The 54,440-nt window shown below is 71.8% G+C and carries 51 protein-coding genes (1 of these 51 running past the window's edge); 26 read left to right on the forward strand and 25 right to left on the reverse strand.

Features of this window, described 5'->3' with window-relative positions; all coding sequences use genetic code 11:
* Positions 1-406: 406 nt before the first annotated feature.
* Entirely contained in the window at positions 407-1,183 is a 777-nt protein-coding gene (locus E5N76_RS13940; protein WP_149537921.1) for an enoyl-CoA hydratase, read from the reverse strand.
* Between the two features lie 60 nt (positions 1,184-1,243).
* On the opposite strand from E5N76_RS13940, the gene E5N76_RS13945 reads away from it, so the two are divergent.
* The 4 genes from E5N76_RS13945 (at position 1,244) to E5N76_RS13960 (ending at position 5,148) form a co-directional block, all read left to right on the forward strand.
* On the forward strand, positions 1,244-2,416 hold the full coding sequence (locus tag E5N76_RS13945; protein ID WP_149537922.1) for a CaiB/BaiF CoA transferase family protein: 1,173 nt from the start codon (positions 1,244-1,246) through the stop codon (positions 2,414-2,416).
* A gap of 253 nt (positions 2,417-2,669) precedes the next feature.
* A complete protein-coding gene (locus E5N76_RS13950; protein ID WP_149537923.1) occupies positions 2,670-3,248 on the forward strand; it encodes a Uma2 family endonuclease in 579 nt (192 codons plus the stop codon).
* Entirely contained in the window at positions 3,248-4,426 is a 1,179-nt protein-coding gene (locus tag E5N76_RS13955) for a mandelate racemase/muconate lactonizing enzyme family protein (RefSeq protein WP_149537924.1), read from the forward strand. Before E5N76_RS13950 ends, E5N76_RS13955 begins: the two co-directional genes overlap by 1 nt.
* Positions 4,423-5,148 carry an aspartate/glutamate racemase family protein gene (locus E5N76_RS13960; RefSeq protein WP_149537925.1) on the forward strand — a complete coding sequence of 242 codons (726 nt, stop codon included), beginning with the start codon at positions 4,423-4,425 and terminating at the stop codon, positions 5,146-5,148. The genes E5N76_RS13955 and E5N76_RS13960 overlap by 4 nt, the downstream gene beginning before the upstream one ends.
* A gap of 467 nt (positions 5,149-5,615) precedes the next feature.
* Here E5N76_RS13960 and E5N76_RS13965 read toward each other — a convergent pair whose 3' ends face one another.
* Genes E5N76_RS13965 through E5N76_RS13975 form a run of 3 tightly spaced genes read right to left on the reverse strand, consistent with a single transcriptional unit; the run spans position 5,616 to position 7,926 of the window.
* Positions 5,616-6,365, reverse strand: a complete 750-nt coding sequence (locus E5N76_RS13965; protein ID WP_149537926.1) for an FkbM family methyltransferase — start codon at positions 6,363-6,365, stop codon at positions 5,616-5,618.
* The gene (locus tag E5N76_RS13970) at positions 6,362-7,267 is read right to left on the reverse strand and encodes a VOC family protein (protein ID WP_149537927.1); all 906 of its coding nucleotides are present in this window, start codon (positions 7,265-7,267) and stop codon (positions 6,362-6,364) included. The genes E5N76_RS13965 and E5N76_RS13970 overlap by 4 nt, the downstream gene beginning before the upstream one ends.
* Positions 7,264-7,926: a glutathione S-transferase family protein gene (locus E5N76_RS13975; RefSeq protein WP_149537928.1), complete on the reverse strand. Its 663-nt coding sequence runs from the start codon at positions 7,924-7,926 to the stop codon at positions 7,264-7,266. Before E5N76_RS13975 ends, E5N76_RS13970 begins: the two co-directional genes overlap by 4 nt.
* A 250-nt stretch (positions 7,927-8,176) precedes the next feature.
* Between E5N76_RS13975 and E5N76_RS13980 the strand changes: the two genes are divergently transcribed.
* The 3 genes from E5N76_RS13980 to E5N76_RS13990 are packed head-to-tail and all read left to right on the forward strand — an operon-like array spanning position 8,177 to position 10,158.
* Positions 8,177-9,505, forward strand: a complete 1,329-nt coding sequence (locus E5N76_RS13980; protein WP_149537929.1) for an omega-aminotransferase AptA — start codon at positions 8,177-8,179, stop codon at positions 9,503-9,505.
* Between the two features lie 45 nt (positions 9,506-9,550).
* Positions 9,551-9,817 (forward strand): type II toxin-antitoxin system ParD family antitoxin, encoded by a 267-nt coding sequence (locus E5N76_RS13985; protein WP_149537930.1) that lies wholly within the window; start codon positions 9,551-9,553, stop codon positions 9,815-9,817.
* A gap of 5 nt (positions 9,818-9,822) precedes the next feature.
* Positions 9,823-10,158 carry a type II toxin-antitoxin system RelE/ParE family toxin gene (locus E5N76_RS13990; protein ID WP_149537931.1) on the forward strand — a complete coding sequence of 112 codons (336 nt, stop codon included), beginning with the start codon at positions 9,823-9,825 and terminating at the stop codon, positions 10,156-10,158.
* Positions 10,159-10,436: 278 nt separating this feature from the next.
* Here the strand turns inward: E5N76_RS13990 and E5N76_RS13995 are convergent, their stop codons facing one another.
* Positions 10,437-10,811, reverse strand: a complete 375-nt coding sequence (locus E5N76_RS13995) for a hypothetical protein (RefSeq protein WP_149537932.1) — start codon at positions 10,809-10,811, stop codon at positions 10,437-10,439.
* 202 nt (positions 10,812-11,013) lie between these two features.
* Between E5N76_RS13995 and E5N76_RS14000 the strand changes: the two genes are divergently transcribed.
* From E5N76_RS14000 to E5N76_RS14015, 4 genes are all read left to right on the forward strand, one after another.
* The gene (locus E5N76_RS14000; RefSeq protein WP_149537933.1) at positions 11,014-12,030 is read left to right on the forward strand and encodes a CobW family GTP-binding protein; all 1,017 of its coding nucleotides are present in this window, start codon (positions 11,014-11,016) and stop codon (positions 12,028-12,030) included.
* The gene (locus E5N76_RS14005) at positions 12,027-13,055 is read left to right on the forward strand and encodes a WD40 repeat domain-containing protein (RefSeq protein WP_149537934.1); all 1,029 of its coding nucleotides are present in this window, start codon (positions 12,027-12,029) and stop codon (positions 13,053-13,055) included. The genes E5N76_RS14000 and E5N76_RS14005 overlap by 4 nt, the downstream gene beginning before the upstream one ends.
* 91 nt (positions 13,056-13,146) lie before the next feature.
* Positions 13,147-14,544 (forward strand): aminotransferase, encoded by a 1,398-nt coding sequence (locus tag E5N76_RS14010; RefSeq protein WP_149537935.1) that lies wholly within the window; start codon positions 13,147-13,149, stop codon positions 14,542-14,544.
* Between the two features lie 5 nt (positions 14,545-14,549).
* Positions 14,550-15,377 carry an aldo/keto reductase gene (locus E5N76_RS14015; RefSeq protein WP_149537936.1) on the forward strand — a complete coding sequence of 276 codons (828 nt, stop codon included), beginning with the start codon at positions 14,550-14,552 and terminating at the stop codon, positions 15,375-15,377.
* 171 nt (positions 15,378-15,548) lie between these two features.
* Here the strand turns inward: E5N76_RS14015 and E5N76_RS14020 are convergent, their stop codons facing one another.
* Positions 15,549-16,532 (reverse strand): Bug family tripartite tricarboxylate transporter substrate binding protein, encoded by a 984-nt coding sequence (locus tag E5N76_RS14020; protein ID WP_149537937.1) that lies wholly within the window; start codon positions 16,530-16,532, stop codon positions 15,549-15,551.
* 179 nt (positions 16,533-16,711) lie between these two features.
* Here E5N76_RS14020 and E5N76_RS14025 point away from each other — a divergent pair, with 179 nt between their 5' ends.
* Positions 16,712-17,104: a VOC family protein gene (locus E5N76_RS14025; protein WP_149537938.1), complete on the forward strand. Its 393-nt coding sequence runs from the start codon at positions 16,712-16,714 to the stop codon at positions 17,102-17,104.
* Positions 17,105-17,110: 6 nt separating this feature from the next.
* Here E5N76_RS14025 and E5N76_RS14030 read toward each other — a convergent pair whose 3' ends face one another.
* Both E5N76_RS14030 and E5N76_RS14035 read right to left on the reverse strand, forming a co-directional pair.
* Positions 17,111-18,502, reverse strand: coding sequence for a hypothetical protein (locus E5N76_RS14030; RefSeq protein ID WP_149537939.1), 1,392 nt, complete (start codon positions 18,500-18,502; stop codon positions 17,111-17,113).
* 13 nt (positions 18,503-18,515) lie between these two features.
* Positions 18,516-20,180, reverse strand: coding sequence for an NAD(P)/FAD-dependent oxidoreductase (locus E5N76_RS14035; protein WP_149537940.1), 1,665 nt, complete (start codon positions 20,178-20,180; stop codon positions 18,516-18,518).
* A gap of 180 nt (positions 20,181-20,360) precedes the next feature.
* Between E5N76_RS14035 and E5N76_RS14040 the strand changes: the two genes are divergently transcribed.
* On the forward strand, positions 20,361-21,338 hold the full coding sequence (locus E5N76_RS14040) for an aldo/keto reductase (protein ID WP_149537941.1): 978 nt from the start codon (positions 20,361-20,363) through the stop codon (positions 21,336-21,338).
* 11 nt (positions 21,339-21,349) lie between these two features.
* A complete protein-coding gene (locus tag E5N76_RS14045; RefSeq protein ID WP_207791978.1) occupies positions 21,350-22,219 on the forward strand; it encodes a DMT family transporter in 870 nt (289 codons plus the stop codon).
* Between the two features lie 449 nt (positions 22,220-22,668).
* Here the strand turns inward: E5N76_RS14045 and E5N76_RS14050 are convergent, their stop codons facing one another.
* Positions 22,669-23,640: a Bug family tripartite tricarboxylate transporter substrate binding protein gene (locus E5N76_RS14050; protein ID WP_235907707.1), complete on the reverse strand. Its 972-nt coding sequence runs from the start codon at positions 23,638-23,640 to the stop codon at positions 22,669-22,671.
* Between the two features lie 331 nt (positions 23,641-23,971).
* Here E5N76_RS14050 and E5N76_RS14055 point away from each other — a divergent pair, with 331 nt between their 5' ends.
* Positions 23,972-24,592 (forward strand): glutathione S-transferase family protein, encoded by a 621-nt coding sequence (locus tag E5N76_RS14055; protein ID WP_149537944.1) that lies wholly within the window; start codon positions 23,972-23,974, stop codon positions 24,590-24,592.
* Between the two features lies 1 nt (position 24,593).
* Here E5N76_RS14055 and E5N76_RS14060 read toward each other — a convergent pair whose 3' ends face one another.
* The 7 genes from E5N76_RS14060 to E5N76_RS14090 form a co-directional block, all read right to left on the reverse strand.
* Positions 24,594-24,959, reverse strand: coding sequence for a nuclear transport factor 2 family protein (locus E5N76_RS14060; RefSeq protein ID WP_149537945.1), 366 nt, complete (start codon positions 24,957-24,959; stop codon positions 24,594-24,596).
* Between the two features lie 90 nt (positions 24,960-25,049).
* The gene (locus E5N76_RS14065) at positions 25,050-26,558 is read right to left on the reverse strand and encodes an amidohydrolase family protein (protein ID WP_149537946.1); all 1,509 of its coding nucleotides are present in this window, start codon (positions 26,556-26,558) and stop codon (positions 25,050-25,052) included.
* A gap of 115 nt (positions 26,559-26,673) precedes the next feature.
* Positions 26,674-27,339: an ABC transporter permease gene (locus tag E5N76_RS14070; RefSeq protein WP_235907708.1), complete on the reverse strand. Its 666-nt coding sequence runs from the start codon at positions 27,337-27,339 to the stop codon at positions 26,674-26,676.
* A 255-nt stretch (positions 27,340-27,594) separates the two neighbouring features.
* Positions 27,595-28,347, reverse strand: a complete 753-nt coding sequence (locus tag E5N76_RS14075) for an ABC transporter ATP-binding protein (protein ID WP_149537948.1) — start codon at positions 28,345-28,347, stop codon at positions 27,595-27,597.
* Positions 28,344-29,339 (reverse strand): ABC transporter substrate-binding protein, encoded by a 996-nt coding sequence (locus tag E5N76_RS14080; protein WP_149537949.1) that lies wholly within the window; start codon positions 29,337-29,339, stop codon positions 28,344-28,346. Before E5N76_RS14080 ends, E5N76_RS14075 begins: the two co-directional genes overlap by 4 nt.
* 408 nt (positions 29,340-29,747) lie before the next feature.
* Positions 29,748-32,330, reverse strand: coding sequence for a protein translocase subunit SecD (gene secD, locus E5N76_RS14085; RefSeq protein WP_149537950.1), 2,583 nt, complete (start codon positions 32,328-32,330; stop codon positions 29,748-29,750).
* 101 nt (positions 32,331-32,431) lie between these two features.
* Complete coding sequence (locus E5N76_RS14090) at positions 32,432-32,623, reverse strand: hypothetical protein (RefSeq protein ID WP_149537951.1); 192 nt, start codon at positions 32,621-32,623, stop codon at positions 32,432-32,434.
* Between the two features lie 242 nt (positions 32,624-32,865).
* Here E5N76_RS14090 and E5N76_RS14095 point away from each other — a divergent pair, with 242 nt between their 5' ends.
* The 3 genes from E5N76_RS14095 (at position 32,866) to E5N76_RS14105 (ending at position 35,361) form a co-directional block, all read left to right on the forward strand.
* Positions 32,866-33,804 carry a Gfo/Idh/MocA family protein gene (locus E5N76_RS14095; RefSeq protein WP_149537952.1) on the forward strand — a complete coding sequence of 313 codons (939 nt, stop codon included), beginning with the start codon at positions 32,866-32,868 and terminating at the stop codon, positions 33,802-33,804.
* Positions 33,805-34,091: 287 nt separating this feature from the next.
* On the forward strand, positions 34,092-34,565 hold the full coding sequence (locus tag E5N76_RS14100; protein ID WP_149537953.1) for a MarR family winged helix-turn-helix transcriptional regulator: 474 nt from the start codon (positions 34,092-34,094) through the stop codon (positions 34,563-34,565).
* A complete protein-coding gene (locus tag E5N76_RS14105) occupies positions 34,552-35,361 on the forward strand; it encodes an SDR family NAD(P)-dependent oxidoreductase (protein WP_149537954.1) in 810 nt (269 codons plus the stop codon). Before E5N76_RS14100 ends, E5N76_RS14105 begins: the two co-directional genes overlap by 14 nt.
* Positions 35,362-35,425: 64 nt before the next feature.
* Here E5N76_RS14105 and lpxB read toward each other — a convergent pair whose 3' ends face one another.
* The 6 genes from lpxB to E5N76_RS14135 all read right to left on the reverse strand — a co-directional run bounded on the left by lpxB (position 35,426) and on the right by E5N76_RS14135 (position 41,568).
* Complete coding sequence (gene lpxB / locus E5N76_RS14110) at positions 35,426-36,559, reverse strand: lipid-A-disaccharide synthase (RefSeq protein WP_235907715.1); 1,134 nt, start codon at positions 36,557-36,559, stop codon at positions 35,426-35,428.
* 232 nt (positions 36,560-36,791) lie between these two features.
* The gene (locus tag E5N76_RS14115; protein WP_149537956.1) at positions 36,792-37,670 is read right to left on the reverse strand and encodes a carbon-nitrogen hydrolase family protein; all 879 of its coding nucleotides are present in this window, start codon (positions 37,668-37,670) and stop codon (positions 36,792-36,794) included.
* A complete protein-coding gene (locus E5N76_RS14120) occupies positions 37,667-38,266 on the reverse strand; it encodes a GNAT family N-acetyltransferase (protein ID WP_149537957.1) in 600 nt (199 codons plus the stop codon). The genes E5N76_RS14115 and E5N76_RS14120 overlap by 4 nt, the downstream gene beginning before the upstream one ends.
* 313 nt (positions 38,267-38,579) lie before the next feature.
* Positions 38,580-39,398, reverse strand: a complete 819-nt coding sequence (locus E5N76_RS14125; protein ID WP_149537958.1) for an MBL fold metallo-hydrolase — start codon at positions 39,396-39,398, stop codon at positions 38,580-38,582.
* A complete protein-coding gene (locus tag E5N76_RS14130) occupies positions 39,398-40,138 on the reverse strand; it encodes a DsbA family protein (protein WP_149537959.1) in 741 nt (246 codons plus the stop codon). The genes E5N76_RS14125 and E5N76_RS14130 overlap by 1 nt, the downstream gene beginning before the upstream one ends.
* A complete protein-coding gene (locus E5N76_RS14135) occupies positions 40,135-41,568 on the reverse strand; it encodes a M48 family metalloprotease (RefSeq protein WP_187830164.1) in 1,434 nt (477 codons plus the stop codon). The genes E5N76_RS14130 and E5N76_RS14135 overlap by 4 nt, the downstream gene beginning before the upstream one ends.
* On the opposite strand from E5N76_RS14135, the gene E5N76_RS14140 reads away from it, so the two are divergent.
* Both E5N76_RS14140 and E5N76_RS14145 read left to right on the forward strand, forming a co-directional pair.
* Positions 41,567-43,024: a gamma-glutamyltransferase gene (locus tag E5N76_RS14140; RefSeq protein ID WP_187830165.1), complete on the forward strand. Its 1,458-nt coding sequence runs from the start codon at positions 41,567-41,569 to the stop codon at positions 43,022-43,024. The genes E5N76_RS14135 and E5N76_RS14140 overlap by 2 nt on opposite strands.
* A 200-nt stretch (positions 43,025-43,224) precedes the next feature.
* The gene (locus tag E5N76_RS14145; protein WP_149537962.1) at positions 43,225-44,391 is read left to right on the forward strand and encodes a pyridoxal phosphate-dependent aminotransferase; all 1,167 of its coding nucleotides are present in this window, start codon (positions 43,225-43,227) and stop codon (positions 44,389-44,391) included.
* Between the two features lie 166 nt (positions 44,392-44,557).
* Here E5N76_RS14145 and E5N76_RS14150 read toward each other — a convergent pair whose 3' ends face one another.
* A complete protein-coding gene (locus E5N76_RS14150; protein WP_149537963.1) occupies positions 44,558-44,914 on the reverse strand; it encodes an antibiotic biosynthesis monooxygenase family protein in 357 nt (118 codons plus the stop codon).
* Positions 44,915-45,063: 149 nt separating this feature from the next.
* On the opposite strand from E5N76_RS14150, the gene E5N76_RS14155 reads away from it, so the two are divergent.
* The 6 genes from E5N76_RS14155 to bfr all read left to right on the forward strand — a co-directional run bounded on the left by E5N76_RS14155 (position 45,064) and on the right by bfr (position 50,552).
* A complete protein-coding gene (locus E5N76_RS14155) occupies positions 45,064-45,771 on the forward strand; it encodes an ArsR/SmtB family transcription factor (RefSeq protein WP_149537964.1) in 708 nt (235 codons plus the stop codon).
* Positions 45,768-47,015: an MFS transporter gene (locus tag E5N76_RS14160; protein WP_149537965.1), complete on the forward strand. Its 1,248-nt coding sequence runs from the start codon at positions 45,768-45,770 to the stop codon at positions 47,013-47,015. The genes E5N76_RS14155 and E5N76_RS14160 overlap by 4 nt, the downstream gene beginning before the upstream one ends.
* Before the next feature lie 605 nt (positions 47,016-47,620).
* Positions 47,621-48,406, forward strand: a complete 786-nt coding sequence (locus tag E5N76_RS14165; RefSeq protein ID WP_187830166.1) for an HpcH/HpaI aldolase family protein — start codon at positions 47,621-47,623, stop codon at positions 48,404-48,406.
* Positions 48,407-48,728: 322 nt separating this feature from the next.
* Positions 48,729-49,784, forward strand: a complete 1,056-nt coding sequence (locus E5N76_RS14170; RefSeq protein WP_187830167.1) for an extracellular solute-binding protein — start codon at positions 48,729-48,731, stop codon at positions 49,782-49,784.
* A 17-nt stretch (positions 49,785-49,801) separates the two neighbouring features.
* Entirely contained in the window at positions 49,802-50,002 is a 201-nt protein-coding gene (locus E5N76_RS14175) for a (2Fe-2S)-binding protein (protein WP_149537966.1), read from the forward strand.
* 52 nt (positions 50,003-50,054) lie between these two features.
* Complete coding sequence (gene bfr, locus E5N76_RS14180; RefSeq protein WP_149537967.1) at positions 50,055-50,552, forward strand: bacterioferritin; 498 nt, start codon at positions 50,055-50,057, stop codon at positions 50,550-50,552.
* 182 nt (positions 50,553-50,734) lie between these two features.
* Here the strand turns inward: bfr and E5N76_RS14185 are convergent, their stop codons facing one another.
* Entirely contained in the window at positions 50,735-52,252 is a 1,518-nt protein-coding gene (locus E5N76_RS14185) for a GH3 family domain-containing protein (protein ID WP_149537968.1), read from the reverse strand.
* On the reverse strand, positions 52,249-54,440 hold the 3' portion of the coding sequence (locus E5N76_RS14190) for a penicillin acylase family protein (RefSeq protein WP_149537969.1). 55 nt of this gene lie beyond the right edge of the window; only the last 2,192 of its 2,247 coding nucleotides appear in the window; the start codon falls outside the window, past its right edge; it ends in the stop codon at positions 52,249-52,251. The genes E5N76_RS14185 and E5N76_RS14190 overlap by 4 nt, the downstream gene beginning before the upstream one ends.

Here is a 54,440-nt window from a genome sequence, read left to right on the forward strand (position 1 = left end):
CGACGCTTGGAGCTCGGCTCGAACACGCGGCGTCGTTCGGGCTGAACCGTGAAGACCGCCTGCCACAGGGCATCCTCCCCCTCGCGGGTCAAAGATGCACCACTACTCCCCGGGACTGCACACCTAGAGCAGATCGCCGGGGGGCGGCATCGCCCGGAGGCGTGAATCTGCTCTACAATCCATGAGCTAGAGCGGCTTCGCGCTGCACAGTCAGCGTGAAACCGCTCTAGCCTTGGTTTTCAGTGGCCTGCTTGTCCGCTGGCGGGCGGGCGCCCCCAGGAAGGCGGTGCGGCTGCTTCCGCGGCATCGCCCACGGAAGGCTGCACGCGCCACGGCCCTGGGCGGCCACCGGGCCCCATGACGGCGCGCGGCGGCATCATGGGGATAGGCGTCATGGGGATAAGTGTCAGGTCCCCGTCCACTCCGTGGGCTGCTTCGCCAGGAAGCGCTCCACCGCCACGCGGAAATCATTGCTGGTGAAGCACATGGTCACCAGATCGTCGCCCTCCACCTGGCGGGCGGCGAGGCGCAGGCGGCGCATCGCCTCCTTGGTCGCGCGCATGGTGAGGGGCGCATGGCCGGCAATGGTCGTCGCCAGCGCCGCCGCCCGGGCCTGCAGCGCCGCGTGGTCCGGCAGGATCTCGGAGACCAGGCCCATCGCCTTCGCCTCCTCCGCCTCCACCAGCCGCGCGGTATAGACCAGGTCCAGCACCCGCGCCGGGCCGATCAGCGCCGCCAGCCGCCCGTAATTTGCCATGGAAAGGCAGTTGCCCAGCGTCTTGGCGATCGGGAAGCCGAAGCGGGCATTGGCGGCGCAGATGCGGAGGTCGCACACCGCGGCGATCGCCGCGCCACCGCCGGTCGCGGCGCCGGCGATGGCGGCAATGGTCGGCTTCGGGCATTGCTCCAGCGCGACCAGGACGCGGTCGATCCGCTCCTCATAGGCCAGCGCATCTTCCGGCGTGCGGAATTCCCGGAACTGGGAGATGTCGGTGCCGGCGGCGAAGGCCTTCTCCCCGGCGCCGGTGATGACGAGGACCTTCAGCGCCTTGTCCTCCCCGGCGCCGAGGGCGATCTCCCGCAGCCTTTCATACATGGGAAAGGTCATGGCGTTGCGCGCCTGCGGGCGGTTCAGGGTGATGGTCCCGATCCCGTCCCGGATCTCGTACAGCAATTCATCCATGGCCTTGCCCTTCCGGCGGTTCGCGGGGAATCTAGCCCGCGAAGAACAGGGGTTCCAACCATGCTGCCGCTCTCGCGCTTCACCGTCCTCGATCTCACCCGGGTCCGGTCCGGCCCCACCTGCGTGCGCCAGCTCGCCGATTGGGGCGCCAATGTCATCAAGATCGAGGCGCCGGCGGAGGTCGAGGTCGGCAGCGGCATGGGCGGGGACCGGCACGGGCCGGATTTCCAGCACGTGCATCGCAACAAGCGCGGCATCACGCTGAACCTGAAGAACCCGGACGGCCTCGCCCTGTTCAGGCGTATGGTCGCCAAGGCGGATGTGGTGGTGGAGAATTACCGCCCGGACGTGAAGGACCGGCTGGGGATCAATTTCGAGGCGCTCTCGGCCATCAATCCCCGCATCATCCTCGGCTCCATCAGCGGCTTCGGCCAGACCGGCCCCTACGCCCGCCGCCCGGGCTTCGACCAGATCGCCCAGGGCATGGGCGGGTTGATGAGCGTGACCGGCCTGCCCGGCCAGGGCCCGGTGCGGGTCGGCATCCCGGTGGCGGATCTCACGGCGGGCCTTTACACCGCGCTCGGCATCATGGTGGCGCTGCTGGAGCGGGAGCAGACCGGCAAGGGCCGCTGGGTGCATACCAGCCTGCTGGAAGCCATGGTGGCGATGATGGATTTCCAGGCCACCCGCTGGACCATGAAGCATGAGGTGCCGAAGCAGGTGGGCAACGACCACCCGACCACGGTGCCGACCGGGCTGTTCCGCACCAAGGACGGCATCATGAACCTGGCCGGCGGCGGGCAGGACATGTGGACCCGCATCGTCGCGACGCTGGGCATCGAGGAGGCCGCCAAGGCGCCGGAATTCGCCACGGACAAGACCCGGGCGCAGAACCGGGCCAAGACCAACGCCCTGCTGCAAGCCGTGCTGGAGACCGACACCACGGCCAATTGGATCGAGAAGCTGAACAAGGCCGGCGTGCCAAGCGGCCCGGTCTATGCCATGGACGAGGTCTTCGCCGACCCGCAGGTGCAGCATCTCGGCCTGGAATGGGCGGTGCCGCATCCGCAGTTCGGCGAGGTGAAGCTGGTGCGGGCGCCGATGAACATCGAGGGCGTCGCCTCCCCCCGCCGCCCGACGCCGGAGCGCGGCGAGCACACCGCCGAGGTGCTGGGGGAATTCGGCGTCTCGGCCGAGGAGCTGGCAGCGCTGAAGGCGAAGGGGGCGATTTAGCTCCCCACGACGTCGCTGCGCAACGCCGCGGGGACGCCTTATTCCCCATGACGTTCCTGCGCAACGCCACGGGGGCCCCGGAGTCCGTCCCGATCGGCGCCTCGCACAGCCTGCCGCGGCAAAGCCGCGGCAGGGCAACGGGCGGCGCGGTTCGGGGCGGGGCGCTCGCGGCCCGGCGCGGGGCTGGCCGGCCTGGGGGCGGCGACAGGCGGGGTGGCAAGCTGCTAGCATGGCGTCCGCGACGGAGGCGGCGATGGACGGTCTCTTGGAACGGGCGCCCTGGGTGAAGCGGCACAAGCTGGACGTGCGGGACTACTACCGCATGGGCGAGGCCGGCATCTTCGAGCCGGGCATGCGGGTGGAGCTGATCGAGGGGGAAATCATCGACATGGCCCCCATCGGCAGCGAGCATGGCGGCATCGTGAACCGACTCAACCGGTTCTCGGTGCGCGGCGTCGGAGATCGTGCCGTGGTCTCCGTGCAGGGTCCGCTTCGCCTTTCGGAATTCAGTGAACCGGAACCCGACCTTCTGCTGCTGAAGCCGCGGGCCGATGACTACACCGGCCAGCATCCCACCGCCGCCGACGTCCTCCTTCTGATCGAAGTCGCCAATACCAGCCTGCGCTATGACCGCGACGTGAAGCTGCCGCTCTATGCCAGGCACGGCGTGCCGGAAGTCTGGATCGTCAATCTCACCGAGGGCCTGATCGAAGTGTATCGCGACCCCAAGGGCGAAGCCTACCTCACCACCCGTCGCGCCGCGCGGGGCGAAACCCTGGAGCCCGCCGCCCTGCCGGGCCTCCGCCTCGCCGTCGCCGAGGTGCTGGGCTGATGCGCATCGTCTCGGTCCGCGACGGCGTGGTGCCGATCGCCTCCGCCATCGCCAACGCCTATATCGACTTCTCCAAGATGACCGCCTCGGTCGTCGCGGTGACGGTGGCGGATGGCGGCGGCCGCCAGGCCACCGGCTATGGCTTCAACTCCAATGGCCGCTACGCCCAGCCGGGCCTGCTGAAGGAACGCTTCATCCCCCGCCTGCTGGAGACCTCGCCTGCCACGCTGGAACATGCGGATGGCGGGCTGGAACCCGCCGGCGCCTGGGCGGCGATGATGAAGAACGAGAAGCCCGGCGGCCATGGCGAGCGCAGCGTCGCCGTCGGCGTGCTGGACATGGCGCTGTGGGACGCCGCGGCGAAGCTGGCGCGGAAGCCGCTCTGGAAGCTGCTGGCGGACCGCTACCGCGGCGGCGCCGCCGACGAGACCGCCTGGATCTACGCCGCCGGCGGCTACTACTACCCCGGCAAGGACAATGCCGCGCTGGTCGAGGAAATGCAGCGCTATCTCGACCTCGGCTACAGCGTGGTGAAGATGAAGATCGGCGGCGCCCCCGGCACGCCGCTGCGCGAGGCGCTGAAGGAGGACGTCTCGCGCATCGAGGCCGTGCTGAAGCTGCTCGGCGGCGATGGCTCCCGCCTCTGCGTGGACGTCAACGGCCGCTTCGGCCTGCATGCCGCGCTGGCCTATGGCGCGGCGCTCGAGCCCTACCGGCTGCGCTGGTACGAGGAGCCGCTGGACCCGCTGGACTACGCCACGCACGCGGCACTGGCCGAGCACTACCCTGGCCCGCTGGCGACGGGCGAGAACCTCTTCTCCATGCAGGATGCGCGCAACCTCATCCGCCATGGCGGGTTGCGGCCGGACCGCGACATCCTGCAATTCGACCCCGCCCTCTCCTATGGCCTGGTCGAATACCTGCGCACCCTCTCGATGCTGGAGCAGCATGGCTGGCCGGCCCGCCGCTGCGTCCCGCATGGCGGGCACCAATTCGCGCTCAACATCGCGGTCGGCCTCGGCCTCGGCGGCAATGAGAGCTATCCGGAAGTCTTCGCCCCCTTCGGCGGCTTCGCGGATGCCACGCCGGTGCAGGACAGCCGGATCCGCCTGCCGGATGCCCCGGGCATCGGCTTCGAGGCAAAGGCCAGTCTCTGGGCGGTGCTGAAGGACCTGTGACCCGCCTCCTCATCCTCAACGGCAACACCACGGAGGCGGTGACCGAGCGCATCGCCGCCGCCGCCCGCGCCGCGGCGCCGCCGGGGGTGGAGATCATCCCAGCCACCGCGCCCTACGGCCTGCCATTGATCGTGACGCGGGCCGATTGGCTGCTTTCCGGCCCGCCCATCCTGGAAGCGCTGGCCGCCCGCCGCGGCGAGTACGACGCGGCGGTGATCGCCGTCTTCGGCGACCCGGCGCTGAAGGCGGCGAAGGAGCTGCTGGACGTGCCGGTGCTCGGGATTTCGGAGGCCGCCTTCCACGCCGCCTGCATGCTCGGCACGCGCTTCGGCATCGTCAGCTTCACCACGGCGCTGCAGCCGATGTTCGAGGATTGCCTGGACCAGCACGGCTTGCGCGCCCGCTGCGCCGGCTTCCGCATGGGCCCGCCCGAAGCCGGCTACCCGGCCGGTTTCGGGGTGGCGGAGCGCGCCACCCTGCTGGCGCTCATTCGCGCCAGCGTCGAGCAGGATGGGGCGGAGGCGGTGATCCTCGCCGGCGGCCCGCTGGCCGGCCTGGCCGCCGTGCTGCAGCCGGAGGTGAAGGTGCCGCTGGTGGATGGCACGGTGGCGGCGGTGCGCCTCGCCGCCGCGCTCGCCGGCATGGCGCCTGCCGCGAAGTCGCGGCGGGCGCGGCCGATCAGCGGCTTCGGCCCGGGGATCGCGGCGCTCTACGCCGGCTGAGGATCGGGACCGGCCGAGGATCGGGTGGCCCGCACCATAATCGGCCCCACGGCTCAGCCGAGCCGGGACGCCGCATGGCGGCGCTCCGCCTCTGCCGCGCCGCCATGCGTCCGGCGGGCCGTCGCTCTTCAGCCCCTTACCGCCTCGCCAGGGACGCCGTTGTGTCCGGGCGCCCTCCAAGCTCCGGCCATGGTGCCGATTTCGAGTCAAGGACGAAGCCGCGCGTCGTGCGAACAGCACGCCTCGGGCGCGACGCGCGGTGCCGCTGGGCGGCATCCTTGCCGCGAAACCGGCACCATGGCTCTCGCGATTGGCCGCCTTCGGCCAGCGAGGGGCGGCGGCAGCCTCATCGCCTGGGTGGAGCCCTGCGACGTGCCGGGCGCATGTCACATCGGATAGCCGTGCTGATCGGCGCAACGCAGGCAGTACGACGCAGGCGGCGCATGGCGCGGCTGCGCGAAGGCCGGTCACGCCCGCAGCCGCGCCGGCTCCAGACTCGCATAGAGGTCGCCGCTATTGGCCACCGCCGGCAGGGCGGCAAGCCAGGCGGCCATCGCCTCGGCGCCGATCGGCATGGGATGGGCGAAGGCCATGCTCTCGCCCAGGCAGGCATTGAAGGCGCGGTAGCCCAGGGCGTCCAGCCGCGCCAGGCACTCCCGCGCCACGCCGCGCTGGATGGTGGTGAACTCGGCCGAAAGCGTGCGCGGCGGGTGGCTGAGCCCGGCGAGCGCCACCGCCTCATACCCCTCCACATCCAGCTTGATGAAATCCGGGGCCCCATGCGTGGCGGCCAGCGCGTCCAGCGTCGTCACCTTCAGGCGCAGCTCGGCATCCCAGCTCTGCCCCTCCCAGCCCGGGGCGCCCTCGGCCGCGGCGATGAAGGCCTGGCTCGCCGTCGCCAGGGTGGGGTTGGCGGCGTTCAGGTGCAGCGCGGCCTCCCCGGGCGCGGCGCCGACCAGCGCCGGCACCAGCGCCACCCCGGCATCCCGGTGGAACAGCAGCCGCAGCAGCCGGGCCAGGCGCGGCTGCGGTTCCACCGCCACCGCCCTTGCGCCGAGGCGGCGGAAACTCGCCGTCCGGTCGCCGACATGGGCGCCGATATCGAAGCCCAGCTCCCCGGGCCCCAGGAAACGCGCCTGGAAGGCATCCAGCGCCGCCGCCCGGCCCGGCGCGTAATAGGTGCGAAGGCTTTTCCCGATCCCCGCCGCCGCGGTCACGCGGCGAAGACCAGCGCCGCCCCGCCGGCATGTTCGGGCGGCACCATCAGCCCCTCGCCCCACAGCCCGGGCGCCGGCACGGCCGGGATGCCCTCCGCCGCCAGCAGGGCCCGCGCCGCCGCATTGCCATCCCCGGTCCGCACCACGAAGCCGGCGATGCAGGGCAGGGCAGGGGGGACGACGCCCGGCAGCACCAGTGGCAGCGCCGCCGGTTCCAGCACCCGCAGAGTGGTCTCCAGCACCGGCGCCTGCGGCCCTGCCGCCCCGGCGGCGCCGGGCAGGCGCAGCAGGAAGCCGCCGGCCGGGTCCGGCGCCAGCGGCAACCCGGCCAGGCGGGAGAGCCGCGCCGCCGTCTCCGCCGCAGGGTCATGCGCCAGGATGATGCTCTCCAGCGCCACCGCCCCGTTGCGATGGCCCATCCAGCGCGCATCCCAGACCAGCTCCGCCGTCAGGTGGCGGATGAGCTGCAGCCGCCCCTCCGGCGCATCCGGCAGAGGCAGCCGGGCGAAGCGGGCGGTCGGCCCGCCCGCCTCCACCGGCCGTTCCAGCCAGGCCACCCCCGGGATCGCCACGCCACCCCGCCGCAGCCTTGCCAGATTGCCGGCCTCATCCTGCATGGCGAGGGCGATGATATGCGCCCCGGCATAGCGGGCGACGAAGCCATCCACCCCATTGGCGAAGCGCGCGGGGTCCAGGATGGCGATCAGCTCGATATAGCCATGCCGCAGGAAGGCGCAGCGATTGCCGCTGCCGAACAGCTCCACCTCGCCGTCCGGGTGCTGCCTGCCGCTCTGCTGCGCCACCGGGGAGAGGGCGAAGCCGAGCCGCTCATAGGCCGCGGTCAGCGGCCCCAGCTCCCGCGCTGCGACGCCCACATGGTCCAGCGCGACGGCACGGCTCATGCCGGGTTCTCGTAATGCGGGATCAGCCAGGCATCGGGCTCGTTCAACGCCGCCTCATACCACGCCGCCATCAGGGGGTGTGCCCGCAGCGTGGCGACGTAGTCCAGGCTATCGGCCGCCAGTTCCGGCTGCCAGGTGAGGAAGCGGGTCGCGACCGGGGCGAACATGGCATCCACCAGGCCGAATGCGGCGCCGCCCAGGAAGGGGCCACCGGACAGGGCCCGGGCTTCCTGCCAGATCGCCTCGATCCGGGCGATATCGGCCAGCGCCTCCGGCGTGCGGCCCTGGCCGGGGAAGCGCTTGCCGAGATTCATCGGCATGGCCTGGCGCAGCCCGCGGAAGCCCGAATGCATCTCGGCCGAGATGGCGCGGCAATGGGCGCGCAGCACCCGGTCCGCCGGCCAGAGGCCCGGCGCCAGCTCGGCGCAGTATTCGCCGATGGCGAGGCTGTCCCAGATCCTCGCCCCGCGATGCTCCAGGCAGGGGACCAGGCCGGAGGGGCTGGCGGCGGCGACCGCGGGGGTGGAGCCGGGGCCGTGCCCGGCGATCGGGATCACCACCTCCGCCACATCCAGCCCGGCGAGCTGCACCGCCAGCCAGCCGCGCAGGCTCCAGGAGGAATAGCGCTTGTTGCCGATATAGAGGGTGCCCTCGGCCATGGTCCCATCCCCGTATCCCCGTCTGCTATGTGCCATGCCCTGGCCGCCCGAGGAACCGCGGAGGCTTGCGGGAGGCCCGCCCTTGGGCTTGTGTGCCCGGGAGCCTGCCTCGAAAGGGTCTGCGGCACGTCCTGGCGGGTCTTCGCGCCTGGGCGGCGTCGGCGGCGCCCACCCTCGGCCGGGACGCAACCCCCTCGCCAACCGTGGGGGACCTTTTCGAGACAGGCTCTGAGCCCTGGAGACCGCCCGGATGAACGAAAGCAGCCTGCCCCGCCCGAACAACCTCGACGCCTATTGGATGCCCTTCTCGGACAACCGGTACTTCAAGGCCAACCCCCGCATGGTCGGCCGGGCGGAGGGCATGTCCTACTTCACCCCGGAGGGGCGGGAGATCCTGGACGGCACGGCGGGCCTTTGGTGCTGCAATGCCGGCCATGGGCGGCGGGAGATCAAGGAGGCGATCCAGAAGCAGGCCGCCATCCTGGACTACGCCCCCACCTTCCAGCTCGGCCATCCCATCGCCTTCGAGGCCGCCGCGCGCATCGCCGAGATGACGCCGGAGGGGATGGACAAGGTCTTCTTCACCAATAGCGGCTCCGAAAGCGCCGACACCGCGCTGAAGATCGCCCTCGCCTACCACAAGGCCCGGGGCGAGAGCAGCCGGGTGCGGCTGATCGGGCGGGAGCGGGGCTATCACGGCGTCGGCTTCGGCGGCATGTCGGTGGGCGGCATCGGCGGCAACCGCAAGCAGTTCGGCGCCCTGCTGCCCTATGTGGACCATCTGCCGCACACCCATGGGCTGGCGGCCAACCTCTTCGCCAAGGGCCAGCCGGAGCAGGGCGCCCACCTGGCCGACGCGCTGGAGAATATGGTGGCGCTGCATGGCGCCGAGACCATCGCGGCGGTGATGGTGGAGCCGGTGGCGGGCTCCACCGGCGTGCTGGTGCCGCCGAAGGGCTATCTGGAGCGGCTGCGGGCGATCTGCGACAAATACGGCATCCTGCTGATCTTCGACGAGGTCATCACCGGCTTCGGCCGCCTCGGCACCAATTTCGGCGCCGAGCGGCTGGGCGTGACGCCGGACATCATGACCATGGCGAAGGGCCTGACCAACGCCGCGGTGCCGATGGGCGCCGTCGCGGTGAAGAACGGTGTGTTCGATGCCGTCGTGGAGGGCGCGCCGGCGGGGATCGAGCTGTTCCACGGCTACACCTATTCCGGCCACCCCCTGGCCGCGGCGGCGGCCATCGCCACGCTGGAGCTGCACCGGGCGGAGGACCTGCCCGGCCGGGCCCTGGCGCTGGAGCCCTATTGGCAGGAGGCGGCACACAGCCTGAAGGCCGCGCCGAACGTGGTGGATATCCGCGATTTCGGCCTGATCGCCGGCATCGAGCTGGCCCCCCGCCCCGGCGCCGCGGGCGCGCGGGCAACGGAGGTGTTCCGCCGCTGCTTCGACGAGGGCGTGCTGATCCGGGTGACGGGCGACATCATCGCCCTCTCCCCGCCGCTGATCTGCGAAAAGCCGCATGTGGACCGGATCATGGGGACGATCGACCAGGCGATCCGGGCGGCGGCTTGAGGGAATTGGCATAATCTGCCAATTGGGGTGGCGAGGAGGTCTGCCATGCCGACCCGGAACGTGGTGATCACCGACCACCAGGCGGCCCTGCTGGACCGGCTGGTGGCCGAAGGCCGCTACCAGAACGCCAGCGAGGTGCTGCGCGAGGGGCTGCGGCTGGTGGAGGAGCGGGAGGAGCGCTTCCGCGCGAAGCTGGAGGCCTTCAAGGCGGCGATTGCCGAGGGGGAGCGGGCCATCGCCGAAGGTCGGTATGTCGACCTCGAGACCGATGAGGATGTCCAGCGCTTCTTCGAGGGCCTCGGCAAGGCCTGACCGGCATGCCCTGGCGGTTGCGCCTCGCCGAACCGGCGGAGGCCGATCTGCGGGAGGCCGTAGCCTGGTCCCGCCAGGTCTTCGGCGAGGCCCAGGCGGCCCGGTATCGCCTGGCCCTGCGCGCCACGGCAATGGCGGTCCGGCAGGACCCCTTCGGGCCGCTCACCCGGGGGCAAGAGGCGCTGCTGCCTGGCCTTCGCTCCCTGCATATGCGGGAGGCCGGGCAGCGCGGCCGACATGTCCTCTACTACCGGGCCGAGGATGCGGGGCGCATCCTTGTCCTGCGGGTGCTCCACGACGCCATGGACCCCACCCGCCACTTGCCGCCCGGCCCGAGATGAAGCGGCCCGGCCCCGCGCGGCCCATCGAGCACCGCGCAGGGCCGGCCAAGGCCGGACGCCGTCATTCAGGGGCAGCCCAGAGACAGGGGCAGCCCAGAGACAGGGGCAGCCCAGAGACAGGGGCAGCCCAGAGACAGGGGCAGCCCAGAGACAGGGGCAGCCCAGGGAAAAGGCGCTGCCCGTCGCCCGGGGTGGCCTCGCTGCGGCAGGCCGGTGAAGCCCCAGGGGCGGCTCACCTCAGGCCCCAGCCGAGCCGCCGCCGGCTCCGGTGGAAGGCCTCAGGCTCCGCGCAGCGCCTGCCGCGCCTCCGCCGCCTTCTCGCCGGCCTGCGGCAGGTGGCCCTGGCGGGCATCCATCCGGGCTTCCCCGATGGTCGCCACCACATGGTCCAGCGCCGCCACGCGCGGCCCGCTCTCCGACTGGCCCTGGAGTTCGGAGCGACGGTTCAGCACCGCGGTCTCCGCCCGTTCCAGCCAGCTTTCCGCCGCGATCCGGCGGCCATGCGCCAGGTCCCGCTCAGCCACATGCAGTTCGCGGAGCGCGGCGACCGGCGAGGCGGCGGCGGTCTGGGCCCGTGCCAGCCCGGTCATGGCCGGGATGCCGGCAGTGAGGATGAGGGCCAGGACGGCCCCGCTGCGACGAAGCATGCTCATGCTCTGTCTCCTGTTCCCGCGAGGCGCCGGGGGGCGTCCCTTGCGGTAAGGGGAAGCTTCTGCCCGCCCCGCTGCCCCGGCCCCAGGCTTACCGTTCCGTATGCCGCCGCCGCCCCCTTTCCCGGCGCCCCTTTGCCCCCGGCGCCCGGCCGCCCCATATTCCAGCCCAACCGAATCCCGCCTTTCCGCGGAGCCAGTCCTGATGAGCGAAACCGCCCAGATCCCCGTCACCGTCCTCACCGGCTATCTCGGGGCCGGCAAGACCACCCTGCTGAACCGCATCCTCAGCGAGAACCACGGCAAGAAATTCGCCGTGGTGATCAACGAGTTCGGCGAGCTCGGCGTGGACAACGACCTCGTCGTCGATGCTGACGAGGAAGTCTTCGAAATGAACAACGGCTGTATTTGTTGCACCGTGCGTGGCGATCTCATCCGCATCATCGGCGGCTTGATGAAGCGCCGCGGCAAATTCGACGGCATCATCGTCGAGACGACGGGTCTGGCGGATCCTGCCCCGGTCGCCCAGACCTTCTTCGCCGATGAGGATGTGAAGCGCGCCACCCGCCTCGACGCCATCGTCACCGTGGTGGACGCCAAGAACCTCCCCGCCCGGCTGGATGACAGCAAGGAGGCCGCCGAGCAGATCGCCTTCGCCGACATCATCCTGCTGAACAAGATGGACCTGGTGACGGAGGCGGAAGCCGCCGAGGTCGAGCGCCGCATCCGCGCCATCAACCCCTATGCGGAGATCCGCCGCAGCACCAAGTCCGAGGTGCCGATCGACGCGGTGATCGGCCGCGAGGCCTTCGACCTGAAGCGCATCCTGGAGCGGGAGCCGGAATTCCTCTCCGGCGAGGACGACCACGAGCACGACAGCGACGTGAACAGCGTCTCCTTCGAGGTCTCCCGCCCGATCGACCCGGAGCGCTTCAATGCCTGGATCAGCCAGCTCCTCGCCCAGAAGGGGCAGGACCTGCTGCGCACCAAGGGCATCCTCTACTACGCCAATGACGACCGCCGCTTCGCCTTCCAGGCGGTGCACATGATCGCCGATGGCGATTTCATCGGCCCGGTGAAGGCGGGCGATCCGCGCCGCTCCAAGCTCGTCTTCATCGGCCGCGATCTGAGCCGCCCGGTGCTGCGCCGCGGCTTCGAAGCCTGCCAGGTGGACGGGACCCCGTCGACGGCGCAGGGCGCCGCCGATGGGCACCAGGCATGAGCGAGGCTGAGGGCGCCGATTTCCTCTTCGACACCCGCGGCACCGGGCGTGAGCTCGGTGCCTGGGTGGTGAGCCTGGCCTGCGGCGGGGACGGCACCTTCGGTTTCGCCCTGGGCGACGGCACGGTGCATCTGGCGAAGCCGGGTGCCACGGAGTGGCAGGCGGTGGCGGCGCATGACGGCGCCGTCCTCGCCCTCTGCCCGGATGTGAAGACCGGCTTCCTGACGGGCGGCGATGATGGCCGCTTCCTGCGCATCGCCCCCGACGGCGCGGTCACGGACATCGCCCGGCTCGGCGCCATGAAATGGGTGGAGCATGTGGCGGCGCATGAGAGCGGCGTGCGCGCCGCCGCCGTCGGCAAGCAGCTCCATCTCTTCGACGCCAAGGGGGAGAAGCTGAAGACACTGACGACGCCTTCCGCCGTCGCCGGCATCGCCTTCGATGGCAAGGGCAAGCGCGTGGCGGCCAGCCACTACAACGGCGCCTCCCTCTGGTTCGTCGCGGCGAAGGAGGACAAGGCGCGGCTGCTGGAATGGAAGGGCAGCCATACCACCATCGTCATCAGCCCGGATGGCACCCATGTGGTGACGGCGATGCAGGAGAACGCCCTGCATGGCTGGCGGCTTTCGGACAGCCAGCACATGCGCATGTCCGGCTACCCCTCGAAGACCAAATTCCTCTCCTTCACCGCCCGCGGCAAATGGCTGGCGACCAGCGGCGCCGACAGCATCGTCATCTGGCCCTTCTTCGGCGGCGGCCCGATGGGCAAGGCGCCGACCGAGCTGGCCGGCGGGGATGGCGTGCTGTGCAGCGCCGTCGCCTGCCACCCGCAGCATGAGATCGTGGCGGCCGGCTTCGCCGACGGGCTGGTGCTGCTGGCCGAGATTGCCTCCGGCCGCGTGGTGCCGGTGGCGGCGCCGGGGCATGGGCCGGTCTCGGCGCTCGGCTGGAACGCCTCGGGCAGCCATCTCGCCTTCGGCACGGAAACCGGCTTCGCCGGAATTGTGGACCTGTCGAAGCGATAATCGCCGCCAGGGGGGTGCCAGGGCCGTGACAGCCCTGGCCATTCCGGCCTAGCCTCTGCCTCGGTTCATCCCTGCCAGCCGAGGCGCCCGCATGTCCCTGACCAACCAGCCCGATCCCGAAGCCCGCGCGCGTGTGGTGGCGCAGGACCTGCAGAACGTGATGCACCCCATCGTGCAGCACAAGGCGCTGGAAAAGTCCCAGATGGTGGTGACCGGGGCCCAGGGCTCCACCATCTACGACGCCGACGGCACCGCCTTCCTGGACGCCATGGCGGGCCTCTGGTGCGTGAACATCGGCTATGGCCGCACCGAGCTGGCGCAGATCGCCGCCGAGCAGATGCAGGCGATGGCCTATTACCCGCACACCGCCATGAACCTGCCCGCCGCCCAGCTCGGCGAGCAGATCAACGGGCTGATGGGCGGCGACTACCACACCTATTTCGTCAACTCGGGCTCCGAGGCGAACGAGGCCGGCTTCAAGATCGCCCGGCAATACGCCAAGCACGAATTCCCCGGCGAATTCCGCTTCAAGACCATCAGCCGCTACTACGCCTATCACGGCACCACGCTGGGGACGCTGGCTGCCGGCGGCATGGGCGACCGCAAGACGAAATTCGAACCCTTCGCGGGCGAGTTCGTCCATGTCCCGGCGCCGACCTGCTACCGCTGCCCGCTTGGCCTGGAAGCTGGCAAATGCGGCATGGCCTGCGCCAAGCTGATCGAGACCACCATCCAGGGCGAGGGGCCGCAGACCGTTGCCGAGGTGATCGTGGAGCCGATCATGTCCGGCGTCGGCGTCGCCGTGCCGCCCGATGGCTATCTGGAGACGGTGGAGGAGATCTGCCGGAAATACGACGTGCTGCTGCATGTCGATGAGGTGATCAACGGCTTCGGCCGCACCGGCAAGATGTTCGGCCACCAGCATTGGGGCATCAGCCCGGACATCATGGCAGTCGCCAAGGGCATCGTCTCCGCCTACCTGCCCATCGCGGCGACGGTGGTGAAGAACAAGGTGTTCGAGAGCTTTCTCGGCGAGGTCGCCGATGCCCGCCAGGTGATGCAGGTGAACACCTATGGCGGCCATCCGGCGGCCGCCGCCGTCGCGGTGCGCAACATCGAGATCATGCTGGAGGAGAAGCTACCGGAGCGAGCCGCCTCCATGGGCGCCTACCTCATGGACGGGCTGAAGGACCGGCTGTTCCGCCACGGCATCACCGGCGACATCCGCGGCAAGGGCCTGCTCATCGGCATCGAGCTGGTGAAGGACCGCGAGAGCAAGGTGCAGCTCGAAGGCCCGCTGATGCAGGGCGTGGTGGATTTCTGCAAGGCGAACAACGTCGTCGTCGGCCGCTCCGGCGGCGGCGCGCGGCATTCCAACACCATCGTCCTCTCCCCGCCGCTGGTCATCACCCGTAGCGAGTGCGACACGCTGATCGAGGTGCTGGACAAGGCGCTGGCGGAGGCGGCGACCAAGGTGAAGCCGGTCTGACCGCCATGCCCGTCCCGGTCTTCCGCAGCGCGCGGACGGCGATGCCGCGCCTTGGCTTCGGCACCTGGCCGATGAAGGGGGCGGAGTGCCAGGCGGCGGTCGAGAGCGCCATCGGCCTCGGCTACCGCCATATCGACACGGCCGAGATGTACGGCAACGAAGCCGCGGTGGGCGCCGGCCTCAAGGGCAGCGGCGTGACGCGGGAGGCGCTCTACCTGACCACCAAGGTGTGGTGGGACAAGCCCGACGGCCCCAGCTTCCGCGCCGCCTTCGAGGCCTGCCTGGCGCGGCTGGCGACGCCCTATGTCGATCTGCTGCTGGTCCACTGGCCGAGCCCGCAGCTTCAGCTCGACTCCGTGCTGGAGGCGCAGGCGAGGATTGTGGAGGAAGGGCTGGCCAAGGCGGTGGGGGTGGCGAATTTCCCGCTGGCCCTGCTCAAGCGGGCGGTGGAGGCGAAGATCGCCCCCATCGCCTGCCTGCAGGTGGAGCATCACGTCTTCCTCGGCCAGCAGAAGCTGCTCGCCTACTGCCAGGCGCAGGATCTGGTGCTGACCAGCTACACCCCGGTCGCCAAGGGCGCGGTGCTGGAGGATGCGACCGTCACCCGCATCGCGGCGAAGCATGGCGCGACGCCGGGGCAGGTGGCGCTGGCTTGGCTGCTGGGGATGGAGAATGTCGCCGCCATCCCGAAAGCCGCGTCGCCGGCGCGGCAGGCGGAGAATCTGAAATCCGTCGAGCTGGTGCTGGATGCGGAGGACAGGGCGGCGCTGGCGGCGTTGCCGAAGAATCGGCGGATGGTGAATCCGGGATTTGCGCCCCACTGGGATAGTTGAGGGAGGGCTCTGCCCTCCTCGTCGGACGCAGTGCGTCCAACCCCACCTGCAAAGGGCCGAAAGGCCCTTTGAACCCTGGAATTTGGACCCGTCGGTCGAGGCGCCAAACTCAAGGTTTCCAAAGGCCCTTCGGCCTTTGGCAGGGGGAGTTTGAGGGGGACAGCGTCCCCCTCAATCCGCCCGCACCCCCGCCGCCTTGGCGATATCCCGCCAGACGATACTTTCCTCCTGCACCTGCGCCGCGAATTGCTGCCGGCTGGTCCACACCGCCTCGGCGCCCTGCACCGCCAGCGCCTCCCGCAACTGCGCGTTCTCGCTTGCCCGGCGCATGGCGGCGGAGAGCTTTTCCAGGATCGCCGCCGGCAGCGCAGGCGGCGCGACCATGCAATACCAATTCTCCGCCAGCAGCTTCGGGTAGCCATATTCCCCCGTGGTCGCCAGGTCGGGGAGCGACGGGCTGCGCTCCCGCGCCGCCAGCGCCAGCGGGACGATCGCCTTGGCCTGGAGATGCGGCAGCAGCGGCGGCAGATCCGCGAACAGCAGCTGCACCTGGCCGGCGACGAGATCCGTGATGGCCGGCGCCGCCCCGCGGTAGGGCACCACCTCCACCTCCGCCCCCGTCAGCGCCTTGAACAGCACGGCGGCGAGGTGGGAGATGCCGGCCGCCCCCGCCGTGCCGATGTTCAGCTTGCCCGGCTGGCGCTTCGCCAGCTCCAGCAGCTCCGGCAGCGTCTTCACCCGGAGGCTCGGATGCGCCACCAGCGCTTCCGGCACCTTGGCCACCACCGTGACCAGCCCCACCTCCTCCGGCACCTTGTAGGGCATGGTGGATTGGGTGTGCGGCACGATGACCAGCGAGCCGCCATCGCAGATCGCCACCGTGTAGCCATCCGGCGCGGATTTCAGCGCCGAATCCGTGCCGACCACCCCGGAGCCGCCGGCCCGGTTCTCCACCACCACCTGCTGGCTGAGGATGGGCGTCAGCGCCTGGGCGTAGAGCCGGGCGATGATGTCGTTCGGCCCGCCCGGCGGGAAGGGGACGACGATGCGGACCGGGCGGTTGGGCCATTCCCCGGCCTGGGCCTGGGCCTGAGTCTGGGTTTGTGCGAGGCTGGGCAGCAGGCCGGCAGCCGCCAGCAGGGCACGACGTTGCATATTGTGCTTCCTCCGTTTCGGCGGAAGCTAGACCATGATCTGCACAGACAGAAGTGCGGATCATGGTCCAGCTTGTTGTCCGGGCGCGCGATTCACGCCGCCGGGCGGTCCGCCCTCCGGCGATCACGCGCTGGCCTTCACCCGGCCTCGCGCCGGAGCCTCACCCCTGGAGACACCGCATGCAGCTCAACCATTGCGCCAACCGCCTGGCGCCGGCGCATTTCGAGACGGTGGTGGAGCTGCTGCGCAGCCAGCTCGGCTTCGTGCTGCTGCGGCGGACGGAGCGCGCGGTGTGGCTGCGCCAGCCCGGCGCCAATGTGGACCTGCAATTCAGCCGCAGCCCCACCGCGAATCGGGATGCGGACAAGCTCCGCTCCCAGGTCGCCTTCCTCAGCGAGACGCCGAAGGAAGCGCTGGAGGCGCTGGCCGCCTGGTGCAAGGCGCATGGGCTGGAAGCCGAGGTCGGCGCCTATTCCGACCGGGAATTCTACCTCGACGCGCCCGCCGCCTTCGTCGATTTCGTCATCGAGGCGATGCGGCCGGAACTCGCCGATTACGGGGTGGAGATGTAGCGCCCCTCACCGCCCCGGCGGCGTCTCCACCAGCTCGACCAGCTCGCCGAGCTGGTCGAGCGCCTCCGGCGGCAGCGCCGCCAGGTCGAAGTCGCGGCTGTCCAGGAACCGGCCCTCCTTGGTGTAGAGCGCCAGGGAGAGGCGCACCCCGTCCCGCCCGGCAATATGGCCGACGATCGGCACGCCGCCCGCCTCCTGCTCCGCCATCAGGACGAAATCGCCGAGCTCGACGAGGGTCTCGGGGATGTCCGCCAGCGTAGCCTCGCCGAAATAATCCTCCAGCTCCGCCTCCAATTGCGAGGCGCCGACCAGATGCAGCGGAACGCAGTCCCGGAAGCGGTCGGCGATCTCCTCGGCCCAGGAGTCGAAGGCATCCTCCGCGGCATCTTCCACCGCCGCATGCGCCGCCGTCTGCGGGTCCAGGGCCGCGAGATCCGCCGGCGCCGTCGGGTCCGGCGCCGGGCTGCGGTCGATCTCCGCCCATTCCGGGATGTCCCAGGAGAGATTCAGGCCGAGCAGCAGGCCGATGCCCTCCTCCGCCAGCTCTGCCTCGGTGGCCGGGGGCAGGGCGCTCGGCTCACGGCCCGCCAGCATGTCCTCCAGCGCCCGGCGCATTGCCACCGGCGCCAGATCGAGCAGCGGGCCCGGCGTGCGCCATGCCGGCAGCAGCCGCAATTCGGCAAACTCCCCGGCCGCGCCGGAGGCCAGGAAGCTTTCGGCGATGAAGGCCGCCTCCGGCGCCGGCCGGTCCTCCGGCAGCACCATGGGCAGGGCGACGAGGACCGCGCGCCCGGTCGGCGGCACCGCCTTCGCCTCCGCCGTCAGGTAGAGCAGGTCTTCCAGATGCTCGACGGAATCATCCTCATAGCGGTCCGCGGCGCGGCGCACCGCCTGGTCCAGCACGCCCTGGCGGCCGGCCTGCAGCAGCTCCTCGGCCAGCGCCTCGAAGGCCGGCGGGTCCGGGGCGAAGGCGGCCTGCACCAGCCGCTCCGCCGGGCTGCCCAGGCTGCGGCGCGGCTTCGGCCGCTCCACCCGGCGCGGATCGAGGCCGAGCGTGGCGAGGGCCGCGTCGCCCATCAGCCGTGGCGCGCGGCGGCGCCAGGCCAGCGGGTTGCGCGGCGATTCCGCCGGGCTTTCCAGCCAGGCGCGGAATTCGGCAGCATCCGCCACCTGCACCAGCACCTTGGTGCCGAAGGCGAGGGCGGCCCGCGCCACCGCGCGGTTGATCTCGGCCATCACCGGGAGCGGCGGTGCCTCCGGCCGCAGCGCATCAAGCGTCCCCTGGTCCGGGAAATGGGTCAGCAGGATGGCGGGCAGCACGGGCACCCAGGCGCTGGCATGGGCGGCGGCCTCTTCCGGCGTGCGGGAGGGGGGCTTGCCGGCCTCGGTCACTGGCATGGGCATGGGCTCCTCAGCCATAGGCCAGGGCCGCCTCGGCGCCCCGGCTCATTTCGCGCGGAATTGGCTGGCCGGTGGCGGCCAGCGCCAGCGCCTCCGCCACCCGGATGCCATCCACCCCGGCGGAGAGGATGCCCCCCGCATAGCCCGCGCCCTCCCCCGCCGGATAGAGGCCGCGTGTGTTGAGGCTCTGGAAGTCGAAGCCGCGGCGGATGCGGATGGGGCTGCTGGTGCGGGTCTCGACGCCGGTCATCACCGCATCCTCGCGGGCGAAGCCGGGGATCTGCCGGGCGAATTCCGGCAGCGCCTCCCGCATCGCCGCCACGGCGAAATCCGGCAGGCAGCGCGCCAGGTCGGTGGGGGTGACGCCGGGCTTGTAGCTGGGCTCGATCTCGCCGAGGCCGGTGCTGGCGCGGCCGGCGAGGAAATCGCCGACGAGCTGCACCGGCGCGCAATAGCCGCCGCCCCCGGCCTCGAAGGCCAGGCTTTCCCAGCGGCGCTGGAATTCGACGCCGGCGAGCACGTCGCCCGGATAGTCCGCGGGCGAGATGCCGACGACCATGCCGGCATTGGCGTTGAATTCGGCGCGGCTGTACTGGCTCATGCCGTTGGTCACCACGCGCCCGGCCTCGCTGGTGGCGGCGACCACGCGGCCGCCCGGGCACATGCAGAAGCTGTAGACGCTGCGGCCGTTGCGGCCGTGATGCACCAGCTTGTAGTCCGCCGCGCCCAGCGCCTTGTTGCCGGCATTGGGGCCGAAGCGGGCGCGGTCGATCAGGGATTGCGGATGCTCGATGCGGATGCCGAGGGAGAAGGGCTTGGCTTCCAGGTACACGCCGCGGTCGCGCAGCATGGCGAAGCTGTCCCGCGCGCTGTGGCCGATGGCGAGCACCACCTGGTCGGCCGCCAGGGTCTCGCCGCCCGCCAGCACCACGCCGCGGAGATGGCGCGTGCCGTCCCCATCGGTCTCGATCAGCAGGTCCTCGACGCGCGTGCCGAAGCGGTATTCGCCGCCGAGGGATTCGATCTCGGCGCGGATGCTCTCCACCATGGTGACCAGGCGGAAGGTGCCGATATGCGGCTTGGAGAGGTAGAGAATCTCTTCGGGTGCGCCGGCCTTGACGAATTCCGTCAGCACCTTGCGGCCGTAGAAGCGCGGATCCTTGATGCCGGAATAGAGCTTGCCGTCGGAGAAGGTGCCGGCGCCACCCTCGCCGAATTGCACGTTGCTCTCCTCGGTCAGCACGCCGCGGCGCCACAGCGCCCAGGTGTCCTTGGTCCGCTGCCGCACCGCCTGGCCGCGTTCCAGGATGATCGGGCGGAAGCCCATCTGCGCCAGCACCAGCGCCGCCAGCAGCCCGCAGGGGCCGGCGCCGATGACGATGGGGCGCGGGCGCCCCTCCGGCGCACGGGCGACGAAGCGGTATTGCGTCTCCGGCGCGGGGCCGAGGCGCGGATCATCCGCATGGCGCGCCAGCAGCGCGGCCTCCTCCGCCACATCCAGGTCCAGCGTATAGACCAGCATGATGGCGCGCGGGTTGCGCGCATCATAGCCGCGGCGGAACACCTGCAGGCTGCGCAGCGCCGCATCCGCCACGCCGAGCCGCGCCAGCACGGCGGCGCGCAGCGCCTCGGGCGGGTGGTCCAGGGGCAGGCGCAGCTCGGTCAGGCGGATCATGGGCTTCCGGCGGGTGGCAGGGCGAATTCGGCGCGGGCGGGCTTGCCTGGCGCCAGGAACACGCGTCCAGATGGCGGCAGGCCAAAGGGGCAGGCGAGGGCGGCGGCCTCCGTGCCCGGCACGGGCGGCGGCATCCCAGGTGCAGCGATAGGCCGAAGCGGCAGGCGAGGGAACAGGCACATGCAGCAACGCAGTCTCGGACGGACGGGTCTGACGGTTTCCGCCCTCGGCTATGGCGCGGGGGCGGTGGGCGGGCTGATGGTGCGCGGCAGCCAGGCGGAGCAGCAGGCCTCGCTGGACCGTGCCCTCGCTGCCGGCATCACCTATGTGGACACCGCCGCCCTCTATGGCGATGGGGAAAGCGAGCGGAGCCTCGGCCGGCTGCTGAAGGGCAGGGCGGAGCAGCCGGTGCTGGGCACCAAGGTAAGGCTGCCGGCGGCGCTGCGGGGCGATATTCCCGGCGCCATCGCCGCCTCGCTGGAGGCGAGCCTCACGCGGCTGGGGCGCGACCATGTCGATCTGTTCCAATTGCACGACCCCATCGTGCCCCGTGGCGGCTCCCCCGGCGGCTACACCCTGGCGCAGGTGCTGGGGGAAGCGGTGCCGGCCATGCAGCGGCTGCGGGACCAGGGGAAATGCCGCTTCCTCGGCATCACTGCCCTGGGCGACACCCAGGTGCTGGGGGAGCTGCTGGAGAAGGGCGTGATCGACACGGCGCAGATCCCCTTCAACGCGCTGAACCCAAGCTGGCTGGCGCCGAAGCCGGCCCGGCTGCCAGGGCAGGATTTCGCCGGGCTTGGCCGTAAGGCGGCGGCGCAGGGGGTGGGGCTGATCGCCATTCGCATCCTGGCCGGTGGCGCGCTCTCCGGCGAGGCGGCGCGGCACCCGGTGGCGATGCCGCAGGTGGCGCCCATCGCCTCCGGCCCCGACTACGCGGCTGACGTGGCGGAGGCGCGGCGGCTGCTGCCGCTGGTCGCCGAGGGGCATGCGGCGAGCCTCGCCGAGCTGGCCATCCGCTACGCCCTGTCCTGGCCGGAGATCGGCACGGCGCTGATCGGCACCGCTTCCGTCGAGCAATTGGAGGTGGCGATCGCGGCGGCGGAGAAGGGACCGCTGCCGGCGGAAACCCTGGCCCGGATCGGTGCGCTGCTGGCGTGATTCCCCCGCCTATGCAGGGCTATGCCCTGGTGCTGGCATCCGCCCTGGCCTGGGGCGGCAATTGGCCGATCATGAAGCTGCTGATGCTGGACTGGCCGGCCTTCGCCTTCCGCGTCCTCTGCGCTGCCTGTTCGGTGGTGGTGCTGGGGTGCGTGGCATTGGCGCAGGGCCAGGCGCTGCTGCCGCGGCCGGGGCAATGGGGGCGGCTGAGCATCTCCGCCCTGCTGAACGTGACGAGCTGGGGGGCCCTGGCGCCCATCGCCATCTTCTGGCTGGATGCCTCGGAGGCGGCGATCATCGCCTACACCATGCCGGTCTGGGCGACGATGCTGGCCTGGCCCTTCCTGGGGGAGCGGCCCGGCTGGCAGCGCTTCGCCGGGCTCGGGATGGGGCTGGCGGGGGTGACGCTGCTGATGGCGGGGCAATTGGCGGTGGGGCCGCCGGAGGCGCTGCTGGACAAGCTGCCCGGGGTGGCCGCCATCCTCGGCACGGCGCTGCTGTTCGCCGGCGGCGTGGTGTTCACCAAGCGCTATCCGGTGGCGATGGCACCGGTGCCGCTGGTGGCCTGGCAGCTCATCATCGGCATGGCGCCGGTGTTGGCGATCAGCCTGGGGTTCGAGCGGCTGTCGCTGAGCGGCGTGACGGCGCGGGGGTGGCTGTGCCTGGCCTATGGGTCGCTGGCCGGGCAGGTGCTGGCCTATCTGGCCTGGTTCCGCGCCATTCGGCTGCTGCCGGCGGGGAATGCGGCGCTCGGGGCGCTGCTGGTGCCGGTGGTCGGGGTGCTGGGCAGCGGGCTGATACTGGGGGAGCCGCTGGGCGTGCGGCATGCGGTGGCGCTGGTGCTGACGCTTGGGGGCGTGGCGCTGGCCTCGCGGGGGTGAGTCATTGGCGGCGCCGGCCGGCGATGGCGTCGGGGGGCCGGCCCCCTTTTGGCCATTCCGGCCCGGCGCGTCCTGCGCGCTCGATGTCGCGCGGAAGGCGCGGCCGGGCGCAGCTCTCGCGGACGCCACGGTGCCGCAAGCGAGGCAGGGCCGTAGCCGCGCGTCGTGCGAATGCACGCCTCCGGCGCCAAGCGCGGTGCGCCTTCGGCCCGGCCTTGACTCGCTTGCCGCACCGTGGCCCGGGGCAAGGGCCGCCTTCGACGCTGTCGAAAGCGCCATGTCGCGCCTTCGCAGGCGAGGCAAGGCAGCCGCATATCCGCCCCTTGGGCGCCCAGCTTCGACCGCGCTGCCTGCTGCCCTGCCACGGCTTTACGGGCTGTGCGCGGCCTGGAGAGGACAGCCCATCCGAGGCCCCCGCGGAGCCGCGCAGCGGCTTCGTGGGGAATGAATCAGTCCGGCTTGATCCCTGCGCTCTGGATCACCCCACGCCAGCGCGTCAGCTCCCCCTGGATCATCGCCGTGTAGGCCGCCGGCCCCATCCTCCCCGGCACCACGCCGATATTGGCGAAGCGCTCCTGCAGCTTCGGGTCCTGCAGCGCCTCGCCGATCACCACCTCCCACCGCGCGACGATCGGCGCCGGCACGCCGGCGGCGGTGGAGAAGCCGAACCAATTCGTGCTCTGCACCGTCGGCAGCCCGGCCTCGGTGAAGCTCGGCACCTCCGGCAGCGCCGCGTCCCGCGCCGCCTCGCTGGTGCCCAGCGCCTTCAGCCGCCCGGCGCGCAGATGCGGCAGGGCGATGGGCAGGCTTTCCATCACCGCGGGAATCTGCCCGCCCATCGCATCCGTCAGCGCGGCGGCGGAGCCGCGATAGGGCACATGCGTCAGCTCCACCCCCGCGGCCCGCGCCAGCACCTGGCCGATCAGGTGGTTCATCGTGCCATTGCCGCCCGTGCCATAGGCGAGGCCGCCCGGCCGCCCCTTCGCCAGCGCCAGGAATTCCTGAAGGGTCGCCGCCGGCACGCCGGGGTTCACCACCAGCACGCTGGCGAAGGTGCCGACCAGCGCGACATGGGTGAAATCCGCCATCGGGTCATAGGGCATGTTCGGGTAGAGCACCGGCCCGATGCCATGCGAGGCGGCGTTGGACATGATGACCGTATGCGCATCGCCGCGCGCCTTCGCCACCAGATCGGCGCCCACCAGCCCGCCGGCGCCCGGCCGGTTCTCGATGACGATGGGCTGGCCGAGCCTGGTGCCGATGCTCTCGCCGAGGGCGCGGGAGAGCGTGTCCGCCGCGCCGCCCGGCGGGAAATTCACGATCCAGCGGATGGGGCGTTCCGGCCAATTGCCCTGGGCCTGGGCAAAGCGGCCCAGCAGAAGGGCAGGGGAGGCGAGGAGCAGGCTACGGCGTGACGGCAACATCTGAAGGTCCCGGACTGAGGTCGCGGGCCCGGAGCGGCTTCACCTTGCCTGCGCTCGGCGAACCCGGTCCAGCCCATGGTTTGGTGGTATTTCTCGAATCGTCCGGCGATTTCGCCGGACTTGAAAATGCTCTAGCCAATGCCGTGCCACCGGGCGGCCTTGCGCGCCGGGGAAGACTCTCTTCCACCCTGCCGCGCTATCGGGCGCGGCACCCGGCCCGTACAGCCTTCCGCAGGTCCGGCACCGGACGACCCGGAGGATGCACCGGAGAACGCCCGGAATCGCCCGCGCATCGCGCCGGCGAGCCCTGCCTGGAGGAGAGACGAGGATGACCGCCCCGAGCATCACCCTGCATGGCACCCCCTATTCCGGCCATGCGCATCGCGTCGCCCTGCTGCTGCGGATGCTCGGGCTGCCGTATCGCTTCGTCGAGGCGCCGGGCCCCGTGCGGCACTCGCCGGCGTTCCGCGCGCTGAACCCGCTCGGCCAGATCCCGGTGCTGGAGATCGAGGGCCTGGTCCTGGCGGATTCCAACGCCATCCTGGTCTATCTGGCCAAGTGCTTCGATGCCGGCGGCCTCTGGCTGCCGGAGACGCCGGAGGGCGCCGCCGCGGTGCAGCGCTGCCTCTCCCTCGCGGCGGGGGAGCTGGCCTTCGGCCCCGCCACCGCCCGCGCCGTGGCGCAATGGCAGATGCCGGGCGTGCCGGCGGAGGCAAGGCGGGTGGCGGACAAGCTCCTCGCCTTCCTGGAGCAGCATCTGGCGGGGCGGGAATTCCTCGCCGCCGCGCACCCGACCATCGCCGACCTCGCCTGCTATTCCTACCTGGCGCATGCGCCGGAGGGCGGCATTTCCCTGGACTCCTACCCTGCGCTGCGCGCCTGGCTGGCCCGGGTGGAAGCGCTGCCGGGCTTCTTCCCCATGCCGCGCCTGCCGGTACCCGCGGCGTGACTCACCCCATGCGGAAGAGGAAGCGTTCCTCCGCGATCTTGCCGTCCTGCACGGTGTAGAGGCCGATCTCCTCCATCTGCATGCGCTGGCCGCTGGCCTTCGCCGTGACGTCGATGAGGAAGCGCACCGCGAATTGGTCGCCATTCACGTAAGGCCCATGCGCTTCGGTCGCATGGATGGTGTGGTTGGCGTACCACCATTCGCCCTTGGCCTTCACCGCGGCGCGGCCGCGCAGCACGGCCATCTCGCCCTCCATGGGCTCGATGCTCACGATGTCCTCGGACCAGAAGCGGTCGCCGGCGGCATCGAACTCGCCCTGCTGGCAGAGCTTCACGAATTCCGCGGCGATTTCGGCGGTGGCGGGCATGGCGAGGTCTCCTCCGGCGCAGCGAGCGCCGGAGAGAACGTATAAAGAACTCGTGCCGGCCTCAAGCCGTGTTTTCGTGACGTTCCCGCGTCAGGCCGGCGCATCGCAGAGATAGCGCTTCAGGTGATAGGGCTGCGCCGCGATGGCCGGGCAGAAGCTGGCGATGATCGGCTCCAGCTTCCAATAGAGGTCGCGCCATTCGGCATTCAGCGCCTCCAGCCGCGCCCGCGCCGCTTCCGCTTCCCGCGCTAATTTCGCCAGGTCGATCATGGTGTGCTTGCCGTCCTTGAAGACGAAATTGCCGCCCGTCATCACATGGCGCACGCCGTTGCCGTCCTCGGTATGGACGATCTGGTTGGTGGACCAGTGATGCGGGATCCAGTTGATGGTCCCGAGGTCGAGGAAGACGATATCCGCCTTGTAGCCCGGCGCCAGCAGGCCGAGATCCTTGAAGCCCAGCGCCTTGGCCGAGCCCAGGGTCGCCGCCCGATAGACCTCGTCGCTGGTCGCCCAGAAGCGCGGATCGGGCGTCTGTACCTTGGAGAGCATGGAGGCGTAGCGCATCGCCTCATACATGTTCTGGTTGTCGGCGCAGGTGGCGCCATCCGTGCCGATGCCCACATTGCAGCCGGCATCCAGCGCCTGGCGCAGCCGGAACATGCCATTGCCGAGGCGCATGTTGGAGCCCGGGTTGTGCGCCATGGAGGCGCCGTGATCCGCCATGCGCCGGAAGTCGTCGTCATCCAGCCAGACGGCATGGGCGGCGGTGAAATTCGGCCCCAGCAGGCCGAGCCCATCCATATGGGCGATCAGCGTCTTGCCGTATTTCTTGCGGCCGACCACCGCCTGCACCTTGCTCTCCCCCACATGGGAATGCAGGCCGATGCCGTGCTCCTTCGCCAGCCGGGCGCAGCCGCACATGAATGCATCGGCGCAATGCAGCGGGATGGTGGGGGCGATGGCGGGCAGGATGTCCTCCCCGGCCCAGGCCCAATTCTTCAGGATGCCCTCGATGGCCGCGAGCGTCTGCTGCCAGGGCAGCAGCTTCAGCTTGTCCACCTGGGTCTGCAACGCGTCCGGCAGCGCGTCGTAGAGGCCGGGGATGGCCTCGTAGAAGCTGCGGTCGGCAACCATCGGCGCGATGACGGCGCGCATCCCCGCCTCGGCATAGGCCTCCGCCGCGGCGGCGAAGCCATCCTGGGTCGGCAGGGGGAATTCGTAGTAAAGGTCATAGGCCGCGGTGCAGCCCTTCGAGATCATCTCCGCCGCGCAGATCAGGGTGGAGAGCTTCTTGTCCTCGGTGGTGCGGCTGCCGCCGATCCAGGGCGCGGAGGCCAGCAGCAATTCCAGCGTCACCTTGTCGAGCTGCCCCTTGCCGAGGCCGGTATGGCCATGGGTATGGGCGTTGATGAGGCCGGGATGCAGCAGCATCCCCGTCGCATCCACTTCCGTCGTGCCCTCCGGCGCCTCCAGGCTGGGGCCGACGGCGCGGATGATGCCATCCTCGATGAGGATGTCGGCCGGCGTGCCGCGGCGGGCGGCGGTTTCGGCGATCAGGCCACCGCGGATGCGGGTGAAGCCCTTGGCGGCTTTTGCCATGTTGTCGTCTCCCTGAGGGTGGTCGCTTGCGGCGGAAGCACCGGAAGCATGACTCACGCGATGAAACCAAAGACCAGAGCGTGAGGCGTGGGCACCGGGCGAACGCCTCCCGCCTTCAGATACCGGGGTTGGGCGTGTCCACGCCGCTGGACCAGGGGAAGAGCAGGCGTTCCGCGATCGCCACCGCCTGGAACAGCAGGATGCCCATCAGCGCCAGGATCACCACCGCGCCGAAGGCGAGCGGCGTGCGGAAGAAGGCCATGGAGGTCTGGATAAGATAGCCGAGCCCCGCATCCGCCCCGACGAATTCCGCCACCACCGCGCCCACCACGGCCAGCGCCGCCGCCACCTTCAGCCCGGCGAAGACGAAGGGGATGGCGAAGGGTAGGCGGATGCGGGTGAGTTCTTGGATACGCCCGGCGCGGCAGGCGCGGCCCAGCTCGATCAGCTCCGGCGGCGTCGCCAGCAGGCCGGAGACGGTGCCGACCACCAGCGGAAAGAAGGCGACGAGGAAGGTGACGATGATCCGCGGCAGCTCATTGGCGCCGAGGGCGACGATGAGGATGGGGGCCAGCGCCACCTTCGGGATGGATTGCGTCACCACCAGCAGCGGGGTGAGCGCCGCCGAGATGGCGGGGGAGGCGGCGATCAGCATCGCCAGCGGCAGGGAGATGACGACCGAGGCGGCGAAGCCCCACAGCACGGTGCCGAGCGTGGCCAGCGTATGGCCCAGCACGGTGGGCCAGGCGGCCAGGGTCTCGGCGAGGATCAGGCTGGGCATGGGCAGCAGGAAGGGGCGGATGCCGAAGCCACGGCAGGCGCCCTCCCAGGCCAGGAACAGCGCGATGACGGCCGCGAAGCCCCCCCCCCCCCGCGCCCCCCCCCCCCCCCCGCCGCCCCCCCCCCCCCCCCGGGGGGGGGGGGGGGGGGGGGGGGGCCGCGGCAGGCCCGGGCCGTGTGCCGACCCACCCCCACACCCGTCCCCTCCACCCCCACCCTGGCCCTCCCCCGCCAGCGGGGGAGGGAATGGTCCGGTTCATGCCGCACGCACCCGCTCCCCATAGATCAGCCCGCGGATGCGTTGCGCCGCCGCCTGGAATTCCGCGCTGCCTTCCTGGTCGAAGCTGCGTGGCCGCGGCAGCTTCACCGGGATGATCTCCGCCACCCGCCCGGGCCGCGGCGACATCACCACCACCCGGTCCGCCAGCAGCACCGCCTCCGGGATGGAATGGGTCACGAACAGCACCGCCATTTCCCGCCCCTGCCAGATGCGGAGCAATTCCAGGCTCATCTCCTCCCGCGTCAGCGCGTCCAGCGCGCCGAAGGGCTCGTCCATCAGCAGCACCCGCGGCTCCTGCAGCAGGGCGCGGCAGATCGCGACGCGCTGCTGCATGCCGCCGGAAAGCTCGCGTGGCCGCCGATGCTCGAAGCCCGCCAGCCCGGCGGTGGCCAGCAGCGCCCGGGCGCGGGCTTCCGTCTCGCGCCCTGCGCGCCGCATCAGCCGCAGCGGGAAGGTGACGTTGCGCAGCACATCCGCCCAGGGCAGCAGCGTCGCCGCCTGGAACACCATGGCGGTGTCCGCGCGCGGTTCCGTCACCGGGCGGCCGTCCAGCACCACATGCCCGGCCGTCGCCGGCAGCAGCCCCGCCACCAGCCGCAGCAGCGTCGACTTCCCGCAGCCCGAGGCGCCGACGATGGCGACGAATTCCCCCGGCGCGACCGTCAGCGTGACGTCGCGCAGCGCCTCCATCTCGCCGAAGCGCTTGCTGACGCGGTCCAGCCGGATCATGGCAGCAGGCTGGTATCGATGGCCTGGGTCGGATCCCATTTCGGGTCGAGCTGCAGGCTTTCCGCCACCACCCGCCAGGTCGTCGCCAGGCGTTCCGCGCCGAAGCGGCCGAGGCCGGTCTCCCGCGCATGGTCGGTGAAGACGAAGCTCACCACGGCGCGGAGCGAGCCCTCGCAATCATCCTGCGCCACTTCCGGGTTGCGGGCGACATGCAGCCTGCAGGCCTCCGCCTGGTTGTCCCGCGCCCATTCCAGGCTCTTCTGCAAGCCGCGCAGGAAGCGGCGCGTCAGGTCCGGGTTGCGCTGGATCATCTCGTCCGTCGCCACGATGGCGGCGGCGTAGATCGCGAAGCCGGTCTCGACGAAGGGCAGGACGACGATCTCCTCCCCCGCCGCCCGCGCCGCCTTGTTCGTGTAGTAGTGGTGGATGGAGTAGAAGGGCGCGGCATCGACGCGCCGGGTGATGAGCATCGCCGCCATGGCGGAGGCATCGGTGTTCACCCAGGTGATGCGGTCCGGGTTGGTGCCGGCGCGGCGGGCGACTTCCGGGAAGTAGAGGCGGTGGCTGTTGCCCGGCGTCACCGCGATGCGCTTGCCCTCCAGCCCCTGGAAGCTGGTGATGCCGGAGGAGCGCAGCACGAAGAGCGAATGCGGCGAATGGGTGTAGATGGCGGAGATGGCCCGCACCGGCACGTTCTGCCGCGCCCGCGCCGCCAGCACCGCGCCGAGATCAGCGACGCCGAATTGCGCGGCGCCGGCGACGATCTTGTTCACGGTGTCGCCGGAGCCGTAGCCGCGGGTGAGGGAGAGCTCGATCCCCTGGTCCCGCCAGAAGCCGCGGGCGGCGCCGGCGAAATAGGCGGCGTGCTCGCCGGTGGGGATCCAGTCGAGCTGGAGCAGGGCCCGGTCAGGCGCTGTCCCCTGGGCTCTGGCGGGGGCGGCGAGGGCAAGCGCGAGCGCGCAGATACCGGCCGCGATGGTCCTGAATCCCATCGACGTCTCCACATCCGTTGCCCGGTGCCGGCGGCCTTCCCGGCGCGGATGGAACGCGAAACGGCGGCGCGGCGCAAGGGTGGGGACGCCTGCCTTCGATTTTCAGGACGCCGCACTACCACAGCCCTAGGACGTTCCGTCCGGACGCGCCATCTGCGCGCTCGACCTCGCGCCGGAGGCGCGCCTCCGGCGCCTCCTTGACTTGAAATCGACACCATGGCTTTCGCGAATGGTCGCCTTCGACGGTGTCGAAGGCGCATGAGAGCGCCTTCGCTCAACAGCAGACGGAAGGCGCAACCGGACCGTCCGGTGCCTGCCGCGGCTTTGCCGCGGCAGGCTGTGCGAGGCCCGGCAGACATGGCGACTCCGGGGCCCCATGGCGTTGCGCAGCAACGTCATGGGGAAATCTCAAACCCCCGCCGGCGCCCCGACCTTGCCGCCGGCGGCCTGCCCCACCTCGCCCCGCCGCAGCCGCCCCTCGCCGCTGTACAGCACGATGGGCGCGGCGATGAAGACGGAGGAGGAGGCGCTGACGACAATGCCGAACAGCATCACCCAGGCAAACCCCGCCAGCGTGTCGCCACCGAAGATCGCCAGCGGCAGCGCCGAGAGCAGCAAGGTCATCGACGTGCCCAGCGAGCGGTTGAGCGTCTCGTTGATCGACTGATCGACGAGCTGCCGCAGCGGCATCTGCTTGTACTTCCGCAGATTCTCCCGCATCCGGTCGAACACCACCACCTTGTCGTTGGCCGAGAAGCCGACGACCGTCAGGATGGCGGCGACCGTCGTCAGGTTGAACTCCACCCCGAACAGCACCATGAAGCCGACCGTCTTGGTGGTGTCCAGCACCAGGGTGATGATCGCCGCAATGGCGAACTGCCACTCGAAGCGGAACCAGATATAGACCAGCATCGCCAGCAGGCTGATGCCCAGCGCGATCATGCCGCCCATGAAGAGCTCGTCGGAAACGCGGTTGCCCACCGCCTCCACCCGCAGCAGCCTCGTGCCGGGCGCCACCTGCTCCAGGGTTCCGCGCACCGCATTCACCGCCCGCTGGGTGCCGGCCTCATCGCCCTGCACCGGCAGCTTCACCAGCACCGTATCGGCGCTGCCGAATTCCTGCACGCCGACATCGCCGAGGTTCAGGCCGGACACGGCGCTGCGGATCTGCGCCAGGTCGGCAGCCTCCGGCGTCCGCACCTCCATCACGATGCCGCCCTTGAAGTCGATGCCCTTCTCCAGCCCCGGGTAGAAGGCGCCGATCAGGGAGGCGGTGGAGAGCAGCGCGGACACCATCAACCCCATCCGCGCGCCCCTCATGAAGGGGATCTTCGTCACATCCGGCACCAGCCGGAACATCGGCCGCCCCAGCCAGCCCAGCAGGCCGCGGCCGCGGCCCATCACCGGCAGCTCGTTCGGCCGCTTCGCCCGGTACCACCAGGAGACCATGAGGCGCACCAGCGTCGTCGCCGTCCACATCTGCACCACGGTGCCGATCGCGACCGTGACGGCGAAGCCCTTCACCGGCCCACTGCCGAAGGCATAGAGGCAGCCCATGGCGATCAGGTTGGTCAGGTTGGAATCCATGATGGTGCCGGAGGCCTTGGTGAAGCCCGCCTCCAGCGCGGAGAGCGCCGGGCGGCCGTTCTTCACCTCCTCCCGGATGCGCTCATTGATCAGGATATTCGCATCGAGGGCGGTGCCGAGCGTCAGCACGATGCCGGCGATGCCCGGCAGGGTCAGCGTCGCCTCCATCAGGGACAGCGCCGCGATCATCATGACGATGTTGAAGAGCAGCGCGATATCGGCCAGCCAGCCGAACAGCCCATAGGCGAGGCCCATATAGAGGAAGACGAAAAGCGCCCCGGCGGCGAGTGCCAGCACGCCGGCGCGGATGGCGTCTGCCCCCAGCTCCGGCCCCACCGTCCGTTCCTCCACCACCGTCAGCGGCGCCGGCAAGGCGCCGGCGCGCAGCAGCACGGCCAGCTCGTTCGCCGTGCGGGCGGTGAAGCTGCCGCTGATCTGGCCGCGGCCGCCGGTGATCGGCTCCCTAATATTCGGCGCGGTGATCACCTTGTCGTCCAGCACGATGGCGAAGGGCCGGCCGACATTCTGCCGCGTCACCTCGGCGAAGCGACGGGTGCCCACGGAATCGAAGGTGAAATTCACCACCCATTCGCCGTTGCGGCTGTCCTGCCCGGCCCGCGCATCGGTCAGGTTGGCGCCGTCCACCTCCACCCGCCGGCGCACCGCGAAGCGGTCCTGCTGGCCGGGCACCGGGCGCTCCGCGGCCAGGAACATCACCCCGGGCGGCGGGGTGGGGCTCAGCGGGTTCGCGCTTTCGTCCAGCAGGTGGAAGGTCATGCGGGCGGTCTTGCCCAGCAGCTCCTTGATCCGCCCCGGATCTTCCACGCCCGGAAGCTGCACCAGGATGCGGCTCTGCCCCTGGCGAGCGATCAGCGCCTCGGAAACGCCGGTCTCGTCGATCCGCCGCCGGACGATCTCGATGGATTGCTCGACGGCGCCGGTCGCCTTGGCGCGCAGCCCGGCCTCCGTCAGGGTGGCGGTGACGGTGCCGTCCTCGGCCGTCGCCACCTCGATGTCAGGCACGCTGGTGCCGGTGCTGGCGGTGATCTGGTTCGCCTGTTCCCGCATCAGCCCGGCCGCGGCGGCGGCCTGCCCCGCCTCCCGCACCCGGAAGCTGACGCGGCGATTCGCCGGGTCCGCGGCCAGGTTGACATAGCCGATATTCTGCTGCCGGAGCCGCGTGCGCGCGGCATCCGCCAGGCTTTCCAGCCTCTCCCGCACCACCGCGTTCAGATCGACCTCGAGCAGCAGGTAGGAGCCGCCGCGGAGGTCGAGGCCGAGGGAGAATTGCCGCGCCCAGCCGGGCAGCTCGGCGCGCGGGAAGAAATTCGGCACGCAGAGCAGGGTGCTGACCAGCAGCACCGCCAGGATGGCGAGGGTCTTCCAGCGCGAGAAGAACATCATGGCAGGCGGGCTTCACCTTTGCAGGGCCAAGGGGACCCAGGGGGGGCCGGGTTAGCCGTGGGGGGGCGGGGATGCAAGCTTCGCCCCGCCGGCGGGCCGGGTCAGCCCTCGGCGGGTTCCGCCCCCGTCGCCGGCGCGGCCCAGGCGCCGCCCCCGGTCAGCCAGTGGTAGAAGCCGGCATATTGCGCCGGCACTGCCGGCCGCGCCGCTGCGGCCTCGGGGCGTTCGGTGGCTTCGATCTCGCGCAGGCGGGCGGCGATGGCGGCGAAATCCTCGGCAATCGGCAGGGTCACGATGCAATCCATGGTGCAGGGCAGTGGGGCATATCTTCCCCCGGGATCATTCCCCGTTCATTGCCACCGGGTGACGCAGTGTACCAGCCGGGTGACGCGCCGGCCCCGCTGGTCTAGAGGCCCCGTTGCTCTGCCCTCTTCTTCGCCCGCGGGTTCCGCCCGCGCCCGGAAGGGACCGGCAGGCGGCTGACATCAAGGCCGACGGCGCGACCGCGCCAGCGGCGGCTGCGCAGGAATCTCGCATGTCCCTCAGGATCGGCGTCATCGGCACCGGGCATTTCGGCCGCTTCCATGCCCAGAAATTGGCGGCCCGCGGCTGCCTGGCAGGGCTGCACGACATGGACGCCGCCCGCGCCGCCCAGGTGGCGGAGGAGGTGGGGACCACAGCCATGGACCCCATCGCCCTGATCGACGCGGCCGACGCCGTGGTGGTGGCGGTGCCCACGGCGTATCACTACCAGCACGCCATCGCCGCCATCGCCGCCGGCCGCCACGTCTTCATCGAGAAGCCGATCGCCGCCAGCCTGGAGGAGGCGCAGGACCTGGTCGATGCCGCCGCCGCCCGCGGGGTGGTGCTGCAGGTGGGGCTTATCGAGCGCTATTCCGCCGCCATCCGCACGCTGCGCGAAAGCCGGGCGGGGGAAGGGGCGCTGGCCTTCGAGGCGACCCGCGTCGCCCCCTTCCGCCCGCGCAGCCTGGATATCTCCGTGGTGCTGGACCTGATGATCCATGATTTGGACCTGCTGCTGACCCTGGCCGCCTCGAAGCTCGCGGAGGTGCGGGCGGTGGGGCGGCGGGTGATGTCGCCGCATCCGGATTTCGCCGTGGCGCAGCTTCGCTTCGAGAGTGGCGCGGCGGCGACGGTGACGGCCAGCCGGATCAGCGTGGGGCTGGAACGGCGGCTGCGCGTGCTGGGGCCGGCGGGGGAGACGCGGGTGGATTTCCTTGCCCGCAGCCTGGAGCGGCTGCGCCCTGGCGGGGCGGAGCCGGTCGCGACCATGCCCGGCTGGGGCATCGACCGCGCCACCTGGGTGGAGCATGACAGCCTGGAGGCGGAGCAGACCGCCTTCCTGGCCAGCATCGAGACCGGGGCGCCGGTGGAGGCGAACGGCGCCGTGGCGATCGCCGCGCTGGACGCCGCGCTGCGGGTGGAGGCGGCGATCCGGGCAAGCGGCGGCTGAGCGGCCGGGCGCGCCTGCCCCCCAGGCGGGCGGCGCCGACCGCGACTCTCTCTCCCGCCTGCGGGGGAGGGCCCGGGGTGTCTTTCCACCGGGAAGTGCCGGGCGGTGGGGTACCCGTCCCTGGCAGCCACTCCGGCATCCGTGCCCAGGACACCGGGGCCGGCAGCAGACGCCACGCCACCCACCCCCACCCTGACCCTCCCCGCCAGCGGGGGAGGGGACATGCATCCCTTGCCTCCCTCGCGGCTTGGCCATAAGGTTGTATCATACAACCAAACCTCCACCCCATGCCCGCCAGCCCGCCCGACCCCCGCATCCCGCCCATCCGCGACGCCTCCCGCCGCCTGGTGCGGGAGCTGGGCTTCCTGCGCCCCACCCTGGCGGGCACCGACCTGCCCGCCTCCGCCGTGCATGCGCTGGTGGAGATCGGCCGCGCCGGCCCCCTCCGCGCCGCCGAACTGGCCGAGCGGCTGGTGCTGGAGAAATCCAGCGTCAGCCGGATGCTGGCCAAGCTGGTCGCCGCCGGCGAGCTGGCCGAGACCCCCAGCCCCGAGGATGGCCGGGCCAAGCTGCTCTCCCTGACGCCGCGGGGCGAGGCGAGCCTCGCCCGCATCGATGCCTTTGCCGAGGCCCAGGTGGCAGCCGCGCTGCGCCGCATGCCGCCAGCCGCCGCCGCCGGCCTGGCCGAGGGCCTGGCCGCCTATGCCGCGGCGCTTGCCGCCTGCCGCCGGGAAGGGGAATCACGCGATGGAGGAGGCTGAACTGACCGCCCTGGCCGGGCCGCGCCCCGCCTTGCCCGCCGCCGGCAGGCTGCGGGGGAAGATTTGCCTCGTCACCGGCGCCACCAGCGGCATCGGCCGCGCCGCCGCGCTGCGCATGGCGGCGGAGGGCGCCGCCGCGGTGGTGGTCTCCGGCCGCCGCCACGCGCTGGGGCAGGCGGTGGCCGCCGAGATCGCCGCCCTGGGCGCCGAGCCGCTTTTCCTCGCCGGCGATGTGACGCGAGAGGCGGATGCGGCGGCGCTGGTCGCCGCGACGCTGGCCCGCTTCGGCCGGCTGGACCGTGCCTTCCACAATGCCGGCTTCCAGGAACGCCGCGCGCCCCTCGCCGCGCAAGGCGATGCGGTCTACGCCCAGGTCTTCGACAGCAATGTCCGCGCCCTCTGCCATGCGCTGCGCCACCAGGTGCCGGCCCTGCTGGCGGCGGGCGGCGGGGCGATGGTGGTGAACGCCAGCGTCAGCGGGCTGCGCAACCCCAATCCGGGGCTGGGGCTCTACTCCGCCTCCAAGGCCGCGGCCATTGCGCTGACGCGGACGGCGGCGCTGGAGAATGCGCCGCTGGGGCTGCGGATCAACGCCGTGGCGCCGGGGCGGGTGGTGACGGAGATGATGCTGGGCTCCGGCATTGCCGATATGCGCCAGGTGGCGGCCGGCCTGCCGCTGCGCCGCATGGGCCACCCGGAGGAGGTGGCGGCGGCCGTCTGTTGGCTGCTGTCCGAGGAGGCCAGCTTCGTGGTCGGACATGTGCTATGCACGGATGGGGGCTTCCTGGCGGGGTGAGGTCGGGGGGACGGCCTGCTCCCTGCCGCTCTGCGGGAGGGTCGGGGTGGGGGTGCCGGTCCCGCTACGCGCAGCGCCCGGCCGCCACCCCCACCCTAACCCTCCCCCGCCCGCGGGGAGGGGACAGCGCCGCGATCACCGCGGCCGCCGCCGCCTCGCTCGGCAGTCCTTCCGCCGGGCGCAGCTTCGCCAGCACCTCGGCAAATCCGGCGCGCTGGGCCGCCGCCGCGGCCGGGTTCCGCAGCAGGGGCAGCACCGCCGCGGCCAGCGCCTCCGGCGTGCAGGCCTCCTGCAGCTTCTCCGGCACCACTTCCCGCTCCGCCAGCAGATTGACGAGAGAGGCGAAGCGCACCTTGACCAGCCTTCGCACGATCGCGGCGGTGACGGGGTTGACCCGGTAGCCGATCACATGCGGCACGCCCGCCACCGCCATCTCCAGGCTGGAGGTGCCGGATTTGATGAGGCCCGCCGCCGCAGCCGCATAAGCGTCCTGCTTCTCCGCCGGCGTCCGCACCAGGATGGGCGGCACGGGCCAATGGGCGCTGCCTTGCCGCACCGCTTCCTCGACCGGCCCGGCCAGCGCCACCACGGGGCGCAGCCCGGGCTCCGCCGCCAGCAGGCGCTGTACCGCTGCGCCGAAGAGAGGCAGCAGCCGCGCCACCTCGCCGCGCCGGCTGCCGGGCATCACCAGCAGCACCTTCTCCGCCGGCCCTATCCCATGCGCGGCGCGGAAGCGGGCGGCATCGCCCCGGTCGGCGCCGCTCTCCAGCACCGGGTGGCCGACGAAGCGCACCCTGATGCCGGCGGCCTCGAAGAAGGGCGGCTCGAAGGGCAACAGGGCCAGCAGCAGATCCACCCGCCGGGCGATCTTCTTCACCCGCCCCGGCCGCCAGGCCCAGAGCTGCGGCGCCACGTAATGCACCACCCGGACGCCGCGCGGCCGCACCCGGGCGGCGATGCGCAGGGTGAAGCTGGGGGCGTCGATCGTCACCAGCACGGCGGGCTGCCGGGCGAGGATATCCGCCTCCACCTCATCCAGCCGGCGCAGCAGGCGGCGGAGGCTGGGCAGCACCTCCATCAGCCCCATCAGGGACAGCTCGCGCATGGGGAAGAGGCTCTGCAGCCCCTCGGCCGCCATGCGTTCGCCGCCGACGCCGGCGAACTCCACGCCGGGCAGGCGGCGCTGCAACGCCGCCATCAGGCGGCCGCCGAGGAGGTCGCCGGAGGCTTCGCCGGCGAGGAGGTAAATTACCACCGCAGTGTTGAGGAAGGGCGCTGCCCTGCCTCAAACTCCAACCCGCCAAGGGCCGAAGGGCCCTTGGAACCCTTGAGTCGGCGGTTCCAACCGCGACGCGCAAACTCCCGGTTTCCAAAGGCCCTTCGGCCTTTGGCGGGGGAGAGTTCGAGAGGGGGCAGAGCCCCCTCTCGCCTCACCGGAACACCCCCAACGCCGGCACCGCCACCGGCGCCTGCGGCCAATCCCGATGGTTCAGCACCGCCCCGTCCCGTCGCACCGCGTCGATCCGCGCCGGATCCAGCGTCGCGTACACCCAGCCCGGCATGTCCAGCGCCCCGCGCGCCACCACCCCATCTTCCGGAAACCCCCGGTCGATCGGCCCGAACACACTCGCAAAACCCCGGTTCGCATCCAGCGCCGCCGACCAGGGCGCCTCCCCCACCGTCGGCGCCACCGCGACGAAGCACTGATTCTCCAGCGCCCGCGCCTGCGCCGCGAAGCGCACCCGGTTGAAGCCATGCATGGTGTCCGTGCAGCTCGGCACCAGCACCAGCCAGGCGCCGGCCTCCACCTGCGCCCGCACATGCTTGGGGAATTCCGCATCGTAGCAGATGGAGATGCCGATCCTTCCCCAGGGCGTCTCGAACACCGCCGGCCCCGCGCCGGCGGCAACCCCCCAGCGCTCCCGCTCGAATCGCGTCATCGCCATCTTGTCCTGGAAGGCGAGCCGCCCGTCCGGCGCGATCAGCGGCGCCCGGTTCACCACGCGCCCGCCCTCCGCCATGGGCAGGCTGCCCGGCACCAGCCACACGCCGTGCCTTCGCGCCACGCCGCGCATCGCCTCCAGCAGCGCCGGCGCCGCCGCCACCATGGCGCGCAGCTCCGCCGCCTCATCCGCCACCTGGCCGGAGAGCGCCGTCCCCAGCTCCACGCAGGCATATTCCGGCATCACCAGCAGATCGGCCCGCGGCGCCGCCTCCGCCACCAGCGCCGCCAGCTTCGCGGCATAGGCGGCGACGTCCGGCGTGCGCTCCACCGGCCAGGCGAGGCTCGCCAGCCGCAGCGCGCTCACAACGGATCCTTCAGCCAGAAGCCGAGGCTGTGCGGCGTTTCTCGGTCATCCCCCGGCTCCCGCCAGCGGAAGACGCAGGAGAGGTCGGGCCGCGGCGTGTAGCCGCGCTTCCGCCAGAACGCATCCAGTGGCACGTAATCCTTCGGCTTGCGCGGGTCATTGGCGTTGCGCACCACGGCGCAGAAGCAGGTGGCCGCCAGGCCGAGCGCCCTGGCATGCGCCTCCCGCGCCGCGAAGAACCCCACCCCGGCACCGCGGCCGCGATACTCCCGCAGCAGCACGCTTTCGCCGAAATAGCAGAAGCGCGCCGGGTCCAACCCGCGCTTCAGGAAGGCGCTGCGCACCTCGGCATGCGTCTCCGCCATGGGCTGGCAGGTGGCCATGCCGACGGGCGTCTCGCCGTCGAAGGCGATCACCGCCGCGGCGCCATCGCCCTGGGCATAGGCGGTCAGGTATTCCTCCTCCGAGGCTGCATCGCCGGCGTAGAGATAGGGCCATTCGGCGAAGACGGCGATGCGCAGCCCGGCCAGCGCCGGGAAGAGCGGCCGCAGCGCGGCGCCGGTCAGGGTTTCGAGGCGAAGCGGCGGGGCTGGCATGGCGCCAGGGATAGGCGGGCGCCCCGCCCCGCGCAACGGCCGAAGCGGCAAGGCATGCGGCCCTGGCGCATGGCTGGCGCGGCACCGGCGGGAGAGGCTGGTACGGTCGTGTTCATCGTGATGCGATGAGGTCACCGAAGCGTCATGGAATCACGCGACCGAACAATGAGCTAGAGCGGGGCGGGTGAGCGCAGCTCAACCGATCCCGCTCTAGGGCGGTTTCACGCTGACTGTGCAGCGCGAAACCACTCTAACTTATGGATTGTAGAGCAGATTCACGCCTCCGGGCGATGCCGCCCTCCGGCGATCTGCTCTAGGGCGCCACCATCTCCGTCGCCCAGGCGCAGTACCGCGCCGCGCTTTTCGCCAGCGCCGCTTTTGCCCCGGTCACGATCTCCCGCTCGTGGAAGGCGCCGTAGATCGCGTCGAAGGCCAGCCCCGCGCAATATGCCGCCATGCGCTGCACCTCGGCCGGCGGCAGCGGGATCAGGCAGGGGTAGCTGCGCATGAAGCCCAGATGCTTGCGGTCCGGCAGCACCTGCAGGACGTCGCCCGAAAGCAGCGCGCCGCGCCCGCCCGCCCCCGCCGCCCAGTGCGCGACGGCCCCGCCGGCGAAATGCCCGCCCAGCCGGTGCAGCGTGAGCCCCGGCAGCACCGGCTGGGCCTCGCCTTCCCAGAAGCGCAGGCAGGGATCGGGCCGCATCACATGCTGCCGGTCCGCCGCATGCAGCCAGACCGGCACACCGAATTCCCGCCCCCATTCCACCATGGTGGAATAGTAGTGCGGATGGCTGATCCCCACCCCCGCCAGCCCGCCCAGCGCCCGGACCAGCGCGATCGTCGCCGCGTCCAGCAGCGCGATGCAGTCCCAGAGGAAATTCCCCGCCCCCGTCCGCACCAGCAGCGCCCGCTGGTCGATCCCCACGGCCGGCACGCTGCGGATGGCCAGCAGCTCCGCCTCCAGCGCCCGCCAGGTATTAGCATGGCCGCGGCGCAGCGCTTCCAGCGTGGTCCAGCCCTGGCCGCGCGCCGGCACATATTGCCGCTCATCCTCGCAGATCGGGCAGGCGGGCGGCGGCGCCAGGCTTTCGGCGAATTGGGTGGAACAGGTCTGGCAGAGGAAATGCGGCATCAGAGGCGCTCCCGCGCCTCGGTCACCAGCCGCTCCAGCGTGGCGAGATCGACCGCGCCCGGGATCAGCCGGTCGCCGATCACCAGCGCCGGCGTGCCCTCGATGCGCAGCGCCATGGCAAGGCGCCCATTCGCCTCCAGCCGGCGCTGGATGGCCGGGTCCTCCATGTCCCGCCGCAGCCGGGACCAGTCGAGGCCGAGCCGTTCCGCCTCCCGTCGCAGCACCGGCTCGGTCGGCTCCTCGCGCAGCCGCATCAGCGCGTCCTGCAACGGAACGTATTTGCCCTGGGCCTGGGCGGCCAGCAGCGCGCGGCTGGCGGTGCGGCTGTTGGGGCCGAGGATCGGCAGGTCCTTCAGCACCAGTCGCACATCCGGCTGGCGCCGCAACAACTCCTCCATCACCGGGTGGAGCTGCTTGCAATAGCCGCAGCGGGCATCGAAGAACTCCACCAGGGTGACGCGCCCCTGGGGGTTGCCCTTCACCGGGTCGCGCGGGTCCTGGAACAGCGCCGGGGCATTGCCCCCGATGGCGTTGCGCGCGGCGCCGTCCCGCGCCGCGTTCTCCGCCGCCTCCAGCGCGCTGAGCGCGTCGCGCAGGATGCTCGGGTCGCGCCGCAGCGCCTCGCGCATGATCTCGACGATGGCGGCGCGCTGCTCGGCGGTGAAAGGGTCCGCCACGGCCGGACCGGGCCAGGCGAAAGGCGGCCAGGCCAGCAAAGTCGCCAGGATCAGTTTCCTCATCGCGGCCTCCGGCGCATGGCGTCATCCTGGTCCCGCTGTTCGCGCGTCAGGTTGTCGCGTTGGGCGGCGAAGCGCAAATCCTGGGCTCGCAACTTTAAGGCACCAGGGGGCAGCGCCTCTTCCGCGCGCCGGGCGAGGAAGCGGGCGCGGGGATAGTCGCCGTCCAGCATCGCCTCCTCGGCCAGGGCCAGATCGGCCTGGGGCAACTGGCCCAGCCTGCCATGCGCGGTGCCGAGCTGCCGCCAGGTGAAGCCGCTGTCCCGTTCCGCCCTCAGGCTCCATTCGAATTCCGTCACGGCCGCCTGCAGCCGGGCGGTGCCGCCCGCCTCCATCAGCGCGCGGCCGTACAGGGTGCGCAGCAGCGGCTCGTTCGGCGCCAGCCGCACCGCTTCCCGCAGCGGCGCCAGGGCGGCCTCGGGGCGGCCGGCCTCGAACAGGATCTGCCCCTGCAGCTCGCGCAGCCAGGGATTGCCCGGCTGCTCCTGCAACAAGGGGTCGAGCAGCGCCAGCGCGCTGTCCGCCCTTCCGGTGCGGTACTGCGCCACCGCCCTGGCATAGCGCGCGGGGGCGGAGGCATCGCTGTCCGGGTAGCGCCGCCAGGTGGTGAGCGGCGGGTCGATGAAGCCGTCCAGCTTCGCCTTCGCCATGCGGAAGGCAGGCTCGAATTCCGGCGGGAAGCCGCCCGCAGCACCACCCCCCGGGCGGCGGGCGACCACGGTCGCGACGAAATCCATCCGGTCCCGGGACAGCGGATGGGTGCGCAGATAGGGGTCCTGCCGCGCCGTCACCAGCGCCTCCTGCTCCCTGAGCTTGCCGAGGAGCTGCAGCAGCCCGTCCGCCGGCCAGCCCAGCCGGGCGAGATAGGTGATGCCGGCCTGGTCCGCCGCCTGTTCCTGCGCTCTTGTGAAGGCCAGCAGCTCCTGCTGCGCGAGCGCCGGGCCGCTCAGGATCGCCGCGCCGGGATTGCCGCCGACATTGCGCCCGCCGGCCGCCGCCACCGCCCCGCCCAGCAGCATGCCGGCGACGGAACGGATCATCGCGTTCCGCATCTCCTCCGGCAGCCGGGCGACGTGGCCGCCGGCGATATGCCCGGTCTCATGCGCCAGCACCCCGACCAGCTCCCCGACGCTGCCGGATTGCTGGATCAGGCCGGTATGGATGAAGAGCCGGTTGCCAGTGGTGACGAAGGCGTTTATCGCCCGCGCCTGGATCAGGGATATCCGTACCAGGGCCGGGTCGACTCCGGCGGTGCGGAACAGGGGGGTGGTGAGGGTGCGGAGGAGCCGTTCGATCTCCGCATCCCGCACCAGCACGGTACTTTCTGTCTGGGCGCTGGCGCGCCCCGGCAGCAGCCAGGGGGCCAGGGACGCCAGCATGAGGATCAGCGCCGATGCCCAGCGTGCGGCGAAAGGGAAGAGCGCATTCCGCATGGCGGGTTGTCTAGCGCGGGGGCTTCGGCGGGGGCCAGCGCTGCCTCTGCTGGGGGCGCTGCTGGCCCTGCCGGGCTGCGAGACCATGGGCAATCTCGGCCGCGACGTCTTCGGCGGCGGCCCGTCCCAGGGCAGCCCGGGCTTCGTCCGCGGCTTCCTCGGCGGCGTGGCGGCGGAGGACCCGGCGGCGGCGCTCGCCGCGCGCCAGGTGCTCTCGGCCGGCGGCTCGGCGACGGATGCGGCGGTGGCGGCGGGCTTCACCATGGCGGTGACCCTGCCATCCCGCGTCGGCCTCGGCGGCGGCGGCGCCTGCCTGATCTTCGACCCGGCCAAGGGCGGCACTGATGCCATCATGTTCCTGCCCGGGGCCCGCCCGGCCTCGCCCCAGGCGGACCGGCCGGCGGCGGTGCCGCTGCTGGCCCGCGGGCTCTTCGCCCTGCATACCAGGAAGCCGGTCCGGCCCTTCGAGGAGCTGATGGCGGCGGCCGAGCAGGCCGCCCGCTTCGGCACGGAGGTGAGCCGCGGCCTCGCCGCCGACCTCGCCGCCGTTTCCGGGCCGCTGTTTGCCGACCCCGGCGCCAGGGCGGTGTTCGCCCGGCCGGATGGCCGGCCGAAAGGCCCCGGGGAGGCGCTGGCGCAGCCGGAGCTGGCGGCGAGCCTCGGCCAGCTCCGCCTGGCCGGTGTGGGGGACATGCACCAGGGCGCCCTGGCCAGGCGGCTGGACCAGACCGCGGCCTCGAGCGGCTCCGGCCTGACCTACGAGATGCTGCGGGCCGCCCTGCCGGACCTGCTGCAGCCCTTCGAGCGGGAGAGCCGCGGCGGCGACCGCATCGCCTTCCTGCCGCCGCCGGCCGATGGCGGCGTGGCGGCGGCCGCGGCCTTCGAGGCGCTGCGCAACGGTGCCACGGCAGAGGCGGCGGCCGCCCAGGCGCTGGCGGTGGCCGGCACGCTGCGGCGCCAGGGGGGCGACCCGGCGGCGCTGGTGGCGGCGCAAGGGTTGCCGCCCTGGAACCCGCCGGCGCTGCCCGCCTCGGCCGGGCTGGTGGTGTTCGACCGCACCGGCATGGCGGTGACCTGCGCCTTCACCCTGAACAATCTGTTCGGCACCGGGCGGATGGCGCCGGGCATGGGCTTCCTGCTGGCGGCGGCGCCAGGGCTGGGGCAGGTGCAGCCGCCGCTCCTCTCGGCGGCCATAGCCTACAACCCGAATCTGCGGGCCTTCCGCATGGGGCTGGCGGGCTCGGGCCAGGAGGCGGCGCCGATGGCGGTGGCCTGGCCGGCGGCGCAGCATCTGCTGAACCGCGTGCTGCCGGCGGCGGCGCTGGAAGGGCAGGGGGGGCCGGGGCGGACGCAGCTCGGCGCCTGCCTGAACTACCTGCCGGGATATCCGGACCGCTGCGTGGCGCTGACGGATCCGCAGGGCAGCGGGGTGGCGCTGGGGGCGATCGACAACTGAGCGGGGGCTTCGCCCGTTGGCGACAGTGCCGCCAACCCCCCACCAGGGGCGCTGCCCCTGGACCCCGCCGTGGACCGGACCGGTCCCCGGACCCCGGTCCGAGTTTCAGACCCGAGGGTTGAAGCTGCCGACTCTTTCCCCCCTTGGCGGGGGCGGGCCCCTGCATTCTTCCGGCCGCCCCGCCCTGCTACTCTGCCGCCATGCTGAAGACCGGCCGCGGGGCCGAGGCCCCGCCTTTCCTCGTCATGGACGTCATCGCCGCGGCCAATGCCCGCGCCGCCACCCTGCCGCCCGCCGCCCCCGGCATCCTGCGCATGGAGGTGGGCCAGCCCGGCACCGGCGCCCCGCGCGGCGCCACCCAGGCGGTGGTCCGCGCGCTCGAGGCCGGCTCCCCCATGGGCTATACCGAGGCCTTCGGCCTGCCCGGCCTGCGCCACCGCCTCTCCCGCCACTACGCCGAGCGCTACGGCGTCCCGGTGCCGGCGGAACGGATCGCCGTGACGGTCGGGGCTTCCGGCGCCTTTCCCCTGGCCTTCCTGGCGGCGTTCGACCCCGGCGACGCCGTCGCCATGGCGGCGCCCTTCTACCCGCCCTATGCCAATATCCTCACCGCCCTCGGCATGCGGCCCCAGCTTCTGGAATGCGGGCCGGCGACGCGCTGGCAGCCCAGCCTCGCCATGCTCCAGGGGCTGGACCCGAAGCCGGAGGGGCTGATCCTCGCCAGCCCCTGCAACCCCGCCGGCACCATGCTGCCGCCGGAGGAATTCACCACCATCGCCCGCTGGTGCCATGCGAACGGGGTGCGGCTGGTCTCGGACGAGATCTATCACGGCCTGACCTACGGCACCGTCGCCGAGACCACCGCGGCTGGGCTGACCCCCAGCACCGTGGTGGTGAACAGCTTCTCCAAGTATTTCTCCATGACCGGCTGGCGGATCGGCTGGCTGGTGCTGCCGGAGGATCTGGTCCGGCCGGTGGAATGCCTGGCGCAGAACCTGTTCATCTCCGCACCGCATGTCGCCCAGGTGGCGGCGGAGGCGGCCTTCGACTGCCGGGCGGAGCTGGAGGAGAACCTGGCCCGCTACCGCCGCAGCCGCGCTTTGCTGCTGCGGGAGCTGCCGCGGGCAGGGCTCGACCGGATCGCGGCGGCGGATGGTGCCTTCTACCTGTGGGCGGATGTCGGCCATCTGACGAATGACAGCGTCGCCTTCTGCCGCCGGCTGCTGGCAGAGGCGGGGATCGCCGCAACCCCCGGGGTGGATTTCGACCCGGGGCGGGGCGGGCGCTTTATGCGGCTTTCCTATTGCGGGCCGGAGGCGGAGATGGCCGAGGCGCCGGGGCGGATCGCACGGTTCCTGGGGCGGTAGCGCCCCACGGTGGCGTTAGGGGCTCCGCCCCATAGGCGGTAGTTCAGGGAAAAGCGAAGAAAACAGGAAGAAGGATCGGAGGCTTTGCCTCCGAACCCCCACCGGGGAGGCAAGCGCCTCCCCGGACCCCGGCCTGAGTTTGGATCCGAGGTTTGAACCTGCCGACTCAAGGCAGGTCGAGGAACGCCGCGTTGCTGTCCGCCGGCGCCTGGTCGCGGCGCTCCGCCGGGCCGTAATCCCGCAGCACCGCGGCGACCCGCAGCCGGTAGCCGGCGAACAGCCCCGCCCGGCCCGCGGCCTGGCTCGCCCGGTGCTCCGCATGGGTCCGCCAGCGGGCCACCGCCGCCTCATCCTCCCAGAAGGAGAGGCTGAGCAGCTTCGCCGGATTGGTCAGGCTGCGGAAGCGCTCCACCGAGATGAAGCCGGGGATTTGCGCGAGCTCGGTTCGGAGGCGGCCGGCATGGTCCAGATAATTCTCCAGCTTCCCCTCAGCCGGCTCCACCTCGAAGATCACCGCGATCATTGGCCGTTCCCGAACTCATGATTTCCAAAGGCCTTTCGGCCTTTGGCGGGTGGGAGTTTGAGGGAGGGCGGCGTCCTCCCTCAACACCCGAACTGGTCGCTTCGGTCCGGGGCGAAGCGTCGCCCGCCCTTCGCTGCTAACCTGCTTGCATGTCCACCCCCGCCGCCTTTGCCGGCCTCGCCGCCCTGATGGGCGACCCCGCCCGTGCTGCCATGCTGCAGGCCCTGCTCTCCGGCGAGGCCCTGACCGCCGGCGAGCTGGCCCGCGCCGCCGGCATCGGCGCCCCGGCCGCCAGCGCGCATCTCGCGCGGCTGGCCGAGGGTGGGCTGGTCCTGGTCCATCCCCAGGGCCGCCACCGCTATCACCGCCTGGCCGGCGAGGAGGTTGCCGCGGCCATCGAGATGCTGGGCGGCCTCGCCACCGCCGTCGCCCCTGCCCGTCGCTGGCCGCATGGCGAGGAATTCCGCCAGGCCCGCCTGTGCTACGACCACCTCGCCGGCCGCCTTGGCGTCGCCCTGCATGGCGCGCTGACGGGCCGGGGCTGGATCGCCCCCGCCCCCGGCGGCTGGCAGGCGACCGGGGCAGGGGAGGCGGGCCTCGCCGCCCTGGGCGTGGACCTGACCGCCGCCCGCCGCGCCCGCCGCTTCGCCTGCGACTGCATGGACTGGTCGGAGCGCCGCGCCCATCTGGCCGGCGGGCTGGGCCGGGAGATCGCTGCCTGCTGCCTGCGCCGCCACTGGCTGCGCCGCCTGCCGCCGCTGCGGGAGGGCGATCCGCTCGGCCGCCGCCGCCTGGCCCTGACGCCGGAGGGCGCCAGGCAGCTCGATGCCGCGCTCGGGGTGAGGCTGGCGGCGTGAGGGATGGCGAGCTGCCCCCGGGCGCCGAGGGCACGGATCACGGCGCCCGCCGCCGCCTGTTCTACGCCCTGGCGCTGATGACCGGGGCCAGCCAGTTCCACCGCGCCGCGCTGGGCGTGGTGGGGCCGGAGCTGGCCGCCGATCTCGGCGCCGGGCCGGCGCTGCTGGGGGCGGCGAATGGCGCCTTCTTCCTGGCGCTGCTGCTGCTGCAGGTGCCGGTGGGGCTGGCGCTGGACCGGCTGGGGCCGCGGCTGACGGTGGCGGCGCTGTCGCTGCCGGCCGCGCTGGGCGCGCTGGGCCAGGCGTTGGCGCCGGAGGGCGGCTGGTTCCTGCTCGCCCGCTTCGTGCTGGGGCTGGGCTGTGCGGCCTCCTTCATGGGGGCGGTGGTGCTGGCGGCGCGCTGGCATGGCGGGCCGGCGCTGACCACGGCGCTGGCCCGCATCTTCGCCAGCAGCCAGGCGGGCGTGCTGCTGGCCGGGGCGCCCTTCGCCTGGGTCTCGGGGCTGCTGGGCTGGCGCGGGGCCTATGCGGTCTCGGCGGCGATGACGCTGGGGCTGGCCTGGCTGTGGTGGCGCTGGGCGCGGGACGACCCGCCGGACCGCCCCCGCCCGCACCGCCCGGCCGAGGGGCTGGGGGAGGCGCTGCGCGGGCAGCTCACCGTCTGGCGGACGCCGGGGCTGCTGCCGGTGCTGGCCATGCATCTGGTGGGCTATGCCGCCGCGGCGACAGTGCTGGCGGTCTGGGCCGGGTCCTATCTGGCGGAGGTGCATGGCCTGGCCCCCGGGCCGCGCGGCGCGGTGCTCGGCGCCATGGGCGGCGCGCTGGTGCTGGGGCTGCTCGGCATCGGCCCGCTGGAGCGGCGGCTGAACACGCGGAAATGGCTGGTCGCGGCCTGCTGCCTGGGGGCGGCGGTGTCGCTGGGCTTGCTGGCGGCCCGGCCGGGGGCGCCGCTGCCGGCGGCGGTGGCGCTGCTGGTGCTGCTCTGCCTCTTCAGCGCCTTTCCGGTGGTGGTGGTGGCGCATGGCCGCAGCCTGTTCCCGGACCATCTGGTCGGGCGCGGCGCCACCACGGTGAATCTGGCCCAGACCCTGGGCAGCGCCGCCCTGCCGGCGCTGACCGGCTGGGCGGTGGCGGTGGCGCCGGCCGGCGAGGCCTGGCCGATCGCCTTCGGCACGCTGGCGGGCTGCCTGCTGCTGGGGCTGGCGGGCTACCTGACCGGCCGGGACGCGCCGCCGAGGGGATGACGTGAGGGGGGCACATGGCGATGGCGCCGATCTGCCAGGAATGGGGACGCCGCCCTCGAACCCCCGGCAAAGGGCGCCGGCTCGTTGGCGGCGGTGCCCCCAACCCCGTCGGGGCCAAGGCTTGGCCCCGAACCCCGCCCTGAGGCTGCAAGTTGAGCCGTCGGGTCTGAACTGAAGCTAGTGTCCCGCTTCCGCAGTCCTGCGGACTTCGTTCTCGGGCCACCAGCTTGTGTTTTCAGTGGCCTGCTTGTCCGCTGCCTTCGCTGGAAATCCAGCGAACTTCGCGGGCAGGACACTAGAGCGGGATCGGTTGAGCTGCGCTCACCCGCCCCGCTCTAGCTCATTGTTCGGTCGCGTGATTCACGGTTTCGGTCGATTCGACCTCAACCGATCACGCTCTAGGGTCCGGGGAGGGGCTTCCCCTCCCCGGTGGGGGTTGGCTGCACGGCCGCCAACAGGCAAAGCCCCGACCTTCTTCCTGTTCTCTTAAGCTGGCGCCTATGGGGACGGCGCCCCCGATCTTCACCCGCGCCCGCACCATCAGCGCCGATTGACCCCGCCGCCCCCGCATGGTGCGCTCCCCCCGCCTCAGGGGAGAGAACGCCATGCCCATCGTACCCAACCATGTGAAGCAGCGGCTGCAGAAGGATGAGCTCGCCCTCGGCTTCGGGGTGCATCACATGCGCGGCGCCGCGGTCGGCATGCTGGCCGCCGCCGCCGGCTTCGACTGGCTGTTCATCGACATGGAGCACGGCGCGACCTCGGTCCATGAGGCGACGCAGATCGCCATCGCCGCGCTGAACCAGGGCGTCACCCCCATCGTGCGGGTCTGCAAGGACGCCGTGTTCGAGGGCACGCGGGCGCTCGACAATGGCGCCATGGGCGTCGTCGTGCCGCATGTGGACACTGCCGAGGAGGCCAGGGCGGTGGCGGATGCCTATCGCTTCCCGCCGGTCGGCACCCGGTCCTGGGGTGGCCCGCCCTTCGCCTATAATTTCAGGCCGCCGGCGGTGGCCGAGGCGCAGGTGGAGCTGAACAAGGAAATCCTGGTCACGGTGATGATCGAGACGCCGGAGGCGGTCGCCAACGCCGCCGCCATCGCCGCCGTGCCGGGGATCGATGCGCTGATGATCGGCACCTCGGACCTCACCGCCTCCATGGGGATCGCCGGCCAGATCGGGCATGAGCGGGTGCAGGCCGCCTACAAGACCGTTGCCGATGCCTGCAAATCCGCCGGCAAGGTGCTGGGCATGGGCGGCGTGTATGACGAGACCTGGGCCGCGGCCTACATCAAGCTGGGCGCCCGGCTGCTGCTCAGCGGCTCGGATCACAATCTGCTGCTGGCCGGCGCCTCGGCGCGCAGCAAATTCCTCCGCGGCCTGCAGGGCTGAGGGGGGGGGCCTGAAAGGGCTGAGCCTGAAAGCCTGGCCGGTATCGCGCAGGGCCGGCGTGGCCGCCGGGCGCCGCAGCCCGGCGGCCCTGCCTTTGGCCGGCCGGTCAAGGGGAAGATGCGAGACGGGGCAGAGGCGCGGTGCGCCCTTCCGGCGCCTGTCAGCTCGGCTCGGCGCCGGCCGCGCCGCTTCCGGCCCAGCTCAGCCGGGCGCCGGCCGCGCCTGCCCGGCCAAGGCAAGGCACATTTCCCGGCAGGCGGCATCGAGAGACTTGCGAATGGTTCTCACTCTCGCTATCACCGCTGGCGTGACGGAGTGACCCATGCGCCCTCCCCGACGCATTTCTGGCCGACGCATTCCTGGCCGCCGCATCCTCGGCCTGCTGGCCGCCGCCATGGCCCTGCCCGGCGCCGCGCTGGCGCAGGAGGTCAACCTCTACTCCTCCCGCCACTATGACAGCGACCGCGCCCTCTACGCCGAATTCACCAAGGAAACCGGCATCCGCGTCCGCCTGATCGAGGGCGATGCCGACCAGCTCATCGAGCGCATCCGCAACGAGGGGGCGAACAGCCCCGCCGATGTCTTCATCACCGTCGATGCCGCGCGCCTCGCCCGCGCCGCGCATGCAGGCGTGCTGGCGCCGGTGCAGTCCCAGGTGATCGCCGGCCGGGTGCCGGAGGGGCTGCGCGACCCGGGCGGCACCTGGTTCGCCGTCTCCCAGCGCGCCCGCGTCATCATGTATGACAAGGAGCGCGGCGCGCCGCAGGGCCTGACGCGCTACGAGGATCTGGCGGATGACCGCTTCCGCGGCATGATCTGCGTCCGCAGCAGCAACCACCCCTACAATATCAGCCTCGCCGCCTCGATCCTCGCCGCCAACGGGCCGGAACGGACGGAGGAATGGGCCAAGGGTGTCGCCGCCAACCTCGCCCGGCCGCCCCAGGGCGGGGATCGCGACCAGTTCCGCGCCATCCCCGCCGGCCAGTGCCAGCTCGCCATCTCCAACACCTATTACTTGGCAGCCTTCGGCGCCTCCCAGCGCGCCGAGGACCAGGCGCTGTTCCAGCGGATCGGGGTGATCTTCCCGAACCAGGGGCAGGGCGACCGCGGGGCGCATGTGAACATCTCCGGCGCCGGGCTGGTGAAGACCGCGCCGCACCGGGCGGATGCCATCCGCTTCCTGGAATTCCTCGTCTCCGACAAGGCGCAGGAAATGTTCGCCCTGGGGAACATGGAATACCCGGCCGTGCCGGAAGCGCCGCTGCACCCGGCCCTGACCGCCATGGGCAGCTTCCGCGGCGAGAAGGTGGACGCCGAGCGGACCAACACCAATGCCGGGCCGGCGCTGCAGATCATGCAGCGCGCCGGCTGGCGCTGAGGGGGAATCGGGGGGGAATGATCGTCTGCCTCTGCAACGCCCTGACCGATCGCCAGTTAGAACAGGCGGTCGCCCAGGGGGCCAAGCGGCCGCGGGAGGTCTATGCCGCCTGCGACTGCAAGGCGCAGTGCGGTACCTGTACGCGATTGGTGCTCGGCATGATCCGTGACGCCATGCTACAGCCGGGCACGGGCGAGGCCACACTGGCGGCCGGGTGACGCGGGCTGGTTCGGCTGCCGGACCCCCGGCGGCCGCAACCAGGAGCGTTGCATGAAATCCGACCCGAAGGTCGTCGAGCATCTGAACACCCAGCTCACCAACGAGCTGACCGCGATCAACCAGTACTTCCTGCATGCCCGCACCCTGCGCCATTGGGGGGTGACGAAGCTGGGCAAGCACGAATACGAGGAATCCATCGACGAGATGCGCCATGCCGACTGGCTGATCGAGCGCATCCTCTTCCTCGGCGGCCTGCCCAATGTGCAGCGGCTGAACCAGATCATGGTCGGGCAGACCGTGGAGGAGATCCTCGGCGCCGATCTGAAGCTGGAGGAGAAGGCGATGGCCGATCTGCGGGAAGGCATCGCCTATTGCGAATCGGTGCGGGACTACATTTCCCGCGACCTGCTCCGCCGCATCCTCGACAGCGAGGAGGAGCATGTCGATTTCCTGGAGCGGCAATTCGACCTGATCAAGCTGATCGGCATCCAGAAATACATCCAGCTCAACAGCGCGCCGGCGCCGGAGCAGGAGGGCGGCGGGGAGTAGAGTGTTGGGGGCTTCGCCCCCAAGCCCCCAGCAGAGGGCGTCGCCCTCTGCACCCCCGCCGGGGCCAGGACCTGGCCCCGGACCCCGGTCCGAGTCGGCAGGTTGCACCGCAAAACCCACACCGGGGTCCGGGGAGGGGTCCCCTCTCCGGCGGGGTGCAGGGGCAGAGCCCCTGCCGGGGGCTATGGGGGCGGAGCCCCCAACCCCTTCACCGCCGCCGCGAACCGCCCCGGATCCGCCAGCACCCGCGGCACCTTGTGCTGCCCGCCGAGCTTCCCTGCCGCCCGCATCCAGGCCTCGAACCGTCCTTCCGGCAGCAGGGTCACTTCCGGCGCGTCCATCTGCCCGCCCAGCCGATGCGCCGCGTAATCGGCGTTCTTTGCCTGCAACGCCGCGTCCAGCGCCGCCGCCAGCGTCTCGGCCGAGCCCGTGCCGCGCGCTTCCACCAGCCAGCGGTGATGCCCCCGCACCGTGCCGAAGACAGGCCCCACCGTATATTCCGCCACCGCCAGCCCCACCCGCCCGGCGGCGTCCAGCAGCGCCTGTTCCAGCTCCTCGCCCACCAGATGCTCGCCGAAGGCGGAGAGCATGTAGCTGGTCCGCCCCGTCACCAGCAGCCGCGGCGGCGTGCGCTCCAGGAAGCGCACCGTATCCCCCAGCACATAGGCCCAGAGCCCGGCGCAGGAGGTGGCGATGACCGCATACTCCACCCCGGTCTCGATGGTCGCCGCCCAGTGCCGCGTCGGGTTCGGCCGGTCCAGCTCCTCCAGCGGCACGAATTCCCAGAACACCCCGCGATCGGCCAGCAGCCGCAGCCCCTCGCCATCGCCGCGGTCGGCGATGGCGCAGAAGCCCTCGCTGGCCGGGTACACCTCCCGCGTCGCGCAGCCCGGCGGCAGGAAGGCCGCGATGCGCTCCCGGTAGGGCGCCCAGGCGACGCCGCCATGCACCAGCAACTCCAGCTTCGGCAAGGGCGGCGTGCCGTGCCTTGCCGCCAGCTTCTCCAGCAGCAGCAGCAGCCAGGAGGGGGTGCCGGAGAGCATGGCGATCTCCGCCGCCGGCGTCTCCACCGCCAGCGCCGCCAGCTTCGCATCCCAATCCGCCAGCAGCGCCAGCCGCGCCGGCGGCCAGCCCCAGGGGGCGAGGAAGCGCGGCACTTCCGCAGCCGCGATGCCGGAGAGATCGCCCTGCCGCACGCCCTTCCTCCCCCCGGGCGCCACCGCCTCCAGCGCCGTGGAGCCGCCGAGCATGAAGGACAGCCCGCCGAAGACATGGCTTGCCGGGTGGTGGTGCAGGTGCCAGGCCAGCACGTCCAGCGCCGCCAGCCGGTTCGCCCGCACCATGGCGCGGGAGACGGGGATGTATTTCGTGGCGCCGGAGGTGGTGCCGGAGGAGAGGGCGAAATAGGGCATCAGCCCCGGCCAGGTGGCGTCGCGCAGCGCCGGGTAACCCGGCTGCCACCAGTCTCGCCAGAATTCCTCGTAGCGGCGGAGCGGCACCCGGGTCTGATAGCCGGCAACATCCCCGATCTGCGCGAAACCATGCGCCCGGCCGAACGCCGTACCGGCGGCACGCTGCAGCAGCCGCCGCAGCAGCGCCGCCTGGGCCGCCGCAGCATCCTGCGCCTCAAGCGCCGCGATGCGCCGGGCGGAGACCAGCCGCAGCAGCAGGGTGGCGTCGAAGGGCGGGCCCGGCCTCATGGCTGCAACACTGTCACGCGGCGGAATTCCCGCGCCACCGTTTCCGGCCGCAGCGGCAGGCGGATGCTGCGTCCCTCGCGCCAGAGGGGGATCTGGTCCGCGAAGGCGGCGCTGCCGAGGAAGCCGTCCTGCCCGCCGAACAGCACGAACCAATTGGCATCGGGGTCGGCGAGGTCGGAGACCTGCCGCGCCATGGCGCCGAAGCTCACCTCATGCGGGCCGGCGACCAGGCCATGGCCGGTCTTCATCGGCGTCTCGCGGGAGCCGCCGACGGGGCTGCTGCCGAGGACGAAGGCGCGGCCGAGCAGGGGCAGGTTCACCAGCCAATGCGCCGCGCGCAGCCGGTGCACCTCGCCCCAATTCGCATATTGCGTCGCGAGCGGTGCGGCGGCGGCCACCGCGGCGCGCAGCACGGCCTCCCGCCGCGGCGGCGGCAGGGCGTCTAGGTCGCGCAGCAGGAAGGAGGTGATGAAATTCCATCCCGTCTCCGGCCCGCGCGCCGTCACCCCCTCCGGCTGCAAGGCGGGGACGAGCTGGCCGAGCAGCAGCTCGAACACCAAGGCGGCGCGGCTCGTCGCGGCGTAGTCGCCGTCCCAGCCGCGCAGCGGGGCGAGCAAAGCGGGCTCCGGCGCGCCGCCTTGCAGGGTGTCCAGCCGCGCCAGCAGCGCCGCCGCCAGCAGCGCCGCCTTGGGCGCCACCGTATCCCGCTGCAGGGCGAAGAGATCCTCCGCCGAGAGCTGCGGCCGGGCGGCGAGCAGGGCGCGCAGCCGCGCGACGCGGTCGCCATCGGAGAAGAAATAGCCGATGGGCGGCGCATCCGGCGCCCAGAGCGCGGGGTTCTCGTTGGCCGAGGCGAGGAAGCCTTCCTTCGGGTCCTCCAGCGTCGGCAGGCGGCGCGCGTCGCGCAGCCGGGTCCAGGGCGCGGTGGCGGCCGGGTCCCGCGCATCCAGCACCGGGTCGGTGGCGGGGAAGCCCTCGCGGTCTGGCAGCAGCGCCGCGGTCAACCGGCCGATGCGGCCGTGGCGGTCGGCCCAGAGCATGTTCTGCGGCGAGACGGCGAAGCCAGCGAAGGCGGCGCGGAATTCGCCGCCATTCCGGGCGCGGGCGGCGCGCAGCAGGGCGGTGATCTCGTCGGCCGGCTCATGCCCGGCCCAACGCAGGGCGATCGTCTCCCCCTGCGGATTGGGGATGATGGCGGCATCGGTCATCACCGGCCCCTGGGGCGAGACGCGGACGCGCCGCCTTGTGGCGAACCAGAGGCGCTGGCGGATCACCTCCTCCCGCTCCTCCATGGGCAGGCCGGCGACGGCGAAGAGGTCCGAGGAGGCGGCGCGCAGGTTGGTCCCGCCCCAGGCGAGATCCGGGTTGCGCCCGAGGCCGAGGATGGGCAGCCCCGGCACCATCATCCCGACCGCATGGAAGGAGGGGGAGCGCATGCCGGCCAGCAGCCAGAGATTGGGCAGCGAGAGGCCGAGATGCGGATCGGAGGCCAGCAGCGGCGCGCCGCTGGCGCTGTGCGCCGCATCCACCGCGACGGCGTTGCTGCCGTTGCGGGAGAGGCCGGTGAGCAGGGTGCCGAGTGTCGCCTGCTCCGGATTGGTCGGCGGCAATCCCACACCGGCAAGGCGCAGCCGCTGCCAGGCGCGGGCGAAGCCGGGCGTGCCGCGCTCCGCCAGCAGGGAGAAGTAGCCGAGCCAATTGATGTCCGTGCCCGCCAGCCGGCCGATCGCCAGCAGATCCTCCCGCGTCAGGGGCTCGCGGCGGAGGCCGAGCAGCCCGGCCTCGGGCGGCCGTGGGCTGCGGGCGACGGCGCGGTTCAGGCCGAGCAGGAAGGCATCGATGAAATCCCGCGTCTCCGGCGGCCAGGCGGCGATGATCTGCGGCGCGGCGCGGCCGAAATCGAGGATGCGCAGGGCGTGGTCGATATCGGTCGCCAGCGGCCCGGCGATCTCCGCCAGGCGGCCGCGTGCGACATGGCGCAGCAGGTCGACCTGGGCGCCGCGCAGATGGCCGTGCACCAGGCCGAGGGCCATGGCGAGGTCGGTGTCGGTGGCCGCTTCGACCCAGGGAATGAGATAATCATTCCAGCGGATGGTGACGGGGGCTGAGAGGGGGAGGCCCTGAAGGGGCAGGGTGGCGAGCCGGTCCTCCACCGGGACGCTGCGGGGGAAGAGCGCGGCACAGCCGG

The organism is Siccirubricoccus phaeus, from assembly GCF_008360935.1.
GTDB lineage: Bacteria > Pseudomonadota > Alphaproteobacteria > Acetobacterales > Acetobacteraceae > Siccirubricoccus > Siccirubricoccus phaeus.

What these genes read in the sequence shown, in the direction of transcription:
- E5N76_RS14005 (WP_149537934.1), top strand. Translation starts at nt 12,027, where the DNA reads ATGAGCGAGGCTGAGGGCGCCGATTTCCTCTTCGACACCCGCGGCACC.
- E5N76_RS14080 (WP_149537949.1), bottom strand. Translation starts at nt 29,339, where the DNA reads ATGGGATTCAGGACCATCGCGGCCGGTATCTGCGCGCTCGCGCTTGCC.
- E5N76_RS13950 (WP_149537923.1), top strand. Translation starts at nt 2,670, where the DNA reads ATGGACGGTCTCTTGGAACGGGCGCCCTGGGTGAAGCGGCACAAGCTG.
- E5N76_RS14015 (WP_149537936.1), top strand. Translation starts at nt 14,550, where the DNA reads ATGCCCGTCCCGGTCTTCCGCAGCGCGCGGACGGCGATGCCGCGCCTT.
- E5N76_RS14065 (WP_149537946.1), bottom strand. Translation starts at nt 26,558, where the DNA reads ATGGCAAAAGCCGCCAAGGGCTTCACCCGCATCCGCGGTGGCCTGATC.
- E5N76_RS13975 (WP_149537928.1), bottom strand. Translation starts at nt 7,926, where the DNA reads ATGGCCGAGGGCACCCTCTATATCGGCAACAAGCGCTATTCCTCCTGG.
- E5N76_RS14010 (WP_149537935.1), top strand. Translation starts at nt 13,147, where the DNA reads ATGTCCCTGACCAACCAGCCCGATCCCGAAGCCCGCGCGCGTGTGGTG.
- E5N76_RS14155 (WP_149537964.1), top strand. Translation starts at nt 45,064, where the DNA reads ATGTCCACCCCCGCCGCCTTTGCCGGCCTCGCCGCCCTGATGGGCGAC.
- E5N76_RS14060 (WP_149537945.1), bottom strand. Translation starts at nt 24,959, where the DNA reads ATGCCCGCCACCGCCGAAATCGCCGCGGAATTCGTGAAGCTCTGCCAG.
- E5N76_RS14075 (WP_149537948.1), bottom strand. Translation starts at nt 28,347, where the DNA reads ATGATCCGGCTGGACCGCGTCAGCAAGCGCTTCGGCGAGATGGAGGCG.
- E5N76_RS14035 (WP_149537940.1), bottom strand. Translation starts at nt 20,180, where the DNA reads ATGATCCGCCTGACCGAGCTGCGCCTGCCCCTGGACCACCCGCCCGAG.
- E5N76_RS14095 (WP_149537952.1), top strand. Translation starts at nt 32,866, where the DNA reads ATGTCCCTCAGGATCGGCGTCATCGGCACCGGGCATTTCGGCCGCTTC.
- E5N76_RS14135 (WP_187830164.1), bottom strand. Translation starts at nt 41,568, where the DNA reads ATGCGGAATGCGCTCTTCCCTTTCGCCGCACGCTGGGCATCGGCGCTG.
- E5N76_RS13995 (WP_149537932.1), bottom strand. Translation starts at nt 10,811, where the DNA reads ATGAGCATGCTTCGTCGCAGCGGGGCCGTCCTGGCCCTCATCCTCACT.
- E5N76_RS14150 (WP_149537963.1), bottom strand. Translation starts at nt 44,914, where the DNA reads ATGATCGCGGTGATCTTCGAGGTGGAGCCGGCTGAGGGGAAGCTGGAG.
- E5N76_RS13985 (WP_149537930.1), top strand. Translation starts at nt 9,551, where the DNA reads ATGCCGACCCGGAACGTGGTGATCACCGACCACCAGGCGGCCCTGCTG.
- E5N76_RS14145 (WP_149537962.1), top strand. Translation starts at nt 43,225, where the DNA reads ATGCTGAAGACCGGCCGCGGGGCCGAGGCCCCGCCTTTCCTCGTCATG.
- E5N76_RS14020 (WP_149537937.1), bottom strand. Translation starts at nt 16,532, where the DNA reads ATGCAACGTCGTGCCCTGCTGGCGGCTGCCGGCCTGCTGCCCAGCCTC.
- E5N76_RS14045 (WP_207791978.1), top strand. Translation starts at nt 21,350, where the DNA reads ATGCAGGGCTATGCCCTGGTGCTGGCATCCGCCCTGGCCTGGGGCGGC.
- E5N76_RS14185 (WP_149537968.1), bottom strand. Translation starts at nt 52,252, where the DNA reads ATGAGGCCGGGCCCGCCCTTCGACGCCACCCTGCTGCTGCGGCTGGTC.
- E5N76_RS14055 (WP_149537944.1), top strand. Translation starts at nt 23,972, where the DNA reads ATGACCGCCCCGAGCATCACCCTGCATGGCACCCCCTATTCCGGCCAT.
- E5N76_RS13990 (WP_149537931.1), top strand. Translation starts at nt 9,823, where the DNA reads ATGCCCTGGCGGTTGCGCCTCGCCGAACCGGCGGAGGCCGATCTGCGG.
- E5N76_RS14105 (WP_149537954.1), top strand. Translation starts at nt 34,552, where the DNA reads ATGGAGGAGGCTGAACTGACCGCCCTGGCCGGGCCGCGCCCCGCCTTG.
- E5N76_RS13945 (WP_149537922.1), top strand. Translation starts at nt 1,244, where the DNA reads ATGCTGCCGCTCTCGCGCTTCACCGTCCTCGATCTCACCCGGGTCCGG.
- E5N76_RS14070 (WP_235907708.1), bottom strand. Translation starts at nt 27,339, where the DNA reads ATGCCCAGCCTGATCCTCGCCGAGACCCTGGCCGCCTGGCCCACCGTG.
- E5N76_RS14040 (WP_149537941.1), top strand. Translation starts at nt 20,361, where the DNA reads ATGCAGCAACGCAGTCTCGGACGGACGGGTCTGACGGTTTCCGCCCTC.
- E5N76_RS13980 (WP_149537929.1), top strand. Translation starts at nt 8,177, where the DNA reads ATGAACGAAAGCAGCCTGCCCCGCCCGAACAACCTCGACGCCTATTGG.
- E5N76_RS13940 (WP_149537921.1), bottom strand. Translation starts at nt 1,183, where the DNA reads ATGGATGAATTGCTGTACGAGATCCGGGACGGGATCGGGACCATCACC.
- secD (WP_149537950.1), bottom strand. Translation starts at nt 32,330, where the DNA reads ATGATGTTCTTCTCGCGCTGGAAGACCCTCGCCATCCTGGCGGTGCTG.
- E5N76_RS14125 (WP_149537958.1), bottom strand. Translation starts at nt 39,398, where the DNA reads ATGCCGCATTTCCTCTGCCAGACCTGTTCCACCCAATTCGCCGAAAGC.
- E5N76_RS14120 (WP_149537957.1), bottom strand. Translation starts at nt 38,266, where the DNA reads ATGCCAGCCCCGCCGCTTCGCCTCGAAACCCTGACCGGCGCCGCGCTG.
- E5N76_RS13955 (WP_149537924.1), top strand. Translation starts at nt 3,248, where the DNA reads ATGCGCATCGTCTCGGTCCGCGACGGCGTGGTGCCGATCGCCTCCGCC.
- E5N76_RS14175 (WP_149537966.1), top strand. Translation starts at nt 49,802, where the DNA reads ATGATCGTCTGCCTCTGCAACGCCCTGACCGATCGCCAGTTAGAACAG.
- E5N76_RS14170 (WP_187830167.1), top strand. Translation starts at nt 48,729, where the DNA reads ATGCGCCCTCCCCGACGCATTTCTGGCCGACGCATTCCTGGCCGCCGC.
- E5N76_RS14140 (WP_187830165.1), top strand. Translation starts at nt 41,567, where the DNA reads ATGGCGGGTTGTCTAGCGCGGGGGCTTCGGCGGGGGCCAGCGCTGCCT.
- E5N76_RS13970 (WP_149537927.1), bottom strand. Translation starts at nt 7,267, where the DNA reads ATGAGCCGTGCCGTCGCGCTGGACCATGTGGGCGTCGCAGCGCGGGAG.
- E5N76_RS14000 (WP_149537933.1), top strand. Translation starts at nt 11,014, where the DNA reads ATGAGCGAAACCGCCCAGATCCCCGTCACCGTCCTCACCGGCTATCTC.
- bfr (WP_149537967.1), top strand. Translation starts at nt 50,055, where the DNA reads ATGAAATCCGACCCGAAGGTCGTCGAGCATCTGAACACCCAGCTCACC.
- E5N76_RS14165 (WP_187830166.1), top strand. Translation starts at nt 47,621, where the DNA reads ATGCCCATCGTACCCAACCATGTGAAGCAGCGGCTGCAGAAGGATGAG.
- E5N76_RS14100 (WP_149537953.1), top strand. Translation starts at nt 34,092, where the DNA reads ATGCCCGCCAGCCCGCCCGACCCCCGCATCCCGCCCATCCGCGACGCC.
- lpxB (WP_235907715.1), bottom strand. Translation starts at nt 36,559, where the DNA reads ATGGCGGCGTTGCAGCGCCGCCTGCCCGGCGTGGAGTTCGCCGGCGTC.
- E5N76_RS14025 (WP_149537938.1), top strand. Translation starts at nt 16,712, where the DNA reads ATGCAGCTCAACCATTGCGCCAACCGCCTGGCGCCGGCGCATTTCGAG.
- E5N76_RS14130 (WP_149537959.1), bottom strand. Translation starts at nt 40,138, where the DNA reads ATGAGGAAACTGATCCTGGCGACTTTGCTGGCCTGGCCGCCTTTCGCC.
- E5N76_RS14030 (WP_149537939.1), bottom strand. Translation starts at nt 18,502, where the DNA reads ATGCCAGTGACCGAGGCCGGCAAGCCCCCCTCCCGCACGCCGGAAGAG.